General features: G+C 61.6%; 33 protein-coding genes (1 of these 33 only partly in view). 20 read left to right on the top strand and 13 right to left on the bottom strand.

The features are described from left to right. Window positions 1-23 precede the first annotated feature (23 nt). Both JNK74_07400 and JNK74_07405 read left to right on the top strand, forming a co-directional pair. On the top strand, window positions 24-815 hold the full coding sequence (locus JNK74_07400; protein ID MBL7646000.1) for an SDR family oxidoreductase: 792 nt from the start codon (window positions 24-26) through the stop codon (window positions 813-815). Between the two features lie 10 nt (window positions 816-825). Continuing rightward, the gene (locus tag JNK74_07405; GenBank protein ID MBL7646001.1) at window positions 826-1161 is read left to right on the top strand and encodes a nuclear transport factor 2 family protein; all 336 of its coding nucleotides are present in this window, start codon (window positions 826-828) and stop codon (window positions 1159-1161) included. Between the two features lie 428 nt (window positions 1162-1589). Here JNK74_07405 and JNK74_07410 read toward each other — a convergent pair whose 3' ends face one another. After that, complete coding sequence (locus tag JNK74_07410) at window positions 1590-2267, bottom strand: hypothetical protein (GenBank protein ID MBL7646002.1); 678 nt, start codon at window positions 2265-2267, stop codon at window positions 1590-1592. Between the two features lie 190 nt (window positions 2268-2457). Between JNK74_07410 and JNK74_07415 the strand changes: the two genes are divergently transcribed. Continuing rightward, a complete protein-coding gene (locus tag JNK74_07415) occupies window positions 2458-3777 on the top strand; it encodes a hypothetical protein (protein ID MBL7646003.1) in 1320 nt (439 codons plus the stop codon). A 189-nt stretch (window positions 3778-3966) separates the two neighbouring features. Here the strand turns inward: JNK74_07415 and JNK74_07420 are convergent, their stop codons facing one another. Continuing rightward, entirely contained in the window at window positions 3967-4914 is a 948-nt protein-coding gene (locus tag JNK74_07420) for a DNA-processing protein DprA (protein MBL7646004.1), read from the bottom strand. A gap of 390 nt (window positions 4915-5304) precedes the next feature. On the opposite strand from JNK74_07420, the gene JNK74_07425 reads away from it, so the two are divergent. Further along, window positions 5305-6945, top strand: coding sequence for a hypothetical protein (locus JNK74_07425; protein ID MBL7646005.1), 1641 nt, complete (start codon window positions 5305-5307; stop codon window positions 6943-6945). Window positions 6946-7086: 141 nt separating this feature from the next. On the opposite strand, the gene JNK74_07430 is transcribed toward JNK74_07425, so the two are convergent. The 8 genes from JNK74_07430 to JNK74_07465 all read right to left on the bottom strand — a co-directional run bounded on the left by JNK74_07430 (window position 7087) and on the right by JNK74_07465 (window position 18936). Next, window positions 7087-8502 (bottom strand): TolC family protein, encoded by a 1416-nt coding sequence (locus JNK74_07430; protein ID MBL7646006.1) that lies wholly within the window; start codon window positions 8500-8502, stop codon window positions 7087-7089. Further along, window positions 8499-12110, bottom strand: a complete 3612-nt coding sequence (locus JNK74_07435; GenBank protein ID MBL7646007.1) for an efflux RND transporter permease subunit — start codon at window positions 12108-12110, stop codon at window positions 8499-8501. The genes JNK74_07430 and JNK74_07435 overlap by 4 nt, the downstream gene beginning before the upstream one ends. After that, a complete protein-coding gene (locus tag JNK74_07440; GenBank protein MBL7646008.1) occupies window positions 12107-13909 on the bottom strand; it encodes an efflux RND transporter periplasmic adaptor subunit in 1803 nt (600 codons plus the stop codon). The genes JNK74_07435 and JNK74_07440 overlap by 4 nt, the downstream gene beginning before the upstream one ends. Before the next feature lie 148 nt (window positions 13910-14057). Beyond that, a complete protein-coding gene (locus JNK74_07445; GenBank protein MBL7646009.1) occupies window positions 14058-14444 on the bottom strand; it encodes a hypothetical protein in 387 nt (128 codons plus the stop codon). A gap of 315 nt (window positions 14445-14759) precedes the next feature. Then, entirely contained in the window at window positions 14760-15128 is a 369-nt protein-coding gene (locus JNK74_07450) for a hypothetical protein (GenBank protein MBL7646010.1), read from the bottom strand. A 514-nt stretch (window positions 15129-15642) separates the two neighbouring features. Beyond that, on the bottom strand, window positions 15643-16530 hold the full coding sequence (locus tag JNK74_07455) for a hypothetical protein (protein MBL7646011.1): 888 nt from the start codon (window positions 16528-16530) through the stop codon (window positions 15643-15645). A 361-nt stretch (window positions 16531-16891) separates the two neighbouring features. Further along, window positions 16892-18712 carry a sodium:solute symporter family protein gene (locus JNK74_07460; GenBank protein ID MBL7646012.1) on the bottom strand — a complete coding sequence of 607 codons (1821 nt, stop codon included), beginning with the start codon at window positions 18710-18712 and terminating at the stop codon, window positions 16892-16894. After that, complete coding sequence (locus tag JNK74_07465; protein MBL7646013.1) at window positions 18709-18936, bottom strand: hypothetical protein; 228 nt, start codon at window positions 18934-18936, stop codon at window positions 18709-18711. Before JNK74_07465 ends, JNK74_07460 begins: the two co-directional genes overlap by 4 nt. 164 nt (window positions 18937-19100) lie before the next feature. Between JNK74_07465 and JNK74_07470 the strand changes: the two genes are divergently transcribed. The 3 genes from JNK74_07470 to JNK74_07480 all read left to right on the top strand — a co-directional run bounded on the left by JNK74_07470 (window position 19101) and on the right by JNK74_07480 (window position 26848). Further along, a complete protein-coding gene (locus JNK74_07470) occupies window positions 19101-21296 on the top strand; it encodes a YfhO family protein (GenBank protein MBL7646014.1) in 2196 nt (731 codons plus the stop codon). A 113-nt stretch (window positions 21297-21409) separates the two neighbouring features. After that, window positions 21410-24127: a DUF4091 domain-containing protein gene (locus JNK74_07475; protein MBL7646015.1), complete on the top strand. Its 2718-nt coding sequence runs from the start codon at window positions 21410-21412 to the stop codon at window positions 24125-24127. A gap of 138 nt (window positions 24128-24265) precedes the next feature. Beyond that, window positions 24266-26848 (top strand): ATP-dependent Clp protease ATP-binding subunit, encoded by a 2583-nt coding sequence (locus JNK74_07480; GenBank protein ID MBL7646016.1) that lies wholly within the window; start codon window positions 24266-24268, stop codon window positions 26846-26848. Between the two features lie 90 nt (window positions 26849-26938). Here JNK74_07480 and JNK74_07485 read toward each other — a convergent pair whose 3' ends face one another. The 3 genes from JNK74_07485 to JNK74_07495 all read right to left on the bottom strand — a co-directional run bounded on the left by JNK74_07485 (window position 26939) and on the right by JNK74_07495 (window position 42256). After that, window positions 26939-28084 carry a DUF5009 domain-containing protein gene (locus tag JNK74_07485; GenBank protein ID MBL7646017.1) on the bottom strand — a complete coding sequence of 382 codons (1146 nt, stop codon included), beginning with the start codon at window positions 28082-28084 and terminating at the stop codon, window positions 26939-26941. Between the two features lie 196 nt (window positions 28085-28280). Next, a complete protein-coding gene (locus JNK74_07490; protein MBL7646018.1) occupies window positions 28281-29438 on the bottom strand; it encodes an anhydro-N-acetylmuramic acid kinase in 1158 nt (385 codons plus the stop codon). A 230-nt stretch (window positions 29439-29668) separates the two neighbouring features. Continuing rightward, window positions 29669-42256, bottom strand: coding sequence for a tandem-95 repeat protein (locus JNK74_07495; GenBank protein MBL7646019.1), 12588 nt, complete (start codon window positions 42254-42256; stop codon window positions 29669-29671). 436 nt (window positions 42257-42692) lie between these two features. Here JNK74_07495 and JNK74_07500 point away from each other — a divergent pair, with 436 nt between their 5' ends. The 13 genes from JNK74_07500 to JNK74_07560 form a co-directional block, all read left to right on the top strand. Then, entirely contained in the window at window positions 42693-43802 is a 1110-nt protein-coding gene (locus tag JNK74_07500; protein MBL7646020.1) for a type VI secretion system ImpA family N-terminal domain-containing protein, read from the top strand. Window positions 43803-43901: 99 nt separating this feature from the next. Continuing rightward, on the top strand, window positions 43902-44390 hold the full coding sequence (gene tssB / locus JNK74_07505; protein MBL7646021.1) for a type VI secretion system contractile sheath small subunit: 489 nt from the start codon (window positions 43902-43904) through the stop codon (window positions 44388-44390). 2 nt (window positions 44391-44392) lie between these two features. Next, on the top strand, window positions 44393-45862 hold the full coding sequence (gene tssC / locus JNK74_07510; GenBank protein MBL7646022.1) for a type VI secretion system contractile sheath large subunit: 1470 nt from the start codon (window positions 44393-44395) through the stop codon (window positions 45860-45862). A 165-nt stretch (window positions 45863-46027) separates the two neighbouring features. Then, the gene (locus JNK74_07515; protein ID MBL7646023.1) at window positions 46028-46519 is read left to right on the top strand and encodes a type VI secretion system tube protein Hcp; all 492 of its coding nucleotides are present in this window, start codon (window positions 46028-46030) and stop codon (window positions 46517-46519) included. 172 nt (window positions 46520-46691) lie between these two features. After that, window positions 46692-47189: a type VI secretion system baseplate subunit TssE gene (tssE, locus tag JNK74_07520; GenBank protein MBL7646024.1), complete on the top strand. Its 498-nt coding sequence runs from the start codon at window positions 46692-46694 to the stop codon at window positions 47187-47189. Continuing rightward, window positions 47182-49062 (top strand): type VI secretion system baseplate subunit TssF, encoded by a 1881-nt coding sequence (tssF, locus tag JNK74_07525; GenBank protein ID MBL7646025.1) that lies wholly within the window; start codon window positions 47182-47184, stop codon window positions 49060-49062. Before tssE ends, tssF begins: the two co-directional genes overlap by 8 nt. Next, the gene (gene tssG, locus JNK74_07530; protein MBL7646026.1) at window positions 49026-50087 is read left to right on the top strand and encodes a type VI secretion system baseplate subunit TssG; all 1062 of its coding nucleotides are present in this window, start codon (window positions 49026-49028) and stop codon (window positions 50085-50087) included. Before tssF ends, tssG begins: the two co-directional genes overlap by 37 nt. Before the next feature lie 43 nt (window positions 50088-50130). Next, complete coding sequence (tssI, locus tag JNK74_07535) at window positions 50131-52257, top strand: type VI secretion system tip protein VgrG (protein ID MBL7646027.1); 2127 nt, start codon at window positions 50131-50133, stop codon at window positions 52255-52257. 193 nt (window positions 52258-52450) lie between these two features. Next, complete coding sequence (locus JNK74_07540; GenBank protein ID MBL7646028.1) at window positions 52451-53002, top strand: hypothetical protein; 552 nt, start codon at window positions 52451-52453, stop codon at window positions 53000-53002. 370 nt (window positions 53003-53372) lie between these two features. Then, window positions 53373-53819 (top strand): hypothetical protein, encoded by a 447-nt coding sequence (locus JNK74_07545; protein MBL7646029.1) that lies wholly within the window; start codon window positions 53373-53375, stop codon window positions 53817-53819. Between the two features lie 78 nt (window positions 53820-53897). Continuing rightward, window positions 53898-55274 (top strand): type VI secretion system baseplate subunit TssK, encoded by a 1377-nt coding sequence (gene tssK, locus JNK74_07550; GenBank protein MBL7646030.1) that lies wholly within the window; start codon window positions 53898-53900, stop codon window positions 55272-55274. 3 nt (window positions 55275-55277) lie between these two features. Continuing rightward, window positions 55278-56003: a DotU family type IV/VI secretion system protein gene (locus JNK74_07555; GenBank protein MBL7646031.1), complete on the top strand. Its 726-nt coding sequence runs from the start codon at window positions 55278-55280 to the stop codon at window positions 56001-56003. A 6-nt stretch (window positions 56004-56009) separates the two neighbouring features. After that, on the top strand, window positions 56010-57671 hold the 5' portion of the coding sequence (locus JNK74_07560; GenBank protein MBL7646032.1) for a hypothetical protein. The gene runs 3633 nt beyond the window's last position; only the first 1662 of its 5295 coding nucleotides appear in the window; it begins with the start codon at window positions 56010-56012; the stop codon falls past the right edge of the window.

Genomic DNA, 57671 nt, shown 5'->3' on the forward strand with positions numbered 1-57671 from the left:
GAAGCGCTACCGGAGAAAGAGCCATGAAACAGACCAGGGTTATTGAAGATGAATTCCAGGGGCAGCGCGTGCTGGTAACCGGGGGAACCAAGGGCACGGGGCGGGCTATCGCGGACCGCTTTCTCCGGGGGGGCGCGACATTCGTTGTCACCGCCCGTCAGGAACCCGATTCCGCGTCGGGGGCCCACTTTATCCAGGCGGATCTTTCCTCGCTCGAGGGCTGCAATGCCGTCGTCGATCAGGTCATGGAACAGCTTCAGGGCATCGACATCATCATTCACAACGTAGGTGGATCCTCGGCACCGAGCGGGGGCTTCGCCACCGTTAGCGACGAGATCTGGCAGCAGAACCTGAATGAGAATCTCTTTCCCGCCGTGCGTCTGGACCGCGCGTTGCTGCCCGCCATGATCGCCCGGGGAAGAGGCGCCATCATTCACATTTCATCCATACAGCGGACCTTGCCTTTGTTCGATTCGACCCTGGCCTATGCCGCCGCCAAGGCTGCCCTGAGCAACTACAGCAAGGGCCTGTCGAAGGAGGTGAGCCCAAAAGGCATCCGCGTCAATTCCGTCGCACCGGGCTTCATCGAGACCGATGCGGCACAACGCATGATTCAACGCATGGCGGAGCACAATAATAGCGACGCGGCCACCGCGCGCGAATCGATTATGGAAATGCTCGGAGGAATACCCCTGGGCCGCCCCAATCGCCCGGACGAAGTCGCCGAGCTCGTCGCGTTTCTCGCGTCGGATCGAGCGTCATCCATTACAGGTTGTGAATATGTCATCGACGGTGGAACCATCCCCACAATCTAGGAGAAAAACCATGACCATCGAACTCACCGGTGCAATCAAGCAGTACGTCGAGGCCTGCAACCGCCACGATGTGCAATCGGCCCTGGCCAGTTTTTCCGAGGAGGCCGTAGTACACGATGAGGGGGCAACCCATCGCGGCGCGAAGGCGATAGAATCCTGGCTCGCCGATACGATGGATCAGTTCCGGTTTCAACTCAAACCTGTCCGAAGCCTGGTCGATGGTGAACATGAGGTGGTGAGTATGGAAGTCTCCGGCAACTTCGACGGTAGCCCGGTGATCCTGGATTCTCGATTTCAGATTGAGGACGGAGAAATCGCATCACTGGAGATAGGCTACGCATCATAGGCCGCCATTCCGAGCGCTCCGCATCACCCATGCGAGAGAAGAAATGACTAGATTCCCCCGCCCCTCACTCAAGTGGGTGGTCCACGAGATTCACTTTGCCATTAAAGTTTCCCCCGATGGCGGGGGGCGGGGGGGCAGGTGATGGGAGTAGCAATGACAGTCGTGCCGCTCCTGCCATTTTTCGGATCCATTGTCGCAGCAATGGCCTCGGTCCCATTGTCTACGGGATTATACGCTACTCGTGAACGCAAATTGCATATCGTCAGCCCAGCGTTTCTGTGCAACCAATTCTTCGCTATGGCAACCTCTACGAAGCTGCGAATCATTGCACTCCTGAAGCCGAAATCCTGTGCCATCGCTCGCTTTTCAATTGAGGTCCAGAAGTGTACGGCATCTGTCTGAGACGGGTCCCGCCTGTGATTTTGGCGTCACTCGCTCAAAATGTCCCCGGGCGTCGAGCAATCTTCCCCCAGTCGATTCAGCGATTGCTGAATCGCTTCACGCGCCTGCGCCAACCCCGACTTGTCCGGAAGCTGGTCGGTTGTGAGGCAGCGCTCCAGATCGCCCAGAAACACCAGGTATTCCCGCAATTGATTCGCCGGTATTGGAACGGAATCCCAGGACTTCAAAAATAATTCATGCCCATGCCGGGAACCATCCAGAAGCGAGTACCTAATTTTGACTACCGATTCGCGCCTCATGGGAAATCGCCAGAGATGGGTTGCGTGCGATATTGTCGCAGAAGCGATCTCCTCCTGCATGAATCGAAAGGTCGATTCGGAAAGTCCTCGCAAGCCCAATTTCATGGAATCCATCCTGAGCTTAAACGTAGTCGGTGCAAAAATGTAGTAGCTGGTTCGAACGCGAGGGATGGAGCACGTCAATGCCAACAATCCTGTCAACATGATTGGGCCGCCTGTAACCTGAAGGCTCCCGCCATGCCACGAGCGGAGTTTTACCGTCACGATAAATCCCGCAACCAGCATCAGCAGCCCCACGGCGCCTGCGACAAAGTTGTACCAGCGCGCGACTCTGAGCCACCCAGGGCTGGACCTGAAATCCTGAAAGTAATACTCGGTTGGGGGTTCATCGCCTTCCCAGAACATAGCCGCACGCCTCCAATCTTTGCTGCCCACAATACACTTCAGCATCACGCGGATCTGAAAAGTATTCTGGATGATCGCCGTGATGCAATTCCAATGGCAACATTGCGTCCCCTTCCTCCACCTTGCTACCCTGATCCCATGGCGAGCATCCGCTGGTCATGCAGGACTCAGGCCCCCGTGGAGACGCCCAATGCGGATTGTCACTTTGCTGCTCTTGCCGCTCCTCGCCATCGTCGGCACTTCCGCCCAGGAAAACTCCGAGCCCCCGGGCGCCTGGCGCAAGATTCCCCAGCCCTCGCCCGACTCCGCTTCCGCACTCAGCGGGGCCGACCTCGAAGCCTTGGAGGCCATCGGCTATCTCGGCGGATCGAGCGCGGCACCAGAACAGATCGGCGTCACGGCCTATGACGCCGCCAAAGCCATGGACGGTTATAACCTCTACATCTCCGGCCACGCACCCGAAGCCTGTCTCGTCGACATGAATGGCGCCATTCTTCACACCTGGCGCTATGATGCCGTAGCTCACTATCCGATCAAAGCCAGCCGCAACTACTGGCGGCGCGTGCACCTTGCGGAGAACGGGGATCTCTATGCCGTCTGCGATCCCCACGGCATCCTCAAACTCGACAAAGACTCTAGGCTCCTGTGGGCCAGCGACGGCACCGACAACGCTCATCACGATCTTTTTGTCGCGCCTGAGGGCCTGGTCTACACCCTCGGCAAGGACATTCGCATCCAGCCCGAGTTTCACCCCACCATCACGCTTATCGACGACACCATTGTGACACTCGATCCCGCCGGCAACACGCAAGCACGCTTTTCGATGCTCGGGGCCTTCGCCGCAAGCGCCTGGGGCGAGGCGATCCACGAAAAGGTCCGGAGTCGTCTCGTCGCCAGGACCGACACCCACGCCGAGAGCTTTCACACCAACACCATCGAAGTTTTTGACGGAGCCCTTGCGGCAATCTCGCCCCTCCTGAAGAAAGGCAACATCCTCTGCTGTTCGCCCCTTCAGAGCACCGTATGGATCGTCGACGGCGAAACCGGCGCCGTCGTCTGGTCGTGGAGCCACCCCTGGCGCCAGATCCACCAGCCCACCTTTCTTCCGAGTGGAAACTGGCTCCTCTTTCACAACAGCGCCCGAAAAACGGAAGCGGGGGAGTGGCGCTCCGCCGTGCTGGAGTATGATTTCCCCGCCTGCAACCTCGTCTGGTCCTACGGCGGCCGGGAGGGCAAACCGGAAACCGAATTCTACTCGGGTACGTCCAGCCTCGCTGATCGCCTGCCCAACGGCAACACACTCATTACCGTGAGTGAACCCGGCCGCGCCATCGAAGTCACCCGCGACAAGGAAGTCGTCTGGGAGTTCCACAACCCCAGGCGCGCGGGCGAAAACAACGAGTTCATCGCCACGCTTTTCCAGTTGGAGCGAATACCCAAAGACTATTGCGCCACCTGGCTGGCGCCCCCGGGCCCTGTCGAGGCCGCACCGCCTTCAGCGACCCCATAATCGCCCCGCACACGTGCGACCCACAAAGTCGGGAGCGCTGACGCGCTTCAGAGGCCGTGAACTTTTCCACAGAAGACGTCGCCAACCGGGAGCGCGGGTTTTACTGGCCGCGTATCGTGCGGCGGAGTGGCACGAAGATCACGGAACGGTAGGTGCACATTCCGGATCACCAAGACATTCACCGGCGTCTCAGTCGAACAGGCCAATCTGCTCGGGCGGCCTCGCTTTCTCCAGTTGGGCGGCCTTGAGCAGCGCGGATTTCCGGAGCCCGCCTCGGGCATCGGTCAGGCGAAGGGCGCCCTGGCGGCCACGGAGCGCGCCATCCCGGCAGGCGCCCCCCCAGTAGAAGACGGGCTTCCCGCCGATCAGGGCCTGTTCCGCCGTGAACATGCTTCCGCCCTTCTCCCGGGGCTCGATCACGCACACGAGGGCGGAGCACGCGGCGATGGTCCGATTGCGGGTCATGGCGCGATGGGTCTGCCAGCCATCGGTGGGTAGAAATTCACTGACCAGGAGCACCTGTCCATGCGCCACGCCAGCACGCAATACGGATGGGGGATCGTAGATCTGGAGGCCCTCGGGAAGAATGACGATGGTTGAACCATCGGATTTCAATGCGGCTTCGTGGGCCGCGAGATCGACTCCCGCCGCGCCGCCACTCACCACCGGTATGCCTTCGCCCGCGAAAAGATCGGCGGACGCGGCGGCCAGGCGACCCGCCTCGCGTGTGGGCTTTCGCGTGCCCACGATGCCCGCACCGGGCGATTCGAGCAACGCCTCATTTCCCCGGTAGAAGAGGAGGAGGGGCGCCTGATCGCCCAGGGCCACCGTGAGAAACGCGGGATACCCCGGCGAGCCTGCCCTTACGAATTCAACGCCGCCGTCTCGGGCGCATTTCAGGAGCCACTTCGCCTGCGCTGTTTCCCGCTCGCCGCATCGGGTCAGTGCCTCCACCGCGTTTTCTTCTCCGGGCGCGGCGTCGCGGAGCAGTTCCCGGAGGGGGGCGCCGAACAGGGCGCTCAGCGGACGGCGGAGCCGTGCGGCCAGTCGCAGGGCGCTGTACACGGTCTTTCTGCCCGCGCCGGCGACCAGAGAGAGCGCGACCATGTCTTCGGGGGCTGTGGCGTTGTCATGCATGGGAGGTTGATCCGGGAATACCGCTGGAAGAGTATACGTTGAAAGCGACCGGATCTCGCAATCGCGGGAACCATCCGGGTGAATTTCTTGGGATTGCGGTTTCGGTTTGCACTACGCCGCACGGCGTAATTGCCTTATTGACGAGCGCAGTTAATGGAATAGCACACCTTTTCTGCCCCGGCCGATTCCTGCGTACACTCTCTTCGGCTCCGGTCTTTTCCTGAAGGAAATGGCCCGACGCCGGGCATGAAATGGTCGCGTGCCGTGTTGTACTCAATGGGAATGGATAATGTCCGGTTTGAAGGCTATACTGCACGGACAATATCTGATGTGGGCCATCAGGCGGCTAGAACGGGATCCAGGGGATCCGCAGTGAAAGAGAGGTAGTACATGAAATCACGTTTACAAATCCATCGTCAGTGTTCCGGGCACTCATCCGCCCGCTTATCGTCCGGCCTGGCGCGGGGTTGCGCCCTGTTGGCCCTCGGTGCGGCGGCGCTTGCGGCGCACGGCGCGGACGTGTCCTGGACGGGGCCGGAGTTCGGGCAGTGGCACGTGGGGGACAACTGGAGTGGGGGCACGGTTCCGGCGCAGGGCGACAATGTCGTTATCAGCAGTGCAAATGTTACGGTGACCGACGTGCGTCAGATCGACGGGAGCTTCACCCTGAGTGGTGGCGCGCTGTTTACCGTGACCGGGGAAGGGGCCAGCTTTACGGCCACGGGGGCGACGAACATCGACAACGGCCGCCTGAGCGTGGGGGGCGGCGCCCTCCTCGACTTGTCCCAGGCGACATCCTATGCCTGGGCGGAGTGCGAAGCGGGCCAAATCATTTTCGTGAGCGGTGCGAATTCCGTGCTGGATCTCTCGGGCGTCGTGTCGTTGTCCGTGGACGTGCCATCCTGTGAAGATGTGGCCGAATCCATATTTGTAAGCACGGGGGGATTGGTGGATTTCGCCTCCCTGGAGACCATTTCCGCGCCGGGCGAACAGAAGTTTTTCTTCAACCTCGTGCTCGGCGGTGCCCTGTCGGCCCCCAATCTCAAGTCGATCGCGGGAGGTGACGATGGCTCTCTGCTGGCGACCTCATTTATCATCGGGGAAGATGTCGATCTGCAATTGCCCGCTCTGGAAAGCCTGTCCAATACGACCATCACGATTGCGGGCGGTCTCTTTACCGCCGATGCCGTGACGGAGGCCAATTTTTGTCTATTATCCCCCTCGGGTGACAACTCGCTGTCCCTCGACAGCCTGGAAGTCATGAGCGGCGGCGGACTCACCGTCCCCACGACGGGCCGCCTGACCTTGCCGGAGTTGAATCTCCTGCGCGATACCTTCGTATTGCTGGCCGCAGACTCCGCACTGACCGTCCCCAAGCTGGCGGTGGTCGAGGGGACGACCGAGCCCACGTCCTTCGCGGGGGCGGGCGTTATTTCGCTGGACGCGCCCCTGCTGACTTCGGCGCGCAATGTGGCCTTCGTCGTGACCAGCGTGGCCGGTGAGGCGTCGGTGCTGGATCTTTCCGCACTCCGCACCTACACCTGGGACATTTGCGAAGGGGGCGTTCCCTTTACCGCGGGCGGTTCCGGTGCGCTTCTCGATGTCTCCGGATTGCAGACCTATTCCGTGACCAACGCCGGATGTCTCGGGCTGGGGTATGTGACGGGTGCGACGGGCGGGTCGGAAATTGACCTGTCGGGGCTCACAACCATTACAGCGCCGCTCGGCCAGTTCGTGAGTTTTCTCGCCGGCGGTACCGGGACGGTTATCGACCTTTCGTCGCTGGTGAACTTCAATCCCGCCACGGTGACCTTTCTGGAGAATGACAATGGCCGGATCATCCGCAACACCGGCGGCGAGGGCGAAGGTGAGGGCGAGGGTGAAGGAAAAGCGCCGGGATGCGGAGTGGCGAGTGGTGACGGCGACTTTGGAGCCTGGGGGGCCGGGGACACTCTGCTGGTGCTCGGCCTGCTGGGCGCTATCGGTCTGGGTGGACGCCGCCGCTCCGCACAGGTGAACCGTGACCGGTAATCTGGGACGGCGGTAGCCCCGGGGTATTAAGAAGGCCCCCGCGCGGAACGTGCATCCGCGCGGGGGCTTATTTGCGTCTGGGGTAATGGGTCGTATGGGGCCCGTCTGCTGACTCGGGCCTGAAGCCTGAAGCCTGAAGCCTCACCACGGCGCGCCGATCAAATACTCCAGGATGGCCGCGGCCTGATGCTTGTCTTTCGCGGCGCGCAGGTGTTCGAGTTTGAATTCCATAACATTGCGCATGCTTTCCAGCATCTCCAGTATGGAAACCATCTCGCTGCCGGAAGCATATTCGGCCTGCAAGCCTTCCAGGATGGTCTCTTCGCGCTTGAGCAGATCTTCGCCATAGAGCGCCATGCGCCGGGTGGCGTCATTCCACTGAAATGAATTCTCCCTTGCCTCGGTGGCGAGCATGCGCTGTTCATCCTCCTGGTGCCAGCGGGTGGCGTTGGCCATGTGTTCCTTCTCGGCAACGCCCGCCCTGATCTTCTTCTTCCATATCGGCAGGTTGATGCCTATCGAGACGGTCAGCTCGTCGGTCACGCCCCGTTCAGTTTCCTTGAACTTGAAGGTCTCATACAGGTCGATTGCGGTCCCGCCCGTGAACTCTTCGTGACCGGCGGCAATCATGCCGAGGTCCCGGTAAGTCTGAAGTCGGCCGGGCTCGAAGGGGTCGGTTCGGGCCGCACGCATGTTGCGATCGAGCGCGTAGTCGACGCCGATCGTGATGTCGGGGTACTTCATCCGCCGCGCCAACTCCACGTCCTTTTCCTCCGCATCGAGGGTATGATCGAACATGCGCAGGGATGGGTTGTTGCTCTTGATGGCGGCTTCGAGAGATTCCTGGGTGGGCGGCTCCGGGGGGAACTCGGCGGCCTGGGGCGCGGCGATGGGCGCGTCCTGGGGACGGTTCAACGCCGCATTCAGCGCGGCACGGCTCGCGGGCTCCATCTGTTCCAGCTCGCTTCGCATATTGTTCATCTTCGCCAACTCCTGCTCCATCCGGAGCACTTCGGCCTCGGATGACCAGCCGGACTCATACTGCGCGCGGGCCACCTCGACGGACTCCGCCATGATGCCCGCCTGATGACCCACCAACTTAAGCTCTTCCATCAGGAAGGCGTAGTCAAAGTAGGCCATCTTCACTTCGCGAAACACCGCGTTGCGCTGTTCGTGCAGGTGGGCCAGCCAATACTCGGCTTCGGCGGCGGCCTTTTCCTTCCGCACCGCTCGGGTGCCGAACCAGGGAAATTTCTGCTCCAGATCCACCATGAAATAGCTCTCGTCGGTGACGATGAACTGAGTGTAGGTGAACATGGGATCTTCCAGCGCGCCCGCCTGGGGGATTCGCTCCAGCGCCGCGCGCCAGTCTTCGTAGTGCGCCTTGAGGAGCGGGTGGTTCTCCGCTGCTTCCAGCAGATAACCCCGGAGTTCCTCATTGCCGGCGAAAAACGCGGGCGCTTCCTCCGGTGATGCTTCGTCGGCGCGGGGAGCATCTGACCAGCCCGCCGCCAATACGGCGATCATCAACAGAGAGACGAGTTTTAGGTTGCTCATGGGGCCTCCGTCCTTTCTTCGTTCCAGTGATGACGCTGGCTGATGGACATGTAGATGTAGTAGATGACGGGGTAGAAGACGAGTTCGATCAGGAAGCCCACAAGAAGGCCGCCAATCATGGGCGCGGCAATGCGGCGCATCACATCGGCGCCGGTGCCTTCGGCCCAGAGCAGCGGAACCAGACCGATAAAGGCCGACGCGACGGTCATGGCTTTGGGCCGTATGCGCATGACCGCGCCGTCATAGACCGCGGCCCAGAGATCTTCGCTGTTGCGCATGCGCCCTTCCTGCTTGAAACGTTCGAAACTGGTGTCCAGGTAGAGGAGCATGACCATGCCTGTTTCCGCGTCGAGACCGGCGAGGGCGATGATCCCAATGACCACGGCGAGGGACAGGTTGTAATCCAGCGCATAGAGGAACCAGAAGACGCCGATCATGCTGAAGGGACATGCCAGGACGATAACAGCCACACGGAACCAGCTTCGTGAACTTACATACAGCAGCAGTGTGATGATGACGAAGGTGGCCACGGTGGCGGCAAGCAGCCGGGGTATGGCCTTCTCCCAGAACTCAAACTGGCCGGAGAATACAAGGGTGTAACCCGGAGGCAGTTTCATCTCGCGGGCGACCACCTCGCGCGCTTCGGCAATGTAGCCGCCCAGATCGCGCCCCGCCACGTCCACATAGATCCAGGCGGTGCGCTGGGCGTTCTCGCTCCGGATCATGGGGGCTCCGGGGTTAATCTGCATTTTCGCCAGTTGGCCCAGGGGGATCTGGGCGCCCGTGGGCGCGGGCACAAGCAGCCGCTCGAGGGCGGGCAGGTCATCGCGTAATTCGCGGGCGTAACGCAGGTTGAGGGGGTAACGCTCCAGACCCTCCACCGTCGTGGTAATGTTCATGCCGCCGATGGCCGTCTGGATCACGTCCTGCACATCGCCCACGGTCAAGCCGTGGCGCGCCACCACTTCCCGATCGATATCGAAATCGAGATAGTAGCCGCCGAGCGTGCGCTCCGCGTAGGCGCTGGTGGTTCCGGGTATATTGCGAACGGCGTTGGCGGCCTGCTCCGCGAGGTCGCCGAGGACCTGCAAATCGGGCCCCATGATCTTGATACCCACGGGCGTCTTGATGCCGGTGGCCAGCATGTTTATCCGGTTCTCGATGGGGTAGGGCCACGCATTGGCCACACCGGGCAACGAAGTGGCGGCGTTCAGTCCGGCGTGTTGCGTACCGTCCGCGTCGATCCATCCGTACTTCAACTCCTCCATCGTGATGGGGCGTTCGCTGGGCCAGAATCGATAAAATGGCTTGCGGAGGATCTCGGGCCAGCCGTCATGAAACTGGTTCAGGGTGCGCTTGCGCCAGGCTTCGCGATCGGGGTTGAGCTGCACCACGGTTTCGATCATGGAAAGGGGCGCGGGGTCCGTGGCCGAGTCCGCGCGGCCGATCTTCCCGTGGACGGAGACAACTTCGGGAAAGGTCATGATCATCTTGTCGGTCTGCTGCAGCAGTTCCCGGCTTTTCATGACGCTGATGCTCGGGTCGGTGGTGGGCATGTAGAGCAGATCACCCTCGTCCAGAGACGGCATGAATTCGGACCCGATTCGGGTCATGGGATACCACGTGGAGGCCAGGGCGATGAAGGCGATGATCACCACGCTCCACCGATAGCGAACCGAGAAGTGGAACAGGGGACTGTACATGCGCTGGAGTATGTTGCTGATGGGGCTGTGCTGCTCGTGGATGATGCGCTGGGGGACCAGAAGCATGCCGGCAAGCACGGCCCAGCCTATGGCGATGTGGAGCCGCCACGGCGCGAATTCTTCGGAGTAGCCCGCTGCGAGCCACAACATGCCGCCCGGCACGAACATGGCCGAGAGGGTGATGGCCAGATTGCGGCGCCAGCCCCATTCTTTGGGCAGGACACGCGCGGAAATGAAGTAGTACATGAGCACGGGGATGATCGTGATGCTCAGGATCGAAGCGGCGGCCATGGCGGCTGTCTTGGTGAAAGCCAGGGGATGGAAGAGTCTTCCCGCTTCTCCGCCGAGGGCAAAGACGGGGATAAAGCTCACGGTGATGATGAGGAGCGAAAAGAAGAGCTGGGGGCCCACTTCCTGGGCCGCTTCGAGAATGATGTCGAATCCCGGCCTCGGGGCTTCGCCGCGCTTGACCGCGTCTTCATCCCGATCCAGATGCTTGTGGCCATTCTCCACCATGACCACGGCGGAGTCCACGACCACGCCGATGGCGATGGCGATGCCGCCAAGGGACATGATGTTGGCGTTGATGCCGCAAAGGTGCATGATAAGGAGTGCAACCAGAACGCTGGAGGGCACGACGAATACGGCCACCAGTTCACTGCGGGCGTGGAGCAGGAAAAGGATGCACACCAGCCCCACCACAATGATTTCTTCGATCAGCGTGCGTTGGAGCGTCTGAATGGAGCGGTTGATCAGCGCGGAGCGATCATAGGTGGGGATCACTTTGACGCCGGGCGGCAGACCGTCTTCCAATTCAAAGAGACGATGTTTTACGTCCTTGATCACCTGGTACGCATTCTCACCGAAGCGCGCGACGATCACCGCGCCGGCGGCCTCGCCGATGCCGTTGAACTCGCCCACGCCGCGCCGGGCTTCACCACCCACCTGAAGCGTGGCCACGTCGCCCAGGAGCACAGGAACACCGCCCTCGCCGAGGCCTACGGGCACTTTGGCGAGATCGTCGAGGCCCTTGAGGTAGCCGCGGCTGCGCACCATATACTCGTTTTCACTCAGCTCGACCACGGAACCGCCCACATCGTTGTTGGACATTTCAATGGCTTCGCTGATTTCGCCGAGGGGGATGTTATAGGCCTGGAGCTTCTGCGGATCGAGCACGACCTGGTATTGGCGCACATAGCCGCCAATGGGCGCGACTTCGGACACGCCATCCACCGCCGTCAGGGGGTAGCGGAGATACCAGTCCTGAAGGCTCCGGAGCTGCGCGAGATCCTGATTGGCGGGAAGCAGTTCCTTGCCCGTGATCGGGCACGTTCCGGGCTCTTCGAAGGCGCGGACGCGTTCCAGGAGTTTCTTTCGGTCCGCCGGTGCCTTCTCCGGGTCGGCGTACCACGTGTTTTGTTCCTTATCGTGCCAGAGACCGGCGGGATGGTCCGGGGAGTAGTAGCCTGGATAGAGCACATACTGGTAAACCCAGCCCACGCCCGTCGCATCAGGCCCCAGCTTGGGCTCCACGCCTTCCGGCAGGCGATCCCGCGCGAAGTTCAGGTATTCCAGCACGCGGCTTCGGGCCCAGTAGATGTCGGTGCCGTCTTCAAAGAGCACATAGACGAAGGACTGCTCGAACATGCTGAAGCCGCGCACGGCGGTGGATCCGGGCACGGACAGCATGGCGCTGGCCAGTGGATAGGTGACCTGATCGTCCACCACTTGGGGATTTTGTCCGGGGAATTCCGTCGTGACGATGACCTGCACGTCGGATAGATCGGGGATCGCGTCCAGACTCAGGTTGAAGACACTCCAAATGCTCATGGCCACCAGCGCCGCGGTCAGCATGGCGACAAGGAGGCGATTCTCCATGGAAAGTCGGATGATATGGGCGATCATGGCGCGGCCTCCGCCATGGCCGGGACGGCGCGCTCCACGGTGCCGCATTGTTTCATTTCATCGCGATAATAAGGGTTGGCCACTTCTTCGCCGGGCTGAATCCACGAGCCTGGGGCCATGGGGCAGTGGATGATGAAGAGATTGGGCGTGACCGCGCCCGAGGGTGCAAACTGACCCGCGATGGCGATCATGGCGTCGCTCAGGGGACCGAATTTTTCGCGCTGCACCTCCAGGGGTTGATCGTCCATGGCCTGCGCGGCGCCAAGCAATGTTGCCGTGGCGTCCCTCGCGGGGTGGGCTTCATTTGCGATCAGGGTTTCCGCCGCCGCGATGAGGGGCTTAAGATCGAGGGGCTTGTCTTCGCCCGGCGCGCCGCCAAGGATTGCGCTGAGCTTGAGATACTCCACATAGAGCGCATCGGTTTCGGGCGATGTCTCCGTGGTCTCGGAAGTGACCTCTTCCATGGGCGGCGCGGCGCTATCATCGAGCATGGGCGTGGCGCTATCGTTTGTCAGGAATTTCTGAACCGCTTCGCGCAGGCGGCTTTCCGTGTCCAACAGGAACTGGCCGCTCGTGACCACGGCGTCGCCCTCATTCAGGCCCGCGAGGATCTGCACATACCCATCGCTCCCCTGATGTCCCAGTTGCAGTTCCTTGAGCTGAAAGTGGCCTTTGCCCCCGTCGACAAAAGCGATCTGACGCGCGCCCGTGTTGATGATCGCTTCGCGTGGCGCCAGCAGCGTGTCGTCTCCGAGGATGACGTCCAGGCGGGCTGTGGCGTACATGCCGGGGCGCAGGCGCATGCCGGGATTGTGAATGGCGAGGCGAGCGGACGTCGTGCGCGTCTCCATGTTCACATGGGGATAGATAAAATCGATCACACCGGTGACGGGCTCGCCGGGCGCGGCATCGGCCGAGGCGGTCACCGGCTGCCCCAGCGCGATGAAGGGCAGGTCCATCTCGAATAGGGCGATGTCCATCCATAGGAGATCGTGATCGACGATCTTGAAGAGGGTCGCGCCCGCTTCCACGCCCGCGCCTTCCGACACCATCTTTTCGAGCACATGGCCCTCCGCCGTGCTCAGAATCGTGACCGTGCGCGGGGCCTCATTGCGCTCGGCGTAGTCCGCTATTTGCTTCGGCGTCAGGCCCCACAACTCCAGTCGTTTTGCGCTGGTGTTGGCCAGCGCCTGGCCGTGGCCCTCGCGGTTTTTCAACGAGATCAGCTCGCTGATGGCCTGGTGAATTTCCGGGCTGTACAACTCAAAGAGCGGGTCGCCCGGCGCGATGTACATGCCCTCGGTGTCCGCGTGAAGTTTTTCGATCCACCCGGAAACGCGCAGATTGACCTCGTGGACATTCGGCTCGGCCTCTTTGAGGAAGCCCGCCGCGCGGATCTCGCGAAAGAGCGGACCCATCCGCACTTTCGCGGTGCGCACGCCCATGTTCTGCACCACGGCGGGGTCGATCTGAACCGCGCCGCTGGTGTGGGTCGCGCCCGGACCCTGCTTAAGGGGCTCCAGGGCCATGTGGCATATGGGGCAGACGCCGGGCTCTTTCTGGATTACCTGGGGGTGCATGCTGCAGGTCCAGAGTTGCGCGGTCGATTCTCCACCGGGCTCAGCGGCGGCCTCTGGCGCACCCTCCCGATGCAGGCCCAGGTGATGGGCGATGGGTTGTCCCCAGCGCGTGCCAAGGGCGATGCCAGCCAGCAAGGCGATGGCCAGTAGAATAAGGGTAATACCGCCGGAACGGTGACCAGCGGGGGGAAGACCGCTGCGGCTCTTGATTGGATTCATGGTCGAGGCTCCAGATCGAAGGGGGTGATCGGGAGAGGAGCCCTGATGCGGGTGTCAGACGCGAGCGGAATCCTCTCGGGAACAGGTTTCGACCGCATTCAACCCGTACAGGTATAGTACACCTGATGGGGCATGCGGGGAGCGAGGATCAGCAGCGGAAAGACTGGGTGCGCAGGATCAACGGCGGGGGAGATGTCGAATCCTGCTGAGCAATGGCGATGGCAAAGCCTTCGGGCATCTTGGGCAGCAATAGAGCCGCAACGGAAACGGATGCCGTCCAAGCGGGGTGGTGATTGTCTTCCGGTCCGGGGTTCGCAGGCCGGGAGGCAGCGGGATTGGCCGCAGCCTGAGTCACCGTCACATCGCAGCAGGCACGGGAGGCATCCATGACATCGCACGCGGGTTGGGATTCCGCGGCGCAACAACACACGCTGGATACTTCGCCCGACATGCGGCAGGCAAAGGAAACCGCGCCGGCAGCCCAACCGTGGGCAGCCAGGGCAAGAATCAGAGCGATGTGTATAATTTGTTTCATGACGCTATTGTAGCAGAGGGTTGGGCCGGACGCAATGGACAGTCGAATATACATTCTCTCAACCGTGCGGAACTATGTAATCGGTGTAGAAAAAGAGCTCTGGACCACGGGTTGGACGGATGGGCACGAATGAGATGGTCGATTCTGGCGTCACACAAGTCGGCCTCGTCAGGTCCAGACTTCTTTCGGCGTGGGTGTTGCGAAAGCGAGAAGACACGCTTGTTCTTCCGTCAGCTATACGACTTCGACGGCCCGAGCGGAAAATTCTTCCCACAGACCGGTGAGGGGCTGTGGGAGGATCATCTGCTACGCCCATCAGTCGCTTCCCGCATGGCCGTCGCCGCCACTTTCGGGCATATCTTCCTGTTGAACGCGCAGATCGGGTCGGTAACGGTGTCTTTTGTCTGAGTCCTCGGCACACAACGAGGCAAAACTTCGGTGATAGCGCTTTCCGGGTTGGCGCTTTTCGCGCAAAGCCCATCGAACGAGGAGGAACGCCGCGACCAGGAAAATAACTATCGATACGCTACCTTCCGTCGAGATCTGGGACTCAAATTGGACGTCGGGCGGAGCCTCGGAGGAATCCGTCACGGCCTGTGCTACGACGAAAGGAAACAGGACACCGCCGTGTTCAGATGCAATAATCGCCATCCCCAACAGCGCGGTGGCCATAGGGAAGAGCATTGAGCTACACCGAAGGAGTCGTTCTCTCATCGTAGTCGATATGATACGCAGCATGACATTCAATCTCCGCCGGTCACAATCCACTGACGATCCGTTGGGACTTGAATTCGGAATAGGGTTAGATCGTATCGCCCTACCCTCACCACCAGCTATTATCATCGTTGCGGGGGTTATTCCATTCATCCCGCGTGCGTTGCTCCTCCTCCGAGGCGAAGATGTTGCCGTGAAAGCGATGCGCGACAACGAGCAGTATGGCGATGGACAGTAGTACCACAGAATAGACGACGAGAGCCCTTCCCAGTAGCTCCCATCCGGCACTCAGTTCACGAGGTGGAGGGTGGTCATTATCTCTCGACTGTGCAAATGCCTGTCCGAGACTTTCGGGAACCATGGGCGCTTCTGTTGTTGCGACCAATACCGCCGAAATACATATGACTACACGATAGGCAAGGGACTTCTTGTCCCGTGCAGGGGATTTGTCGCCGGAGGAAGTTCTCATTTTGTGCCGCACGAATCAACTGCCGCACCCGCCGCCACATCCACCACCGCCGCAACCACTTCCGCACCCGCTATCGCCTCCACAACCCGATCCTCCATCGCCGCTGCTTCCGCAACCGAACCAGGAACTGCACCCGCCACCGCCACCGCCACCATCTTTGCCCTCGCGCTTTCCTCGTGCGGCTCCCGCTACGGAAACCAGCGCGCCAGTAAGCACAATTCCCCCACACACCGTTATCAGGGCAACCTGGGGTGTCGTTAACGTGTCCTGTTCCTTTGTTGAGTCCTTGTCAACGGCTTCGGTGCGCTGCGCGTGGGTATCCAGAAAGAGAGGAGGGTGGCCGGTGGAAATCGCGAGGCCCAGCACGGACAGCATCCCCGCGACCAATGTGCCTGCGACGACACGTCTCGCGCGAACCCGGGGTATTACCCAGAATCGGGCAGGCTGGAGCCACACGCCCTGATTGCGTCGCGCAAAGCGCTCCTTCGCATCGGGCCAGATGTCGCGCGGGGCCACCTCGCCGAAGGTCTGTTCGTAGAGCGCCAGGGTGTATTCATACTGGCCTTCGAAGCGCTCGCCTTCGGCCTTGCCGCCTTTGGTGGGGCCGTGGTGGAGGTAGCGCCCGAACAGGGCGTCGCACCATTCATGGTAGGACTCGGTGTAGACGATGTGGAGGTGCCAGGCCTGGTCCACGGCTTCGCTGGGCGTCACGTGGCGGTCGGAAATTGCCGCCAGGATGAGGAAGCGGGTGTATTCCCGCACGACGCGCTCGGTGAAGGGCCGGGTCCAGCCGTATTGTTCGCGCTGGAGGCGGGCGGTAAAGTTGAGCGCGGCGTCGGGGTCGTTGAGTTGCAGGGCGTCCGCTTTTGCGATAAGTTCCGGCAGGGTCGGGGGTTGGATCATGAGGTTTCTCCCTCGTCGTTTGTTCCCATCGTTCGTTGTGGGAGTATACCCGAATTGGGGAGGAAATATTCGCAGGTTGCGAGGCTCGATTGCGGGGACGGCAGGGGCGAGCGGTGGCAATGGCTATGATGAAGCTTGCTGTGGGATTTACCCCCCCTACCCCCCCGCAAGCGGGTGGACCAAGCGGTTCACTTTGACACGTGTGGTTCCCCCCGCAAGCGGGTGGACCAAGCGGTTCACTTTGACACGTGTGGTTCCCCCCGCTTGCGGGGGGCCACGGGGGTAGGTCCTCGAAGTAGTAGAGTCTAACACTCCGCTCTCGCCAGGCTGCAATGCCAGCCAGATACTGTCCCCGTGGGACCTAAAACAACTTCTCGACGTAGACCCGGTCGCCGTCTTTGAGGTGGGCGGAGGCCATAAACTCGGGAGCCATGCGCGCGGTGGTTCCGTTGCCGGGATCCGCGGCCTTGAGGTGGATGCTGTGGAGTCCGCCGAGCCACCAGCGCTGATCGCAGACGTAGAGCAGATCGCCGTGTTCGGCGGCGAGGGTGTGGAGGTGTTCGCTGGAAAGCTGGACCACCTCTTGGCCTTCGAGGGCCGGGTCGGATTCGACGGTGAGGTAGACGAGCTTGCCTTCGCGACGGTTGATTTTTCCGCCTTTGAACTGCTCCATGGCGTGGAGCTGCGTGCCGTTGACGAGGCCCGCGATGGCCTCGATGGGCTGGGGGCGCGTCGCGAGGGCGACGACGACGCCGAGGGCGCCGCTGGCGACCAGGCCGAAGAGGGCGCGGGTGAAACCGTAGCTGTCGGGGCCCATGCCGAAGGAGAAGGCGCTCAGCAGCCACCCGTCGAAGGGCGCCAGGGTGGAGAGGAACACGAGCAGACTACCGCCAATGAGGGTAGCCAACGCGGCGGGGGCGTTGTAGCGCCTCCAGAGGATGCCGAGCAGGATCGCCATGACGATGGGCGGTGTGATGGCGGCGGTGAATTTCGCGTGGGCCTGATAGACCGTGTCGCCCTGGAAGACGGGGACAAGGGCAAGGCCGATGGCCGCCACGGTAAGGCTGGACAGGCGCGCGACCTTGAGGTAGTGCTGATCGTGCGCGCCCTTCTTGATATAGGGCTGGTAGATGTCGTTCACAAAGACCGCGCTCGCCGCGTTGATCAGGGTGTCCGCCGTGCTCATCAGGGCGGCCATAAGCGCGGCGAGGACGAAGCCGAATACGCCGGGTCCGCAGAGAAAGTGAGAGGCGAGGATGAAGGCCTCGTTGGCCTTTGCTTCGAGATCGCCATTCTCAACCAGCGCCCGGGCAGCCCAGCCGCCGCCGCTCACGGTGATGGCGGCGAGGGGCGACAGAATCAGAATCCAGCAGATGGCCATTTTCTGGCCGTCTTTGACGCTGCGCATGGCGAGGAAGCGCATGATGATACCCTGATTCATCAGCACGAAGGCGCCCGAATTTGCGAGTCCATCCTGGGCGTAGATGCCGATGAAGCTGAATTTGTCGGGCGCGTTGAACTCGGAGAAGATGTAGCGGTGGGACTGTGGGAGCAGGGCCCAGAAATCCACGAAGCCGCCGACGTGGGCGACGCCGGCGAGGAAGATGCCGACGCCCACGACGAGGAGCGTGATGCCCTGTACGAGGTCGGTCATGATGACGGAGGTCTGGCCTCCGGCGAAGACATAGAAGGTGACGGCGACACAGGCGAGGGCCGCTCCGGCGAAGATGTTCCAGCCGACCATGGTGTTGAGGGCAACGCCGAGGGTGAGGAGGTTGATACCCACGTAGCCCACGAGGTAGATGAGAATGATGGTCGTGGCCACGGCGCGGGGGATACGTCCGAATCGGCGCTCAAAGTATTCCGGCACGGAGTAGACGCGCTGGTAATAGATGATGGGCAGCCAGACGAGCAGGAGGATGGGCATCCAGAACCAGTCATTGAGGTAGGTCTGGCTGCTGCTGATACCGTAGCTGAAGCCGGCCTCGCTGTACTTTACGAAGCTGTAGCTGCCGACGGTGGTTGCCGTCGCGGAGAAAGCAATGACCCACCAGGCAAAACGCTGGCCGCCGAGGTAAAAGTCTTTCGTGGTGGTGCTGTACTTGCCGAAGAAGACGCCGAAGCCCACCACGGCGACGAAGTAAATCAGCAGGACCGCGACGTCCAGGGGGGTTCCGATCATGGCGTGACCTCCCCGCCGACAAAGGGCAGCCAGAAGGTGAAGGCGCAGGAGAAGAAGAGGAGGAGGGCGTAGCCGCCCAGCAGGACCCCCAGAAGCTTGCGGTGGTCGCCCAGCTTCAGGTCCAGATAGCCGCTGGAAAGGCCAGCCCAGAGGCCGACGAGTCCCAACAACCCGCCGATGCCAAACTGACACAAAATGGGCCAGACACGCGCCATGTCAACCATAAGGGGAATTCCTCTCCAGAATAGCCAAAGGGGGATTGTTGCGGGGGAAAGGCGGCTCTCTCCGGCCTTCCACAGCCCGGCTCCGGCGATGGTAGCAGACCGAGGCGCGGTTTCGTCAACCTTGAGATTGCTCCCCCGTCGGCCCTCGCCTATAATCCCCGACCATGACCGATGCTGAAGCCAACCCACATCAGACCGAACGAAGTGCGGGCGAAGCCAGGCTTGCGCTGCTCGCGAGTGCCCTGGGGCTGTTGTTTGCCGCCGCGCTTTTCTACCCCCTTATGCGGGGAAACCTTTACCTCGGTAGCGACCTCGGGGCCTATCACCTGCCCGTCCGTGCCTTCTACAGCCACTGCCTGAAAGAGGGCCTGAGCTTCCTTTGGTGGCCCGACCAATTCTGCGGCTACTACATCCACGGCGAAGGTCAGGGCGGTATGCTCCATCCATTGCACTTGCTTCTCTACCGCGCCCTCCCGCTGGACTGGGCCTTCAATCTCGAATTTGTCAGCGGCTATCTCATCGCCTATGGCGGCATGGCGGCCTTGCTGCGCCGCTGGTCGCTCCCGTGGTACGCCGCCCTCTTTGGCGCGAACGGTTTCGCCTTCTCCGGCTTCACGCTCATTCATTTCATGCACATGCAGGCCATCGCCATCATCGGGCACCTTCCCTGGATGCTGCTGGCTGCGGATGTACTCCTGAAGTCCGACGACGGTCGGGCGCTGCGCAAAGCCTGGGCCGCGCTTGCGCTCCTCGCCGCTTCCCAGTTGCTCCTGGGGTATCCCCAGTATGTGCTGTTCACGCTTCTCGCGCTCGGGCTGTACACGCTGGCGCACCTGCGCACGGCGGGCATCACGCGGCGAATCTTGATGCTGGCCCTTGCGCTGCTCGTGGGGCTTTTGGTCGCGGGTATCCAAATCGTACCGACCTTCGATGTGCTCCAGACCGCACTGCGCCAGGACAACGCCGAGGCGTGGCGCAGCGGATCACTGCATCCCCTGAATCTCCTGCAATGGATCGGACCCTACTGGTTTGAGAATCGAATGGGTTATGGCGTGCCCGCCCACGAATATGGACTTTATACCGGTACGGTGCCCGTGCTCCTGGGCCTCTGGCTTCTGATCCAGGCGCCCGGCGGATCGGGGCGGCAACGCGGCCTCGCTATTCTCCTGGGGGCGCAGGTGGTTCTCGCCCTCGTGCTGGGCCTGGGTGAATACGGGGGCTTGTACGCCCTCCTCGCGAAGTTGCCCGTGGTCGGCTCCTTTCGCTGTTCCGCCCGCCACATCGTGTTGATCCACTTTTCCCTTGCCGCAATGGCCGCGCTCGCCGCCACCCGATTGACGCAAGACCGGGATACAGGGAAGCGGGGTGTCCTGTCAATCACTATCGCTGTCGCCGTGGGCTGGGCCGCACTCGCGCTGGTCCTCGTGTTGCGCGCCACAGGTCCTGCGGAGTTCAGCGAGGCATTCACCCGCGACATTCGCTGGCTGCTTGCAGGGCCCCTCTTGATGTCCCTTGTCGCCGCACTGCTGTACTACGCGACGCGCCGTCCGGCCTCGGGTCTCGTGGCACTCATGGTCGTGGCGATGCTGGATATCGGGTTCTACGGGCTCCCCTTTGTCAGCAACCACACCCCACGGTCCTCATCTCTTTCCGCGCTGGAATTAGCTATTGGACCGGAACTTCCCGCCGATTTCAACCCAGCACAATCTCAGGAATTTCGCGCCCACGGCAACTGGCGCGTTGCCCGGCTCACCCAGTTGGGCCTTCCGAATTATCTCGGTTATGTTGGACTGCCCCCCGCATGGGAACTGGATCCGAACGCGGACGTCACCAGGCGGTTGGCGGGCGTCCGCTGGGAGAAGCGTCCCCTCCACGCGACGGCATGGACCGTGCACGCCGATGCCCTTCCCCGCGCGCGATTCGTGAGTGAGTCCAGGGTGGGCGAACCTGCGCAGGTGTTGAGCGGTCAGATCGATATTGCGAGCATCGCCATCACGGAGCACGCACTCGCCCTGGAGGCCGGTGAACCGGGTACGGTATCCTGGAGGCGTGACAATCCCGGTGACGTAGCCTTCGCGACACAAACGAACACCGCTCAACTCCTCATCTTTTCCGAGCGATACCACCCCGGCTGGCGCGCGGCGATAGACGGGTCAAGCGTCCCCCTGGAGCGGGTCTACGGCGATTTCATGGGCTGCGTGGTGCCTCCGGGTCATCACGCCGTGACCTTCGAATTCGCACCATTCAGCCTGCGGCTCGGGGGCGGCTTGAGTGCCGTGGGGCTGCTTTTACTGGCCGCAGGTTGCTTTGTTCTCGGTCGGATGGAACCCATAGGGTCACGTCGGTCCAATCGGTCGTGACTTCGGCATTCGGACGCCAATCCCCTCCATCACAAAGATGCATCCGACCTCCGGGCTGCACTACAATGGCCCTTTCCAGCATTTTTCCGAATTCTCCCCCGTAAAGGCACAACATGCGCGTTTTTTTCTGCTTTTTGCTCCTGGTTGCTCCGCTGGCCGTTCCCGCGGAAGTCATAGACGATGAAATCGAGATTAAGGGCCACCTGGTTGAACTGGGGATGAGCCCCGACGGCGGCGGCGCGCTTCACACCTTCGGGCTGGTCGCCACACCCACCAACCTGGCCGGGGGCGATGGATTGCTGCAGGAGGGCTTCGGCGTGGGCAGTTTCTATGTGCCCAATCGACGTCTGAACGAACGCATGGAGGCGCTGGACTCCGTGACTGATCGGCCCGTTTTGCAGTACACCTATGATTGCGATGGCCCGAATATCCAGGGACTCCAGTCCATCCGCAAAATGGAGTTGATACCGGACGAGGCCTCGGTGCGCGTCACCTGGACGGTGAAGAACAACGGCAAGGAGCGCCAGTGGGTGGCGCCCTGGGTGCGCAATGACGTCACGCCGGGCGGCACGGTGAGCGAGCTGGATCGCTTCGACGTTCCCTCGCGCGGCGGCATCGTGCAGCCGAAGCACACGGCCTATCTGCCGGCCTCGCGCAATTGGTTTGCCATGACGGACCCCGTGGAGGACGAGACCCTCTATGTCGTCTTCAACGCCAACCATACCCACTCCTACCTTGTTCAACCCTATGTGAAGGACGAGGACGGCGAGTTTCCCAAGGCGATGAGCGTGCAGACGGCTTTCGTGCCCTTCCTGCTCGGTCCGGGAGAGTCCTGGACCACCCAGTATCGCCTGAACATGGTGCGCGGACTGAAGCATGTGGACTTCGCCACGGAGGAGTTCGCCATGCAAATCGACTACGTTAATGGGAAGCTGACCATGCTCGTGTCCGCAATCAAACCGATGCCGGGACTCCAGATCGACACCCGCATCAAGGCGACCGACGGCGAAGTATGGACCCTGCCGCGCAAACAGTTCGATCTGGCCCCCAGCCAGCTCGCCCGCTGCAGCTACGAGTGGAAGGCTCCCGCCAATGGCGCCTACGAAGTGCTGGCCCAGGTTTTTCAGAATGGCAAGTCCCTGAAACTGGGCCAGGAGACCGGTTCCCCACACGGCGGCATCGATACGAGATTTGACGTCGGTAACGCCTCCGCCACGCCCTTCCGCGCCTGGACCGACGCGCCCCACGCGCTGGACCAGCAACCCCGCAGCATGGCCCGCACGTTGGCGGTGAAAGGTCCAGTGACGATCTGGGCCGAGCCGTCCCTGCGCAAGGTCCTTCCCCAGGACGTCGCAAAGCCCGATGGGCCCGTGGACCCCGTCGTGCGGGTGGCCCTCGCGCAGGGCGAGTCCGAGAGTTTCCAGCTTGCGATCCGGCCAAAAGACAAGACCAACGTAAACGACGTGCGTGTTGCCGTGCAGGATCTCGTAGCCAGCGATTCCGACGCGCGCATTCCTTCAGATGCCGTTAAAATCTACACGCAACACTACCAGCACATCGCCGTGCCGAGCCACTTCGAAGGTCCCACGGGGTATTGGCCCGATGCCCTGGTGCCTTACAAGCCTTTCAACGCGCGTGGCGGCATCACGACGCCCCTGTGGTTCACCTTGAGCGTGTCGGAGGACACGGCGCCCGGTACCTACACGGGATTGGTGGAGATCGAGGGCGACGGCCTCTCGCCCGTGGAGCTGTTCCTCGAAGTGGAGGTCTTCGGCTTCAAGCTCCCCTCACGCCCGATGCTCAAGACCGATTTCGCTTTCGACTCCGATCAGGCCTATGGCGACCATAAGAATTACGGCGGAAAACTGTCCCAGATTCAGTTGGAAGGGCTCTTCTTTGAGAATGCCGCCAGGCACCGCGTAACCCTTCGTTCGGCTATCCCCTTTCCTTCGGAGCAGCCCGACTACGGCAAGGCGCTGTCGGCCTACAAGGCCCGACTGGCCAAGGCCGATCCGGCGGGCGTTTCCACCATCAGCGTGCCCCAGACCCTGCTGAATCACGTCGATCAGCTCGCACTGGCGAATGCGTTTGTCGTGGAAAATGGCCTGCAGGACCGGGCCTTCGTGCACCTGGCCAACGAGCCGCCCCGGCCCGCGTGGCCCCGCGTGATGGAGGGCATCCAGGCCTGGAAAGATGCCGCGCCGGATATCCCCGTTATGATCACCACGTACGGACTGGAACCTTTTCTTCCGGATGGCCTGGAGCGCTGGGCGGTCCATGCGCCCGTCTTTGATACGGTGAACAACGCCCGCGTGCTCGAGCGCATCGGCGCGGGCGGCGAAGTGTGGTGGTATGTAGACCAGACCCCGCCCCGGCCTTATGGCAATTTCTTTGTGGATTTCGATTCCATCGATCACCGAATCCTTTTCTGGCAGGCTTGGGCCCTCGGCGTACGGGGTATGCACTACCGCAGCATTAACGACCATCGCGGCGGCGGCGACCCTTGGAAGGAGCTGGTGGACGTGACCCCCGTCAACGGCGACGGCTTCCTCGTCTACACCGACAGAAACGGCCCCATCAACTCCATTCGCTGGGAAAATATCCGCGACGGGATCGATGACTACGACTATCTCGCGGTGTTCAACGACCGTCGTCGCAAGCTCCTCGCACAGCCGGGGCATGAAGCCCTGCTCCAGCGCGCGGCCGAGGCGTACAATTTGAAGGATGTTATCCCCAGCCTCGTCAGTTTTACCCGCGACCCCGAGGTGCTCGAAAAGAAGCGACGCGCCATCGCGGAGATGATCGTGGAGATGAACGCGGCCTTGCGCTAGGTTGTCGCGCAATATACATCTTGCATTTGCTCTCTGGTTTTCTTAGTCTATGGACTCGCGCTGCGAAAACTGAGGAAGTTGTTCGCTTGCCGAAGGGTCGGGAACCGCACCACGTAACCGCACAGGGAGCTCTTATTCATGCCCACATTGGACGAAGATCGTTTTGACAGGTTTACCCGCGAGCAGCGATTCGACAAGGCTCGGGCGCTGGGGCTGGGACCCATCGATTTTCAACACCTGCTCTGGGTCGATGCCATGGACCGGGAGAAGAGTTCGCTTCGCAAGCTCTTTGACGGGGATGACGGCAAGGAGCGGCGCACCTTCGGCGAGTTCCGGGTTGCGTTGAACCATCAGTTTATCAGCAATCTACCCAAGCAAAAAGTGGCCAAGGGTCAGTATTCTGAGGAACTGAACCAACTCTGTACCTTGCTGGTGAACCGGCCGGCGAAACCGGGCCACGGCTTGGAACGCGTCATCGAGGGCTTGAACGCCAAGATGAAGACCCGGGACCAGATCGAGTGGGAGGACCTCCTCGCGGGTATCATCGACTACCGCACCCACGCCATTGACTCCTTCATCGCGACGGATTTCGGTCTCACCAGTTCCATTCTCGATGGCGAGCGGCAGGTGCCGGCCGGTGCGGTGAGTCGCGAGACGGCGGCGGCGGCCTCTATCGAAGCCCTCAAGACCTATGGCTATGATTTGACCGCCAAGGCGGCCGCCGGCGGGATCGAAGAGGTCATCGGGCGGGCCGACGAAGTGCGCCGTCTTTCCAGTATTCTCCTGAAGAAGGAGGCGAATAACCCTATCCTGCTCGGCGAGCCGGGCGTGGGCAAAACCAAGATCGTCGAAGGACTCGCGCTGGATATCGTCAAGGATCGGGTGCCCGAGCGCCTGAAAGGCAAGAAGATTATCAGCTTGGACCTGGGCCTTATCATGGCCGGCTCCAAGTATCGCGGCGAATTCGAACAGCGACTTACGGCCGTGTTGCGCGAACTGCAAAACGCCAAGGGCTCCGTCATCCTCTTCATCGACGAGATTCATCAGTTGGTGGGCCTCGGCGAGACGGGCGAGAGCGGCGGCATGGACGCGGCCAACCTCATGAAACCGGCCCTGGCGCGGGGCGAACTGTGGTGCATCGGCGCAACGACCTTCTCCGAGTTCCGCGCAATCGAGAAAGACGGCGCCCTGCGGCGTCGCTTCAGCCCCGTCATCGTTCCGGAGCAGAGCCCGGCGGACGTGGCCGAGATCCTGCGTCGCGTAAAGCCCGTCTATGGCAAACACCACACCGTGGAGTACACGGAAGAGGCCCTGAACCGGGTAAACACGCTCGCCCGGCGCTATATCGGTGAAGTCCGCTCGCCCGCTCGCGAACTGGGCATCCTCGACGAAGCCGGCGCGATGGTGATCCTCAATCACGTGACGGCCGACCACGAGCCCGGCTACCATCCCCCGGTGACGGGCGTGCATGTGGCCCAGGCCGTTTCCGAGCGCACCAATATCCCCGTGGAGAACATGTCGGAAGATCAGCGCCAGAAGCTGCTGAAGCTCAACGAGAATCTTTCCCGTCGCGTCTTTGGGCAGCCCGAGCCGATCAAAGCGGTGGTGAAGACCATGAAGCGCGCCTTCGTCGGCCTGACGCCGCCGAAGCAGCCCCAGGCTGTTTTTCTCTTTGCCGGGCCCTCGGGCGTGGGCAAAACCGAGCTGGCCAAGGCCATCGCGGCCGAGTGGTACGGCAGTGAAGACGCCCTTATTCGCATCGACCTGTCCGAGTACGGCACCGAGACGGCGCGCAACCGCCTGATTGGTTCCGATCGGGGTTACCAGGGCGCGGAAGAGGGCGGCATGCTCACGGAAGCCGTACGGCGCAAGCCCTATTCGCTGGTGCTGCTGGATGAGTTCGAAAAGGCCCACCCGAACATCTGGCGAATCTTCCTTCAGTTGTTTGACGAAGCGCGATTGACCGACTCCATGGGACGCAACATCGACTTCCAGAATACGGTAATCATTATCACCACCAACGTGGGTGCGGCCATTCTCGCCCAACTCGGCGAACTGCGCCACCGCATCAAGGGATGGCTTGCGGCCAACCCCGAAGCCACGGCGGAAGTTCAAAATCAGGTGGTGAAAATCATCCTCCAGGAAATCGCGTCCACCACGCCCAACCTGACGCCTCAGACCCTGGCCATTCTTCAGGGCGAGGCCAACCGCCTCCTCGACGAGGCGGAAGGCGATGCGGACGAGGCGCCCTCGGCGGAGGACATCGTGAAGCAGGCCATGCTGGCCGTTCCCGGACTTCCGCCCGAGCTTTTCGGACGCATGGGCCGACCGCTCGTTTTCGGTCCGCTGGGCATGGCGGAACAGTCCAACATCCTTAACAAGCTCATGCGCGATTTGTGCGAGCGGGTCGCTCTGGCGCGCAAGGTTATCCTGCCGCCCGAGCGGAGCGAGTGCAACAAGTGGTTTGAAGTAAAGGTGGGCGACGATGGCGTTCGCACGGTGACCTGCAAAGATCCCGAAAGCGCGGAGGCGGTGGTTTCCATTACGCTGGCAAAGGCTGTGTGCGATTACCTCGTGGAGAACGGCTTCGACACCCTCCTCGGCGCCCGTCCCCTGCGCACACTGTTTGTGGAGAACATCGAAGACGCGGTTTCCGAGCAGTTGCTCAACACCGACAAGGATGGTCCCGCCATAATCAACGTGGAGTCCATCGGCGATTAATTGAGCTGAGCGTAGCTGCGAACTTAAATCGGGAGTTCAGCCCGGCCAGGGCTGAACTCCCGATTCGGTTTTGAACAAGCGATGCCGTGGCTACACGCGCAGGAAAATCTTCCGCACGTAGAGAAAGCGCGCAAAGGCAAAGACGAGGACAATGGCAACCGCATTTACAAAGAGTGGGCCATAATAGTCCCCGAACAGCGCGGCCACCGGGCCACCGGCGATACGGGGTGCGATCTTTTCGAACTCGATAAACTCGCTACACATGTAGATCATCAGCGGGTTGGCGCCGATCCAGATCAGGGGCACGCACCAGCGCTGGGCCTTCCAGACATCGACTACGGCATAAAACACGCCCAGCAGCATGCAACTGTAGCCGCCGGCAACCAGCACGAAGCTGGAGGTCCACATTTTCTTGATGACGGGAAACTGAAGCCCCCACAAGTATCCCAGCGCGACCATCAGCACGCCCGCGCCGATATACACCCCCACGCGCTGCCAGTCGGTCAGGCGCTTCTCGCGAAGCAACAGCGCGGCGAATATGCCCAGAAGCGCGGTGGCGATCGCGGGGAAGGTGCTCAGTAGTCCCTCGGACTCGGCGTATTGCCCTTCCTCCTTCATGGGCAGAAATTTGTAGTCCACCCAGTCTACGATATTTTCCTTGCGGTTGAACGTCGTGCCCTCGGCGCCCAGCTCGGGATGGGGCACGAAGGTCAACAGGGCCCAGTAGGCGACGAGAATGGCAACGAAGATGGCGGCAATGCCTTTGGTGCGAACATTGAGGAAGATGAGCGACGCGCCGAGATAGCACCAGGCCATGCGTTGGAGAACGCCACTGAAAGGACTCTCACCCGCGAGATCCGCGATACCCCCGTCGCGAAAGGCACCCAGCAGAAACAGCAGCACAAAGCGGCGCAGGATGTGGAAGTAGGCGGCGCGCTTGCCATTCTGCTCGACATATTTGGGCAGAGAGAAGACGGTGGACATCCCCAGCATGAAAACGAACAGGGGAAAGATAAGATCGTAGAACACGAAGCCATCCCACGAAACGTGCTTGAGCTGGGTGGCGATACCATGGGCAAGGGTGCCTTCGGCGGCGTCCTTGCCAATGGAACGGGCCAGGTGATCCGCACCGATAATCCAGAACATGTCGAAGCCGCGAAGGGCATCGACCGAAAGAACACGGGGGCTCGTTGACGGGGGGTGGTCGGGGGCGGTTGCGTACTTTTTCTTTCCCATGGCGGTGTTCTCCTGAGTGGGGCCGCCAAATGATACTGCGCGCTGTCGTAGAACGCAAGCGGCGCGAGGGAAAGATCGGACCGATCGGAGGTTGAGGCGATGGCGCGGGCGGCCCTGGGGGGAACAGCCACCCTCAACGCACGACGCGATACCACGCTTGCGCGGCGGAGTACTCAGGGCGCGGCAGGCATTCCCCCTATGTCGGCGTGATCTTTCCGAGCACCACCCGCTTCTCCGCGCCGGTGGCATGGGGCACATTCGCGGGGGTTCCCATGATGCACTCGTTGCCCAGTATGGCAAAGGCGATGGCCTCGCGCGCATCCGTCGGGATGCCGTACTGGTCGCTGGTGAAGACCTGACAGTCGTGGAAGCCGTCCTTGAGTTTCTTCAGCAGCGTCTTGTTGTGGGCGCCGCCTCCGCCGACGATGATGTGCTCGGCGGGATTCTCGGGCCGGATGAAGCGGTCGTAGGCCTGGATGATGCTGCGGGCTACCGCCTCGGTAATCGTGGCTACCAAATCTTCCGGCGTGTGCTCCGAGCGGCTGGCCAGGGCATCGCGCAGGTAGACGTTCACCCCAAACTCCTCACGGCCCGTGCTCTTGGGCGGCACTTTGGCGAAGAAAGGGTGATCCAGCAGGTAGTTCAGGAACTCTTCAATGATCATGCCCTTGGACGCCATCTCGCCGTCCTCGTCCATTTCCTGAAGGCCGCGGGTGAGAATGCGCACGGCGCCGTCAATAGCCATGTTGCCGGGGCCCGAGTCGAAGGCCCGCACATTGCGAAATTCGGGGGTGACGGAGGTGAAGTTCGCGATACCGCCGATATTGAGACAGCATACGGGGCGATTCAGCTTGTGGAAAAGTAGCCAGTCCGCATAGGGCACCAGCGGGGCGCCCTGGCCACCGGCCGCCATGTCGCGCGGGCGAAAATCGGAAATGACGGGCAGGCCGCACCGCTCCGCAATAACGGCGGACTGGCCAATCTGCAGGGTGCCATACTTGTCATTCGCACGGGGGGGGATATGCGCCACCGTGTGCCCGTGGGAAGCGATGAAGTCCACGGTCACTTCGTCCTCCGGGGCCTCGGCGATGAGTTCCTGTGCGGCCTCGGCGAGGCGCTCCCCCAACTCAAAATCAAGTACGCAGAGATCCCGCGCCGACAGGTGTTCATCCAGCAGGCGGTTCTTGAAGGAGCCGGGATACGGAAAGGTCTTATGCGCGATCAGCTTCATCACCAGGCTCTTGCCCGTGCCCTTGATGCGAACCAGCGCGGCATCGACCCCATCGCATGAACTGCCCGACATAAGCCCGATTCCGAAGCGGGCGGGCTTCTTCTGGATGACGCGTACGTCCATTTCCGTGTCCTTCTTATGTCAGGGCGGGGGCCCGTAGGAACGACCCGAGGTCGACGGACACCGCTGAACACTCTCCCAAACGGCCGAGGCGCCATCCATGGCGAAACCGGCCTGCCAGTCGGCGCAAGGCCATCCCTACTCTGGCAAATCCTATAAACGACTCTATCATACTATTGTGCGCGGAGCAACCCGTTCACCGGCGACTTCCGAAAACGCCTGGCGCGCACGACCTACCCGGCGCGCTTCGAAGAGCGTCGCTGCCCCAGCAACAAGCCACCCAGCGTCAGCGCCACCACCACGGCATTCCCCCAGGGCCATGTGCCCGCGCTATCCACCGGTCCGCATCCCAGCCCCTTGGCGGGCATGCCCGTCCCGGAAATCGCCGCAGTCAACAGACCTCCGGGGTCACCCGAAAAGGTGATCGCGGCGGCGTAGGCCGTGTCGTCCCGGGGCGAGAAGCGCACAAGAAACTGGTGCGTTTCGCCGTGGCCGAGTTTGTAGCTCGCCTCACCGATCAGCGCGAATACGCCGGTCGCGTCGCGGAGTTCCGCCGTGCCGATCAGGCGTTCGCCGCCCTCGTTGGTAATGGTGATCCGCCGTTCCACCGACTCGTTGACCCGGACCTCGCCCAAGTCGATCGTCTCGTCGATGGCGGGGCTGCTGGCGAAAATCGGGGGCTTGAGTGACTCCAGCGCCACCACCGTGCCCAGTCGGGAAACGCTTGCGGACAGGGTTCCGGACTCCGACAGCGCGCCTTCCGTATCGGCCGAGGACCACGAACCGCCCCCGGGTACAACCGTGAGGCCGCTCGTATCGTCCGAAAGGACCGATACGCCGTTAACGAAAAAGGTAGCCTGATCCTCCGGAGAGAAATCGAGCCGATTGAGCAACAAAGACACAGGCCGCGCAGCCAGACGGGCCACGCTTACCGGGGCAAACTCGGGTGCGCCGATATCGCGGACGATAACTTCCACGGCGATCCATGGGGTACCGCTAACCGCGTCCTCGGGGAGATCTTCAATCCCTTCCGCCTGCTGGCGGGTAAACAACGCCTCGGGACCGCACGCGATGGCGGCAATGAGAATCGCTTCCTCACCGTCCTCAGCCAGGCCATGGGGTACGGTAATGTTGACGCGCTGCTGCGCGTTGGCTGGGTTTACCAATGTGGCCTCAATATCGCGGCCGGGGATGTTCGCCCCCCGCCACGCGTGGAGCAACACACTGCGGTCACAACCCACGCTGGTGACTGTGCGTTCCCAGCGCGCCCCGTCGTTGAAGAGCTCCTCGAAGGGGAAGTCGAGGTAACCATTGTCGTCCGCATCCGTGCCGTTGCGGATCTCAAATGTGACATCGTCGGATTGCACGGACTGCCCGGTGCTCACGAGGGTGGCGGTCACGCGGACACGGTAGGCCGTATCTACGGGAAGGGTGAAGACCGCCGGGGCGTTGCCGCGGATCTGCTTGCTGAACTCCGAAGATTCCATCTTCCGGATGGATGGCGCCGAGGCCCGACCAAAGTCATCGGCGTTCTGGAGCTCTTCAGGGGTGATATCGCCGGAACGATCAACGTCCAGATTATCGAATCGAACTTGGGAGAGTCCGGGCAGCAGATCGCGAAGTTCCGCCAGGTCCAGCGTCACGCTGCTGTCCGAGTCGAGAGACTGGAAGTTTTCCAGCAGGAAGCCGGGAAGATCCTCTTCTGCCTCAAGCTCGTCGCGGGTAAGCACGCCGTTGCCGTTGAGGTCGAGCAGGTCGTAACGGAGCTGATCGATGTCGAGCGCGGTGGCCAGGGTCTCGGCGACGGAAAGTCCCGTGCTGTTGTCCGTATTCAGCACCGCGAAATCGGCCAGCAGGGCGGAGGCGATATCCGAGAGTATGACGGCGGCTTCGAGTTCCTCCGTGGAAAGCTGGCCATTTCCGTCAAAATCGAGCGTGGTGAACCGTGCGCTGGTGAGGCCGATACGGCTGGATGCCACTTCCGACTCGCCGAGCGTGCCATTGAAGTCGGCATCCAGCGCATCGAAATTCTGCAGGAAATACTCGGCCAGATCCGTGATAAGGATGCTCTCCGCGCCGATATCAAAACTGAATTCGATATCGTCGGCGTTGCAGGCGCCCTGAATATTCACGTCCGCCTCGGCATTGAAGGTCACGTCGAGCACCGATTCGCCGGGCGGGGCCAGGAGGTCGCCCGTGGGCTGGATCAGGCGGACACCGTCTTCGCGGACGACACAGACAACCTGAGATTCCAGCTCGCGCCGCGAGAGTCCGGGGTTAAGATCCAGCGCTTCAAACGTCGCAGTCGTCAACGCCGAGAGTGAATCGGGCAGTTCGTCCAGCGTCAGGCTTCCGCTGTCGTCCTCGTCGAGCGATTCGAAGTTCTCCCGGAGGTAGTCCAGATCGCCCAGGAGGAGAATCGCCGTTTGGAGCTCCGAAGGGGACAGCGCCATGGCGGGCTCTAAGTCCATGTAGTCATAGGCCGCCTCGGTCAGTCCGGGCACGCGGGTTCGGGCTTCGGCCAGCGTGAGCAGACCGTCCCCGTCGCCATCGGCCAGATCGAAATTGTCGAAGAGGGTCTGGGCCGCCGCCGTAAATCCGATGCCCCCCTGTATTTCCGCGAGGGAGATCTCGACCTCGAGATTGAGCGAATCGAAGCGCTCCGGGGTGAAACCGGGGAGGAGGACGAGGGCCTCGTCCAGGTCGAGGATCCCATCCCGATTCGCATCGATGTTTTCAAAGTTGTCGAGGAGTACCTCGGCCGCCACCGCATTGTCCTCGTCGTCGGGCTGATCGAGGATCGTGACGCCGAAGGCCCGTTCAAAGGTCTGGCCCTGCGGATCCCGGCTCCGCACCAGGACGGTGTACTCGCTGCGGGTCTCAAAATCGAAGACCACCCGGCTCACCAACTGATTCGCCACAATGCCGAAGAACTCGTTGTCCACAAAATCATCGTCGTCGGTGGACGGATCGTCGGGGACGAGGCTGTAAAGGTGGAGATCGCCGAGATCGGGATCCGCCGTGGAGAAGCGGCCAATTACCGTGTCCAGCACCTGATTCTCCAGGATCGTGTTGCCGTCCAGAGTAATGCTCGTCGGGGGATCGTTCTCCCGCGCAACATCGATTCGAAGATTCCACACGTTGCTGTCGATGTTCCCATCGCGCACCGTCACGGGCACAAAGAGCACGCCATTGAAGTTTCGGTTCGGAATTATGGAATTGCCGTCCCGTGTATAGTTCGCGTCGGCGGGCAGCGGCTGGAAGGACAGGGTAACCTCGTCCGGGAAGTCCAGAAGGGGCGCGTCAACGATCAGGTTGTCCAGAATAATCGTCACGGGCGTGTCTTCGTTCGTTGCGACGGGATTCTGCCCCGTGATGCGCGGCGTGCGATTTCCGGTGCCGAAAAGGCTGACCTTGGATACGATGGGCGTGCCCTGACCCTGCTGGTTCGCCTCGACCCGGAGCGTGCCGACTTTGGCGCCTTCGGTCGACGGGTCGAACACAATACGGACAAGGCGGGACTGAGCCGTCTCCAGGATGTCCTCGCCCGAGTCCGACAGCATTTCAAAGGCGCACGTTGCGTTGATTTCTTCGGCGGTCAGGCCGCCGCTTGCGTCCGTGTCCAGCGTGGAAAACTGGGAGAGGAGCGAAACGGCGAGCACGGACTCCACGTTGCCCAGTTCCTGTCTCGAAAGCTCCTCATCGCCGTCTTCATCAATGGCGGCGAAGCGTCCGGGCGTCAACAGCGGAACGAAAACTTCGATCTCACCGGCGGTCAACGCCTCGTCTCGCGTGGCGTCTAGACCGGTGAAATCCACCTGGAGTTGCGTCGCGAGAAGCGCGAGTTTCAAACGCTCTTCGAGCTCGATCCGGCTCAGAACACCATCGCCATCGCCATCGAGATCCAGGAACTCCAGTTCGGTAAGGTCGGGAAGGATACTCTGCGCTTCAGTGAAGTCGAGGCCTTCGGGGAGGCTCGTGTCGAAGTCATCAAAGCTGTTCAGGAGGCTTTCGGCGAAGCCGGCCAGCCGTATGGCGGCGCTCAACTCGGCGGCTTCGAGGTCCCCCGAAGAGTCGCCGTCCAGCGCCTCGAATCGCGGGTCGGTCAGGAAGGGGAACTGGCGATCCATCTCCTCGGGACTGATGTCCAGCGATGAATCGGCATCGAGGGCGGCGAATCGGCTGATGATCTCTTCGGCGAGATCAAAGAGGTCGATGGCGTCCTCCAATTCACGGCGGAGCCCCACCCCCCGGCTCAACGCGCCGTCGCCATTGATATCCAGCTCGTCGAAGCGATCCTGGGTCATTACAGGGAAGATGTCGGGGCCGCAGGCCAGGCTCACACTGTCCAGCGTAAGGTCGCCCAGGCCGTCGTTAATGATGCTGACGGACTGGGGGTTGCTGGGTCCCGCGAGAAGATTGCGCTTCCCGAAATCGAGTGAGCCCGGCGTCACGCGGATGTCGCTGTCCAGCGCGCGCCCGGAGAGGTTTACGTCAAGCGCGCCGTCATCGGGGTCGTCCGATTCCACGCGCAGGCTGGCCCGTTTGTTGCCGATGGAGCGCGGGTCGAATGCCACGGCGATCAGTCGTGTCTGGCCGGGGGCAAGCGTGGCCTCGTCCGTGTCGCTGACGATGGTGAAATCGCTCAGAGACGCGCCCTCCAGACCCACAAAGCCAAGCGTCAGATTCGCTGTGGCGGTGGCGATGTTGGTAATCTCCACGATGCGGGTGGCGGTGGGGCCATCGTCGATATCTTGATCGCCGAAGTCGACGGTGAGGATCTCCGGTTCAATGGCGAGCACCGGAACAGCTCTGACGCTCGTCTGGGTCGCGTCCGCCGCCGTGTTGATCGTCTCCGGGTCGTCTGACACGACGGGCGCGTGGTTCTCGCCGTCCGCGACGCCCTGATAGCGAATCACGTTCGTGCCGGCGCGCAGGACGGGGTTGATTTCCACGGTGAAGGTTATGGTGATCGTTGGTCCATTGGTGAAGACCGGATTGCGCCCATTCAGGGAACCCAGGTTAAGCAGGAGTTCCGACCCGTCGCCTTCGTTGGTCCGCGCATTGCCATTGACCAGGATGGAGTCCTCGTCGAGCGTGACGCGCGCGTCGCCCGTGTCCAGCGCGTTGAACTGCGCCTCGGTCAACGCGAAAAGAGAGCCGCTCAACTCCGCGCTGGACAGGCCGGCGCTTTCATCCACATCCAGTACCGAGAAGTTACCCAGGAGCGCGGCGGCCGTGTCGCTCAGGGGATCGCCCCCGTCCACCAGCCCGAGTTCCAGTTCGGAAATCTCGCTGTCCCGGAAAGGCACCCGGTAGAACAGGTTCAGCGCGCCAAGGTTGCCCCGATTCTCGATGGTGACCGTATACTGGATGGTATCGCCGGGTTGCTTCTCCTCGTTGCGCGTGATGTCGTCACCCTGCCGCACCACCAGCGCCGGCGCCGCAACGATGGGTGTTACCGTTGGCGCGGGGCGTACAATATTGCCGTCGCCGTCCACTTCGATGATGTCCGATCCTTCGATCACCACGGCCGCCGGGTCGTCACTGAGAATCGGATCGGCCCCGTCCGGGCGCTCTTCAAAGTCCAGCGAACCCTGGCTGGCCAGAAACGCGGTGCCCGGGGGAAGAGGATTAACAACGGCGACATCAAAAGTGATCGTGGCCGTGCTGCCGAGGCTCCCCGCTCCCTGGATGCCGCCCAGATTTACAGTGAGCGCGCCCGCTTCGAGAATTACCACGGCTCCCGGCGTCGAAGCCGTCACGGAGTCTTCCAGGAGACTGCCATTCGCGATCGCCGGTTGCGTATAGGTGACGTTGTTTGCACCGCCGTTGCCGAGGTTGGATAGGTCCACCGTATAGCGAATCGTATCGCCGGGGTTGGCCACCCCATCCGCGTTCGCATCAAATCGGAGCGCGTCGGTGTTGATAGCGCTCAGTGCGATCTCCGTTGTGATCGCGGTGCAGATGTCCTCATCCGGTGTCGCGTTGGCGAAATTCACCTCGGGATTGTCGGGCTCACCGAAGAAGAGGCCGCGGGTGCAAATTTGCTCCCGGCCCTCCGCGGGGAAGGGAGCGTTCACGGAAACCGTATAGCGGATGGTAACGGAGTCGCCCAGCGGCAGCGTTCCCACATTGATCGAAATTCCGCCCGCGCCGCTGCCGACGATGGCGCCCAGCGATGTGGTGACACTTTCGGGAAGCAGCGTGGAGTTTGCGTCGGGCGTATCGCTGAAGAAGACCCCGCGCGCATCCGAAGGGCCGCTGTTCGTGGCCGTCACGGTGTAGGCGATAAAGTCCCCCGGCTGCGCCGTATCGCGGTCCGCCGTCATGGTAACGGTGAGGGAAGCTTCGGGCGCCAGGGTTGCACTGTTGGTGCGGGTGTTGCTCGATGCGTCCGTCTCGAAAACCAGCGCGGGGGCAAGCACCGAACCCGACACATTCAGCGCGCCCGTGGCGGCGGGGTCCACTTCGGCAACCAGCACATACTCGACTGTTTCGCCCGAGGCGAGATCCACGGTTTCATTGATGGCGCCGTTGCCGCTGGCGCCGCACGCGTCACAGGTCCAGGTTGCGTTCTGGAGCGCCGCGGGCAGCACCGTGGCGACTTCGGCCCCGTCGACCGGGCTCGGACCCAGATTGCGCACCTGGAAGGTGTAGGTCACATTTTCGCCGGGAACCACGACGTTGGGGTCCCGGTCGATGAACAACTGCAGGTCGGCCACGGGACGAATTGTGACGCTGTTGGACTGTACGAGCGCACCACTGACAATACCGTCGCCCGGCGTCACCTGGAAATACCAGACTTCGCCCTCGACCGTCGAGGCGCCGGGAACCTCGGAGAGGTTGTTGAATGCCGGCTGAATCACATCGTTGCGGAACCACCGGATGAGCGACCCCGATTCAGCGTTCCCGTCCACATCCAAGTAGTTGTAGGTGGCGCTCAGGTTCTCATTGCGGAGCGGTTCTGCGGGAGAGAGGGTGGCGTTGCTCGCCACGGGCGCGTCATTCACCGGAGTCAGGGTGATCGCGACGGAGGCGGAATCGTTGAGGTCGCCGCCCGCTCCGGTGTTGCCCTGATCGCTCACGAGCAGGCTGAGGGTGTCACTGCCGCTGACGTCGGCGTTGCCGCGATACCGCATTCCGTTCAGGGCCGCGTTCACATCGCTCAGCGATCCCCGGAAGGTTATGGCCGAGTCCCCCGTGCCCGTTGCGGGAGCGTCGATGGTGAGGCCCGCGGTGCCCGGCAGTGTCAGAAGGCCCTTCGTTACGGCGAGGGACACCTCCAGGGCGCCATCGTTGGTTTCGTCCACATCCACGTCGCTGATAGAGACGTTGCCGCCGAAGACCAGGTCGGTGTCTTCGTTCACCGTCCTGGCGCCCGGCACGGAAAGCTCCGGGGCGTCGTTTACGGCCAGTATTGTAATCGGCACCGCGCCGGTGACATTTTCGCCACCGCCATTGCCGGTAAATCCTTGATCGTTGACCGTGATGGAAAGGGACTCCGCCCCACCGGACGCTGTGTTGACGTTGGCGTCGGGCTGGTAGGAAAGCCCGTTCATCGCCGTGTTCAACGCGGAGGCGACCCCGCTGAACGTCACGGAGGTGTCATTGATTCCGCTGCCGCTGACCAGAGAGATGCCACTGGTCGTCGCCAGACTGAGGCGACCCCGCGCAACGGAGAGGGTGACGCGGAGTTGCCCCGGCGTTTCGGCCACGTCCGGATCGGAAACCGTCACAGCGTTGCTGTTGGCGGCGCCGAAGGTCAGGCCGCTTTCTTCGTTGATGGTCTGTGTGCCGGGCAGGCTGAGGCTCGGGTCGTCGTTCAGCGCCGTGATGTTCAGGGGAACCGTGCCCGTCGCAATCTGGCTACCGCCCTGGCCCGTATTGCCCTGATCGTTCGCGCTGACGCTGAGGGTCTGATTATTGCGGTTGTTCAAAGCCGACGTGAAGCGCAGCGAGGGCAGGGTGGTATTCAACTCGCCGAGCGTTCCGGTCAGGGTTATGGCGTTGGTATTGTTGTTCCCGATGGCCAGCGCCTGGACACCGCCCGATATCGTGCCGTCCACCTGAAGCCGCCCGGCGCCCACGCCCAGCGAAACCACCAGCGTGCCACCGCCGGCGTCCACATCGCTCACGGAAATTCCGGCAATCGAAGCCGTAGCGTCCTCATTGATCGACTGTGCGCCGGGGAGCGCCAGTTGGGGCGCATTGTTCACGGCGTCCACCGTGATATCGACCGTCGCGCTGTCCGTGGCCGCGCCGCCGCTCCCCGAATTTCCCTGATCGTCCACGGAGATGGAGAGGGTGTCGCTTCCATTAAAGTTCAAGTCGCCACGGTAAACGAGGCCGTCCAGCGCCGCTTCGAGCGCGGCCAGCGTACCCGTCATGTTCAGTGTCGCGGTACCGTTGCCGCTGCTCGCAAGCAGGCCCGCGCCATTGGCGAGGGTGAGTGTGCCGTGCAGCACCGAAATACTGGCAACCAATTCCCCGGGCGCTTCGTCGGCGTCCGGATCATCAATAACAATCGCGTTGCCGTCAGTGGCGCTGAAGGGAAAGTTGACGTTTTCGTCGGCCGTCTGCGTAGCGGGCACGGTGATCGCCGGCGGGTCATTGACGGCGTTCACGGTCAGTGAAACGCTCTGAGATATATCGCTGCCCCCGCCCGCTCCGGTATTGCCCAGGTCATTCAGGGTGGCGCTCAGCGTATCGGGCCCGTTGTAGTGCTGGGAACCGCGATAAGTCAGGCCGTTCAGGGCATTGTTCACGTTGGTCAATGGGCCAACCAGTACGACCGCGGCCGTAGCGTTGCCGGTGACGGAGGTCAGGCCCGACGTTGCCCCCAGAGTGACAGTACCGCTCCCCACGCCGAGTGATACCCGGACGGTGCCGCCGGGGTTGTTCTCCTGGACGTCCACATCCGCCACGGTGATGCGATTGGCATTCGCGGCGTTGAAGACCAGGTTCGTGTCTTCATTCACCGACTGCGCGCCGGGGAAATTGCTGAAGGAAGGGTTGTCGTTCTGCGGCGTGATGGTCAGCGTAATCGTCTTCGAGTCCGACTGGGCCGCACCGCCGGTGTTGCCATTGTCGTTCGCGCCCACGGTGAGCGTCTGGGTGCTGACCAGGTTGGTGGCCGTAGCAAAAGTGACGGTCGGCAGCGTATTGTTCAGTTGGGTCAAGGTTCCCGCGAGCGTTACCGAGCTTGAATTGTTGCCGGTGATATTTCCCGCCGTTACACCGCCCGAGGCCGCCGTGTTTACGGCGATGCGGCCCTGTGCAACGCCCAGCGTCACCGTCAGGGATCCCCCGCCGGCGTCGGGATCGGCAATACTGATGCCCGAGATCCCCGTGGTTGTATCCTCATTCACCGACTGACCGCCCGGCACCGTGACCACGGGCGGATTGTTGGTGGATGCAATGCTCACATCGATGGTGCCACTGTCGGAGAGGACCCCGCCCGCACCGGTGTTCCCCTTGTCGCTCACGGTCACCGTCAGGGTTTCCGCGCCGTTCAGCAGGGCCGTAGGGGTATAGGTGAGACCGTTTAAGGCCAGCGTGGCGTTGGCGATGGTGGCGTCAAAGCTTACGCTGGCGCTGCTGTTACCCGTAAGATTGACCAGGCCCGCGGTGGAGGCCAGGGTGAAAGTGCCCTTCGTCGCCGCAAGGCTCACGTTCACGCCCCCCGTCGGCAGGGCGGTCTCGTCGGCGTCCACATCCGCCACCCCAATGGGATTGCCGCTCGCCGTACTGAATACAAGTGACGACCCTTCATCCACATTCTGTGTCGCGCCGGGCAGGGTCAAAACAGGGCCGTCGTTCACCGCATTGACCGTCACCGTAACGGTGGCGGCGTTTGACGTGGCGGCCCGGTTGTCATTCACCGTGTATTGGAACGTATTCGTGCCGTTGAAGTTCCCGGTGGGCGTATAGGTGATCCGGCCGTTCGTTGCATTGACCGAAGTCGACCCATTGGCCGGAGCGCTGGTTACCGTGACGCTTGCCGGCGTCAGCGTGCCATCGGTGTCGCTGTCGTTCAGCAATACATCGATGGTAACCGCCGCACCTTCGTTGGTGTTGCCGCTGTCCGCGACCGCCGTGGGCCGATCATTGACGGTAACCTGGAACGTATCCTCAACAAAGTCGCTCCCGCTGTCCGTCGCACGGATCGTGATCGTGCCGGTACCCGGCGTGTTTGCCGGGTACGCGATGGTCAGGTTGCTCCCCGCGATGGTGGGCGTGCCGTTGAAAATACTGCCTGTCGTGCTCGCGACCGTGTAGGTCAGCCCGCCCGCGCCGTCCTCCGCGTCGTCGAAGCTGGAGAGCAGACTGATGACGCTGTTGGGAGCGCTCTCGTTGACCAGCACATCGGCAATGGGTGTCGCCACCGTCGGCGTGAGATTGATGATGATATTGAAGGTCGCGTTGGAGGTCGTGGCGTTCTCGTCGTCCTTGACGTTGAACGTGAAACTGTCGGATTGCGTCGCCGTGCCATCGTGGGTGTACGTCAGCGAATTGGTGTCAATGGCGGCCTGGGTGAACGAAGCGCCCAGGTTCAGCGTGCCATTCGCGGGACCCGTGACCACGGTATAGGTCAAATTGGCCGCAATATCGTCCGTGTCGCTGTACGACAGCAACGCGCTGGAAATCGTGGCCGCGTCGCCCTGATTGAGCGTAAGGCTGTTGTTCTGCGCCGAGGTGGGCTTATCATTGTCGGAGGTCACCGTGTGGGCAAGGGTGTTTGTCGCACCGCTGATTGCCGTGGGCGATCCGTTGGTCGACGTGCTGAACGTAACCCGATTCTCCACACCGCCGGATCGAGACGAGAATCCGCCGCCATGGGTATTGTCGAGCACGCGGATACTGATCGAGGTCACCACCCCTCCAAAATTGGCGGTCGGCACGAATCGCAGCCGGGTGGCCGTATCAAGCGCAAGGGATGACGCCGCGGAAACGCTCCCAATCGGAAACCAGACCGAACCGGCACCCGGATCCGGCGAGTATTGCCAGACCCCTTCCGAGCCGAGCTGCGGATTGGTCACGACCGCGATTCCCGAGAAAGTTCCCTCCACATCACTGAAGGAGCCCCCGAACAAAGCGCTGATGGTAGCCCCCGGCGGATTGGAAGTGTCCTCGGCGATATCCGCCAGCGTCGCGTTCCCCGCCGTCGGGGCGTCGTTCACCGCCGTAATGCTGATGGTGATATTGGAGGCGCTCGAATCGGACACCCCTCCGGGATCCACCACGACATAGGGAATCGTCACGGCGGTATCGCGGTTCGCGGCGGGCGTGAAGCGCAGATCCAGGTTGCCACCCGTCAGGGAGAGAATCGTCCCTGAAGCTCCGAGCACAATCGCGGAACCATCGCCCTGGGCAACCGTGCCGCCCGTGAAAGCCAGCAGGCGGATAGCGTCCGGTGTCTCGCCCGTGTCAACATCGATCAAAGTCGTCGGCGTCACGCGGATGTTGGCCGCACCGGGTGCCGCCGCATCTTCCGTAATGCTCACCGCGCCGCCGCCGGGCGACGTCGCCGTGATATTGCCGCCCGCCGTGGGCGCATCGGCGCCGGGCGTGATATTAACGGTTACGGTGGATTGCGCGGAATCGCTGATGCCGCCCGGATCGACCACGACGTAGCTGATGGTCGCAGCCGTATCCCGGTTGGCCGTCGGGGTGAAGCGAAGATCAAGGTTGCCGGAAGACAGGGCGAGAACCGTTCCCGAAGCCCCCAGCGTGATTCCCCCGCCGCCGCTCTGGGTTACCGTTCCGCCGGTGACGCTGATCAGCCGGACGGATGTGGGCGTCTGGCCATTGTCCGGATCGCTCAGGGTCGTGGGGGTAACGCGTATGTTAGCCGCGCCCGGCGCGGAAGCATCTTCCGCTATCGACGTTGCGCCGCCGCCGGGTGCGGTGGCGGTCACGTTGCCCCCTGCGCTCGGCGGGTCCGCGCTTGCCGTAATATTGACCGTAATGTTGGAGGACGACGAGTCGTTCACACCCGAAGGGTCCACCACGACATAGGGAATGGTGACCGCCGTGTCACGGTTGGCCGCGGGCGTAAAGCGCAGGTTGACCCCCCCCGAGGACAGGGTAAGGGCCGTGCCACCGGCGCCCAGGGTAATCGCCGCACCGTTCGATTGCGCCACCGTGCCGCCCGTGAACGCCAGAAGACGGATCGCCGTGGGTGGGTCGTCCACCGTATCGGGATCGCTCAGCGTGGCCGGCGTTACCCGAATGTTGGCCGCGACCGGAGCCGCCGCGTCCTCGCTGATGCTGATCAAGCCACCGCCCGTGTTTGTCGCCGTCACATTCCCACCCGCGTCCGGCGCGTCGTCGTCCGCCGGCGAAATATCGATGGTAATGGTGGAGGAGGTGGAGTCGGCGCCGCCGCCCTCGTCCACCACCCGGTACTGGATGGTCGCCGCCGTATCCCGGTCGGGGTCCGGCGTGAAGCGTGCGTCAAAACCACCGGCGGTCAATGCTAGAACCGTGCCGGAAGTGCTTACGGTGATGGCCGACCCGTCCCCCTGGGCAATCGTGCCGCCGGTGATGGATACCAGGCGGATAGAGTCGGGCGTTTCGCCCATGTCGGCGTCGCTGAGGGTTGTCGGTGTAAAGCGGACGTTCGCGGCGCCGGGCGCCGGGTCGTCCTCGGTGATCGTCGTCGCTCCTCCGCCGGGAGCCGTGGCCGTAATATCGCCGCCTGGAGAGGGCGGGGCGGCCAGCGCGGGGGAGACGGCCAGACACACGCCAATCCCCAAAGCCAGACAGCAAACCAGGCGCGGTTCAAACAGCCGCCGCCCACCGGGCAATAGAATCATTTGAAACTCCAGCTACACGTTGCGAACAGGGTGGGTAACCCGGGTGTGTGGACGCCAACGCCGCGACGGCCACAGCCTGGCCGTCCCGTATTGGGAATGGGCATGGAGAACGCCCGTACCGGATGTTGCGCCATAGGTTCCGGGCACTCGCGACCGCACGATCTCACGCCGCCCACTATACAGGAAGGAGGCGCGCCGATCATGCTCCATTTCGCCGCCACGGTCACTATGATACCCGCCGGATCAAGCCTTGTCTACCATTCTGAAGCGCGGATACAGCCCGGTTACGTCCGTGGGCCAGCCCGTCAAAATCGATCTTGACTTGCTTGTGCTTTTCAGGTTTAATCACGTGGTCAACTGTTTACCGACTCCATGCAGCGAGGGATCCCTGTTTGTACGCCGCGTGTGTGTCCCGTTGAGCCTTGCAGGAGTGCTGATGGATTTAGACCAGTTATTAGAGCCCATTCCAGGTGACAATCCGTGCGGAGAGGAAGGTTCCCTGTTCGCTCTGGAAGAAATCGTCAAGGAACAAGGGGTTGGGGTGATTGCCGGCGCCGAAATTGACGCCGTCGAACCCAATTGGCTCGATCTCAATGAAAAGGCCCTGGAGCACTTCAAATCCTGCAAGCACCTCCGTACCGCCCTCTTCCTGAGCCTCGCCGCCATGAAACGACAGGGCGTCACCGGCTTTCGCGATGGGCTGCTCTTGACCAGGGGGATGATTGAGCGATACTGGGACACGATGTACCCCGCCCTCGACCCCGATGAGAGCATGGGCGACCCCGACGGCTGGATGGAGCGGGAAAACATCCTGAATGACATGAGCGCCCCCCTCAGCACGGCGGGCGACACGATGAAATTCCTCCAGCGCCTGAGAGAAACACCCCTGACCAACTCCCGCCAACTGGGCCGTTTCTCCCTTCGCGATATTCAGGCCGCCATGGCCGCGGGCGGTGACGAGTCAAGCGACGCCCCCAAGATGTCGCTGATTCTCGGCGCCTTTGAGGACACGCCCCTGGCCGATTTGGAGGCCATGTATGGCGCGCTGACCGAGTCCCTGGCCACCTTGGATGGTATCAAGGCCGCGCTGCGCGAAAAACTGACCGAGAGCACCCCGCCCACGTTCGCAAACCTGGCCGGCATGCTCCTCGATATGAAGAAGCCCGTTCACAATGAGCTCGACCGGCGCGGTCACTTTGCCGATGCGCAGGTCGCCGAATCGCCCGAAGAAACGGGTGATGGCGAGGGCGCGGCAAACCCGGGAGACGCCCCCGCAAAGCGCGGCGACATGGGGTCGGCCGGGATCAACACCCGGCAGGATGTGCTCAAGGCCTTCGACCTGATCTACAAGTATTACAACAAGAATGAACCGTCCAGCCCGGTCCCGCTCATCATGAAACGGGCCGAGCGGCTGGTTACGGCGAATTTTTTCGATATTATCTCCGACTTGTCGCCCGGCGCGCTTTCGGATATCGAGACCATCACCGGCACGTCCCTCTCGGGTTCCATGAATTCCGGGGGAGGCTCATCGGAGGATGACAATTAAGGGAACCGGCGAGTCCGGCTGTAGTGAGTCTTAACGGCAGCGGGGCCGTTGCCCGCGCGGGCACCGGAGTCGCTATACAGAGAAAGGGCGAGGAGCACCATGGCAAAACAGAGTAGTCAGAAATTTATTGCCCGTAATAAAGCCCCCCGGGTTCAGATCGAGTACGATGTTGAACTGTATGGGGCCGAGAAGAAAATTAATCTGCCCTTTGTCATGGGTGTGATGGCGGACCTCTCCGGAAATCCCGCCGAAGCGCTCCCCCCGGTGAGCGACCGCGATCTCCTGGAGATTGACGCCGAAAACTTCAACACGCGCCTCAAGGCGATGAAGCCGCGCGTCGCCTTTCAGGTGCCCAATACCCTCACGGGCGAGGGCAACCTGAGCGTCGAGATGACTTTCGAATCGATGGACGACTTTTCTCCGGGCAAAGTGGCCGAAAACGTGGAAGAGCTGAACGAGTTGCTAACCGCCCGCCGGGACCTTTCCAACCTCCTTTCCTACATGGACGGAAAGAGCGGCGCGGAAAACCTGCTGGGCAAGATCCTGGGTGACAAGGCCGCACTTGAAGCCCTGGGCGGAGGTGAATAATCATGGCTGAAGCACTTGACGAAGGCGCATTGGAAGTAACCCAGATCGACAGCTTGATAGACTCTCAATTCAAGCCGAAGTCTTCCGCCGCCCGCGAAACCATACAGAAATCGATCAGCACCCTGGCGCGCCAGGCCCTCAAAGAGGGCGAAGTCGATCCCGCGGATCCCACGGCCACGATCAAATTCATTATCAAGAGTCTGGATGACAAGCTCTCCGCGCAGGTGAACCAGATCATCCACCATGAGGATTTCCAGCGACTGGAAGGTTCGTGGCGCGGTCTCCAGTATATGGTCGCCAATACCGAGACGGACGAGCAACTGAAGATTCGCGTGCTGAACATCTCCAAGAAGGAAATTGGAAAGGTTCTCAAGAAATACAAAGGCACCGCCTGGGAACAGAGCCCCCTCTTCAAGAAGATGTACGAAGAAGAATACGGCACCCCCGGCGGCGAGCCCTTCGGCTGTATCGTGGGTGACTATGAATTCGATCACAGCGCCCCCGATGTGGAAATTCTCCAGGGCCTTTCCCAGGTCGCGGCCGCGGCCCACACCCCCTTCATCGCCGCCGCCTCGCCAAAGCTGATGAACATGGATAGCTGGCAGGAACTCGCCAACCCGAGCGACATCAACAAGCTCTTCACCTCGCCGGAGTACGCCCCCTGGCGCTCCCTCCGCGAGTCGGAAGACGCGCGTTATCTGGGGCTTACCCTGCCGCGCTTCCTGTCCCGACTGCCCTACGGCGCCCAGACCAACCCAGTGGACGATTTCGATTTCGAGGAAGTGGTCAATAACGACCAGTCCAATTTCACCTGGGCCAACGCGGCCTATGCCATGGGCGCAAACATCACTCGCTCCTTCAAGCTCTATGGCTGGTGTTCCCAGATCCGCGGCGTGGAAAGCGGCGGCTCCGTCGAGGGACTGCCCTGCTACACCTTTCCGACCGACGACGGCGGCGTCGACATGACCTGCCCGACCGAAATCGCCATCACGGACCGCCGTGAAGCCGAGTTGGCCAAGTGCGGCCTGATGCCCCTGTCCTACTTCAAGAATACCGACTACGCCGTCTTCATCGGCGCACAGTCCCTTCAGAAGCCCCAGGAATACGACGATCCGGATGCGACGGCCAACGCGAACCTCAGCGCGCGCCTGCCCTATCTGTTTTCGACCTGCCGCTTCGCCCACTACCTTAAGTGCATCGTGCGCGACAAGGTGGGCTCTTTCGCGGAACGATCCGACATGGAAACCTGGCTCAACAACTGGATCCGCCAGTACGTCGAACCCGATCCCGCAAACGCGTCCAACGAAGCCAAAGCGCGTCGCCCCCTGGCCGCCGCCGAAGTCGTCGTGGCCGATGTGGAAGGCAATCCCGGCTATTACTCCGCCGTGTTTTACCTGCGCCCCCACTACCAGTTGGAAGGCCTGTCCGCCTCGTTGCGGCTCGTTTCCAAGCTCCCCACGGAAAAGGGCTGAGCGCGACAACGTCCAAGGTTTTAGTTCAGTTCCGGGGCGGGCCGCCCAGGCGGCGGCCCGTTCCGGGTTAAGAAATAAATGCCCATTCAAACTGACCAAAGTGAAACGTGTTGCGTCGGGGTGGCAATACCGCGCGCAACCTAATCCAACAAGGAGCTATACGGCATGGCAAACGCATTCTTCATGAAGATTGACGGGATCACGGGTGAATCCGAAGACGAAAGTCACAAGGGCTGGCTTGAAATCACCGAGTTCGGCCAGGAAATGGCCCACGACATTGAAGGCGGCGGCACGCCCTCCGCAGCCGGCGGCTTCACCACCGGCGGCGCCACCCTGGAAGTCATGAGCTTCAACAAGGCCATGGACCGCTCCAGCGTCCAGCTCTTTCAGTACTGTCTGACCGCCAAAGTGATTCCCACCATCGTGATCGAGGCCGTCCGCCCCACGGAAAAGGCCGAGGTCTATTTCCGGATCACCCTCACCAACAGCATCATCGCCAGCATCAACACCACCGGCAGCGATGGTGAACTGCCCACGGAAGAAGGCTCTATCGCCTTCACCACCATCAAGTGGGAATACACCATGGTGAAGCCGGACGGCAAGATGGGCGATACCTTCAGCTCGACCTGGAACCGCCTGACCAACCGCCAGACCTGATTTACAGCGATTTGAACATTCATGACCGCGACCGGGCTTGCCGTGGGGCAAGCCCGGCCGCGTTGCAATTCCACGAAGGGCGTGGTTCGGGACGCTGCGGTCCCGCGCTCGCTCTACCGATCCCCGAATTTAGGCGCTTTCCTGCCTTGCGTTCGAAAATGAGGTCACTTCGTTGTACGTCCGCTACCTGCCATCACTGATGGATCGCCTGACCGACCAGGAGCCGGACCGGCGACTGGAGGCTCCCCGCCCGCAGGTCATGAGCTTTCAAGAGTACCGGGCCGGTTTTCAGCGCGATCTCATGCGGCTCCTCTCCTATGGTCTTCAGCCCGATTCAGCCGAGTTTGCAGGTCATCCCGAGGTCCAGAGTTCCGTCCTCAACTACGGTATGCCCAACCTCCTCGGCATGGCCGACGTGGCCATGAAGCCCCAGTTGGTGGAGCAGGCCATTCGCGAAGCCATCGCGCGATTCGAGCCTCGGGTGAATCGCGAAACGCTCCGCGTGCGCGTCTCCCCGGTGGAATCCGCCGGCGACACCGCCATGCGCAATCTGGATATTGAAATCAACGCCGAGCTGTGGGCAAAGCCCTATTCGGAGAATGTATACATTCTCACCAGCGTCGACATGCATAAGGCCAGCGTGGTCGTGAAGGAGTGGCGCAATGGATAGGATCTCCAACAGCCGCCGACGCCTGGACTACTACAACGAAGAGTTGCAGTATCTTCGGGAGATGGGGGAGGTCTTCGCACGGGAGAACCCCAAAGTCGCCGGGCGCCTCGGCCTCGATTCCTTCGAATGCGCCGACCCCTACGTCGAACGGCTGCTCGAAGGCGTCGCTTTTCTGACCGCCCGCGTCCGCATGAAGCTGGACGACGAATTCCCCAACTTCACCCAAAGCCTCGTGGAGACGGTCTACCCTCATTACCTTTGCCCCACACCATCCATGACCGTGGTGCAGTTTCAGCCCGATTTCGCCGAGCCCTCCCTGGCCGAAGGGGTTACCATTCCCCGGGACACGGTGCTCCGCAGCGGTGGCGGCATTGGCGACGACTTCTCCTGCCAGTACCGCACGGGGCACGACGTGACGCTGTGGCCGATTATACTCACCGAGGCGGAATACTACACCCGGGAAATCAGCTCCCTGGGCCTGCCCGACCGGCGCGATGTGAGCGCCGGCATCCGGCTCCGACTCAAGACCATGGGGGGGCTGCTCTTCAGCGATATTGACCTGAACAGGCTCACGCTGTTTATTCGCGGCGGCGGCGATGTCGGCGCCCGGCTCTACGAAGCCATTTTTTCTCACGGCGTCGGCGCGGTCATGCGGCCCACCGGCAGCGCCCCGGCCTGGCAGCGCACGCTCTCTGCGGAACGGATTCGTCAGGTGGGTTTCGCCGATGAAGAACATCTCCTGCCCTATGGCTCCCGCTCCTTTCAGGGCTATCGTCTGCTCCACGAGTACTTCGCATTTCCGCAGCGCTACATGTTCTTCGAGATCGGCGGATTAAACAAGTTCATTGGCAGCGCCGTCACCACAGAGCTCGACATTTTTATTCTGCTCAAGCAGGGCGACCCGCGCCTCGAAAACGAAGTCGCTGCCAATAATTTCGTCCTGAATTGCGCGCCAGCCATCAATCTCTTCCCACTCGAACCGGATCGGGTCGACGTTTCGGACGCTGTATCGCGCTTCCACGTCGTGGGGGATCGCACCCGCCCACTGGACTTCGAGATCTACCAGATTAACCGAATCACCGGCTACGGAACGCACATGGGCGACCGGCAGATTTTCGAGCCCTTCTACGCCGCCAAGGGCTACGATTCCGAAAGTCGCGCCTACTTCTCGACCCACCGGGTTCCCCGCCGTCTGAGCGAGCGCGAACTGAACCACGGTACCCGCTCGGGTTACGCCGGGAGCGAGGTCTATGTTTCCCTGGTGGACGCGGACGCGGCGCCCTACAACCCAGAAATCCGCCAGCTTGCCCTCGAAACCCTCTGCACGAACCGGGATCTGCCGCTCCTCATGCAGCCCGGCATGCTGAATTCCGACTTTACCATGGACGCACACGCCCCCGTAGAGGGCGTTCGCATCGTCGCCGGGCCCACATCGCCCCGAAGTTCCCTGGCCGAAGGCGCCTTCACCTGGCGCATTATCAACCACCTCTCCCTCAACTACCTGTCCCTGATGGACACCGAGGAGGGCGATGCCGCCTCCGCCCTGCGAGAATTGCTCGGGCTCTATGGCGCGGTCTCCGATCCCGGCACTCGCAAGCAGATCAACAGCCTCCGGCAGGTCCGAAGCGTGCCGATTACGCGCCGCGTTGAAGGACCGGGACAGATCGCCTTCGCCCGGGGCCTCGAAATCCAGGTGACGATGGAGGAAGAGTCGGTGGAAGGGGCGGGAACCTTCCTCCTCGGCGCGGTCCTCGAACGCTTCTTCGCCAAGCACGTATCGTTGAATTCCTTCACCGAAACGGTGATTCAAACCCCCGAACAAGGAGAGCTCAAGCGGTGGAAAGCGAGAATGGGACAGCGGAAGCTGGTATAAAGAACCGTCTCGCGAAGAAGCCCGGTTCGGCCAGTTTCTTTCAGGCCATCCGCCGGCTGGAAAGCGAGCGGCCCGGCAAGGCGCGCGTGGGTTATGCGCACCACCTCCACGACGAGGTCGTGCGCTTCAGTCAGCACATAGGCCTGACCTTCGAGGCGGGCTCCATCGATTCGTTCGAAGAGGGCGAGGGCGGCGCGCCACCCCGCATGAAGGTAAATTTTCTCGGCCTTCTCGGGCCCAACGGCCCCATGCCCCTCAACTTCACGGAGTCGATCTACGAGCGCCTCCTTCATGACAAGGACCGGGCCCATCCCGAGTTCCTGGATGCCTTGCAGAGTCGCATCATTGCCCTGTTCCATCGGAGTTGGGCCGAGTGCCAGATGACCGCGTCCTACGAGCGCACCCGCCATGGCGCATTCTCCAAATACGTTTCAAGCCTGGTGGGTATCGGCGCGCCGGTCTTCCAGGAGCGTGACTCCATCCGCGACGACGCCAAGCGCTACTACTCCTCGTGGCTCGCGATGCAGACGCGCAACGCGGAGGGCCTCTGCGCGATACTCGGCGAATACTTCGGAACCCCCGCCGAAGTGGAAGAGTTCATCGGCCAGTGGCTCGACGTGCCCCATGACTGCCGCTGCCGCCTGGGCGAGACCCGCCTCACCGGAAAGATCGGGCAGAATCTCATCATTGGAAAGCGCTTCTGGGACCGGCAGCAGAAGTTTCGTATTCGCCTCGGGGCCATGGACTGGCAGCGCTATCTAAGCATGCTGCCTTCCGGCGATCGCCTGGAGCACTTGATCGACTGGGTGCGCAACTATGTGGGCGAGGAACTCGAGTGGGACGTCTGCCTGATCCTGCGCCGCGAGGAAGTGCCCCAAATCTGCCTCGGGAGTCAGGGCCAATTGGGCTGGACCACCTGGCTGAAGGGCAGAAACTATGAGTTTGACCACGATCCCGCGGACTTGCGGATGGATAGAATGACCCTCGTGTCCTGGTTTCGCGAGTCGGCGCGCGCCCGGGCCTGACACACGGGAACGCCCCCAGGAATGAACAGCAGGTAATCCAATCATGCCTAGAACACAAGATACCCGTTGGGCCAGCATCGCCACGCCATTGGGAAAAGACAAACTGCTCTTCCGGCGCATGGCCGGTGTGGAGGAATTGGGCCGTATCTTCCAGTACGAAGTGGAGCTGTGCAGCGAAGACCCCAACATTACCTTCGATCAGATTATCGGCCAGAACGTCACCGTCCGCATGAACTATTCGGATTCGGGCGCGCGATATATCAATGGCGTCATCAACCGCTTCGCCCGAACCCAGGAAGTCGAAGACCTGACCTACTACCAGGCCACCATCGTACCCACGCTCTGGTTCCTAACGCGCACCCGGGATTGCCGCATCTTTCAAAACAAGGACGCCGTCGCCATCATCAAGGAGATCCTCGGTGAACAGGGCATCTCCGATGTCGAGTACAAGCTGGGCAGCGTCACCTATCCCAAGCGCGAATTCTGCGTCATGTACCGTGAGTCCTACTTCGACTTCATCAGCCGCCTCATGGAGCAGGAAGGCATCTATTACTACTTCAAGCATGTGGACGGCGTACACACCCTGGTGCTGATCAACGCGTCCAGCCTCCACGAGGCCATTCCCGGCTACGAGACCATGAAGTTCGTCCTGAAGGACAAAGGCTCCATCGAACAGAACAGCATCTTCTACTGGATCGAGATGGGCCAGTTCGAGAGCGGTCGATTTGTCTACGCGGATTTCAACCCCAAGACGCCAAAGAGCGTGCTTAAGGCCCAGTCGGAGATTGCCCGTGCGAACGCCAAAGCCAATCTGGAGCGCTTCGACTATCCCGGCCAGTTCACGGTGGCGGCGGACGGCACCAATTACGCAAAAAACCGCATCGAAGAGTTTCAGGCGGATTACCAGACCTTCCGCGGCGAGTGCGTAATTCGCGGCACAGCCTGCGGCGCGCTTTACGCCATGACGGACTACCCGCTGGCGTCCCAGAATACCGACTACATTATCACCTCCACAACCATCAACGTGGTGGGGGAGGACTACACCTCCACGCCCATCGAGGGCCAGAAGCTGGACCCCTTCAAGTGCAGCTTCACAGCCATCCGGAAAACGGCCCAGTTCCGCAGCCAGAGCCTGACCCCCAAGCCCTTCGTCCATGGACCCCAGACCGCCATTGTCGTGGGTCCAAGCGGCGAAGAAATCTACACGGACGAGTATGGGCGCATCAAAGTCCAGTTTCACTGGGATCGCTACGGAAAGGCCGACGCCAACAGCTCCTGTTTCATTCGCCTCGCCCAATCCTGGGCCGGAAAAAACTGGGGCGCCGTCGTCCTGCCCCGCATAGGGCAGGAAGTCGTGGTCGAGTTCCTCGAAGGCGACCCCGACCGTCCCATCGTTGTCGGAGCGCTGTACAACGAGGAGAACAAACCACCCTACGAACTGCCGACCAATATGACCATGTCGGTCATGAAAAGCAGCTCCAGCAAAGGCGGCGCGGGCTTCAATGAGATTCGATTCGAAGACAAGAAAGACAGCGAGCAGATCTTCGTTCACGGCCAGAAGAATTTCGACAAGAGAATTCTGAACGATTCCTTCGCCTGGATCGGCAACGACCACCATCTTCAGGTAATTAACGATCGCAAAGAAAAGGTCGATAACGACAAACACGAGACCGTCGGGCGAGACCACATCGAGACCGTCACCCGCGACCACAACCTCACGATTAAGGGCAAGGAAGCGATCAAAGTGACCGGCACCCACAGCCACACCGTCGAAGGTGACGTCATTCAAGTGTACAAGGCGAACCAGTCCACCGAAGTAACAGCGGACTACTACCTGAAAGGTGACAACATCGTCATCGAGGCCGCGACCAATATCACGGTCAAGGTGGGAGATTCTTACATCGCCATTGAATCCAGTGGCATCACCATCGGCACCACGGGAAAAATCGAGCTCAAGGCCGACGGCGACATCACCATTGAATCCGGCGGAAACACCGAAGTCACGGCCACGGGAGATGCCGCCATCGAGGCGACCGGCAAGGGCTCGTTCAAAGGCACCGGCGGTCTCGCGTTGGAGAGTCCCGCGACCTCCGAGCTCAAAGGCGCCTCCACGACCGTCAGCGGTGATGGCAGCCTGACCCTCAAAGGCGGTGCCGTGGCAATAAACTAGCGGAAGCGAGTCGTTCAAAAAAATACAAAGCACGCAGGGAAGTGGCAAGCCAGGTCCATACGACCCATACGACCCATACGACCCATAAGACCCATAAGACCCATAAGACCCATAAGACCCATAAGACCCATAAGACCCATAAGACCCATCGATCAGGGTTAGCCCCCTGGCCGCGCCAAAGGAATTCAACACCATGCCCACACCCAAAGACGGAACCGCCGGAAGCGCGGTAGCCCCGGCCGAGGCCGTGGCCCCCGAACCGGCGGACGAGGCCGATCCGGGAAAAATCCAGGAGGCTAAGGCCGAGCAGATTCAGGCCCAGACCGGGAAATACGGCAGCCAGAAGGTGACCCCCTACAAACCGCCCACCGCCGAAGAGCAGGAAGCCGCGGCCAGCCAGGCCGCCCAGCAGGAGCAGCGCCAGGAGCAGGCCCGACAGCAGGCCGACCAGGAAATTTCCGAAGAGGCCGCCGAGGAAGAGGCCATGCTGGAGCAGGCCGCAATCGTGCAGGAGCAAGCGGTGCAAAAAAAAGCCGACTGGATTGAAATCGAGCTCGTCGGCATGGATGACAGCCCCATCGCCGGAATGCCCTATGAAATTGTCCTCCCCGACGGAAAAACCGTGGACAAAGGCACCACGGACTCCAAGGGAAAGGCCCGCCTTACCGGGCTCATGGCCGGGAATTGCCAGATCACATTTCCTTCCCTGGATCAGTCTGCCTGGGAAGAGATTCAGCCCGGCTGAGAAGGGCGCGAAAGTTGGAGAAATGCCTTGACATGGCCTATCGCCCGGTGTGTACCATGGGGATCGTTCAAGGGCTTGGGTGACGGGTTGAAACGGGCTTGGGTCCCGATTTCTCCCAGGTGTGGACCGGGTCCGGGGCCAATGCTGCTTAAAGGCACCCGGACGAACGCGGATCGTGCAGGATAATGCGAAGGAGAACGTGTTGTATCGTTGGGCTCTAGCTGCAAATTCAAAGGCCAGTGTGGCCCCATTTGCCCGGCTGGGCGCGGGAGTTATTCGCGCGCTGTTGTTGCTCGTCGCGCTGTTCCTTTTAGTGGGTATGCCCGGATGCGCATCAAAAAAACGCGATGCCTTTAACGTGAAATTGACCATGGATGTCGACACCTTCCGAAACGAAAAAACCGGCGAGCTCCCCTCCATTGACGTGGATGTATTCGCCGCGAACGCCTCGGAAGACGGCATCATGAAGACCATGAAGGTGGGTGAGTATTTCGATACAAACAATCCCTATCGCCAGGGCGTGGGCGCCTTCAGTTCCCGCTTCACCAATCAGGACTCCTCGCCCAAGAAGCTTTCCCGACGCAGCAAATATTGGGATGACTGGAAGCGCAAAGGCGCCCGCACCGTATACGTAATCGCAAACCTGCCGCGGAAGCCGGGAGAAAGCCCGGAGTTGGTGCAGACCCGCTCGGTGCTCGCCCTGCCGCTGGACCGGAGCGCGTGGCCCAATGGATTTTTCACGCCGCGCACGAAAACCCTGAGCGTGTTGATTCAGCCCAGTGGACTGGTTTGTGAAACCACCCAGCGGCGGCAGTGAGTTCGCGCGCCAAGAACATGCAAGATGACCGGCGGAACGCCCCGAAGGCTCCCCGCGCCCGGATAGAGAAAGACCACGATGACGCAGCATATCCATTGGCATGAAGGGCTCTTCCTCCAGCCCCACCACATGCAGCAGATGCAACAGAACATCATCACCCAGATCCGCTCCGAGCGTCGTCTAGGCTTTACCTATCCCTACGGCGTCATAGAATCCGAACTTTCCGAAGACGCCCTCCGCAATCTCCTCGTTCAGTTCAAGCATCTCCGTGTCGTCATGCCCAGCGGAACCGAGGTGGACTATCCCTCCAGCGCGGATGTGCCCCCCCTGAACCTCCAAAACGTCTTTGACTCCGGCGCGGAATCCGTGACCGTCATGATCGGCGTCCCGCTCTGGGACCCCAACGGCGCCAACGTCGTCACCGCCGAGGGCAACGAGGGCTGGAAAAGCCGCCGCATCTACAAGCTCAACGAAATCGAGCGGCCCGATGAAAATACCGGCGTCCATTCCCATCCCATGCTCGTGCGTCGCATCAATGCCCGCCTGCTCCTCAGCACCGACGACATCGGCGGCCTGGAAGTCCTCCCCCTCGTGCGGATCACCCGGTCCACCGCCGACAGCGCGGGCCTGCCGAGCCTCGATCCCCTCTTCATACCGCCGTGTCTCCTGCTTCATGGTTACGCGCCGCTCATGGCAATCGTTCGCGATCTCTCCAATCAGGTCGATGCTAACCGGCGCGACCTGGTCACGCGCGTCTCCCGCGGCGGTACTCGTGGCGAGACTTCCCGCGAGTCCAAGTTCCAGTCGGAGCACATCTTCTTTCTCCAGACCCTCAATAAGTTCAGCGGCCGCCTCTCCACACTCATCAAGGCGCCCGGCGTCACGCCCTTCGACATGTATCTGGAGCTGCGCGACCTGCTCGGCGAACTGGCCACCCTCGTGCCGGGCTACGACGCCATGGAAGTGGCGGCCTACGACCACGACCGGCCCGCCGTCGTGTTCCGCGAGTTGAGCGACAAGATTCGCGAACTGCTCGCCCTCATCGCCAACCAGAAATTCCGCCGCGTAGAATTCCGCGAGGAAGACGAGATCTACGTGGCCGAACTCACGGTCGTGAACCTTACCGAGGCTTCCGTCTGCTATCTCGCCGTGGAGACCGAAGAAGACCCTCGCACCCTCGTCAAGCTCGTCGAGGCCCAGGACCGCTTCAAGGCCATGGCCAGGAGCAACATTCACCAACGCGTGCGCGGCCTGACCCTGCGCGAAGAGCGCGAAGTGCCCCTGGATCTCCCCGCGAAGCCCGGCCTGCATTACTTCCGCATCGACCCCGAAGACAACCGCGCCCTCTGGCGCCGCATCATCGTGGAAAACACCATGGCCATCCGATTCACCGTGTCGGAGCCCGTGGACTACAAGTTCACCCTCTACACCACCTACAGCGACGTGGGGGAGTAGGCCATGAACCTGGTGCAACTGACCGAGCCCCTTTTCCTCTACGTGGGTTGCCTCACCCGCGCCGCGGAGCACAAGACCGAGTTTGACGTCGAGCAGGTGCGGCGCGAGATCATCGGCATCTTCGCCGACATCCGCATCAAGGCAGAGGCCCACCCTTCGCTGGCCTACCAGTACGATCGCACCATCAATCTGATTCTCATTTTCTACGTCGATTTCATGATCAAGGAAAGCGACCTGAACATCGCCCGGGAATGGGTGGAGCTGGCCTTCGACGAACAGGAACTCGCCGGTGACGAGCAGTTCTTCGATTTGCTGGAGCAGACCCTTTCTCAGAACACGGAAGTGGCCCTGCAACAACTCACTGTGTTCCGCGAATGCCTCCGCCTCGGCTTCACCGGTTGCTACAGCGATGACTGGAAATACATCCGCCAGTTGCACAGCGACATCGACGCCAAAGTCTTCGGCGACCGCTTCGAGCTCTCCGCCCAGTTGACCCCCACGGCCTACGAGCACATCGACGAACAGCCTCTGGTCACCCGACCCCTGAAGCGCTATAAGCACGTGCGCTGGGCCCTCATCGCCGCGATTCTGGCCGTGCTGGGGACCAACGTTTACCTTTACTACTCCAGCTCCGGAGAGTTGCGTCGCACCCTGGACAGCATCACCGAATTTGCCGATGGCGAGACCGCCAAGATGCTCAAACCCGCTGGCGCGGTAGTGCAGGAGTAACCGCGCGTGAATCCGATTGGTAAAATATACGGCTTCATGGAAGAAATCGGGGATTGGCAGTTCCTGATTATTCCGGTAATCGCTATTATCGGATTGGTGACGGACACCTTTTCCTGGTTTCCGGATTGGCTCCAGACGCCACTCATAATCCTCGTCATCCTCGTCGCGATCGGCAGCCTGATCTACTTTTGTGTCAAGAACTGGCGGCGCTGGCGGGCAAAAAAAGCCGCCGCCGAAGTCCCGACCGATGGCGCCGTGCCGGAAGAGGAAGTTCCCTCGATCTCCGACGACGAGTTTCGCCGCGAACTCGCCCGCAAGTTCGACAAGGGCGTCGCCGATCTCGCCAGCTTCCGCAAAGATCCCTACAAGCTGCCCCTCTACCTGGTGGTGGGGGAAAAGGGCTGCGGCAAGTCCGAGGCCATCCGCCGCAGCGGCATAGGCTTCCCCGCAGGCCTCACCGACACAACGCAGGGCGTGGGCGGCACCCATGTCCTCGACTGGTGGATTACCAACAAGGCCGTGCTCCTCGATCTGCCCGGCGCCCACTTCTTCGGGCGTGGCGGCGCCTCCGAAGCCCGCGCGTGGAAGCTCCTCCTCAAGCACATCGCCGATTTTCGGCCCGCAAGCCCGCTCAACGGCATCATCCTCGCCATCTCCGCCGAGACGCTGCTGAACGACAGCGACGAGGACGTTAACACCAAGTCCGCGCGACTCGTGGAGCATTTCGAGAATGTCCACCGCGCCCTCGGCACCCAGGTGCCCGTCTTCGTCATGGTCACCAAGAGTGATCGGCTCTGTGGCTTTCTGGAGTACTTCTCCGACCTGAAAGAAGGCGGCAACCGCGACCAGATCTTCGGCTGGTCCAATCCCGATTCCCTGGAGACGCCCTTCAGCCCGGAAAAATTCCGCACCGATATCGACGGTGTCTTCAGTCGGCTCCGGGGCCGCCGCGATTCGCTCCTCCAGTATTCCATCGAATCCAAGAGCCTGGCGTACAAGCGCCGCGTGCAGGTAAACCATCTCTACGAGTTCCCCCGGAGTTTTCAAGTTACCGCCCGCCGCCTGGGAACCTACCTGGAACGCATTTTCGAGCCGGACTCCTGGTACTGCGCGCCCTTCTTCCTTCGCGGCGCCTACTACACGTCCGCCATCCAGCGCGATACCGAGCTGGATCCGTCGCTGGCCAGGGCCCTTTCGAAACCCCTCGCGGAGCTGCCCGCCGCCGAAACGCGCCACACCGAAGACAGCTATTTCCTCAAGGAAATGCTCAACGACAAGGTCTTCTGCGAGGGCGGCCTGGTCACGTGGAAGCAGGACCCCCGCTATCAGCGCAAGCGCGCCCGCGCCCGGCTCGTCATGGCCTGCCTCGGCCTGCTGGTCTGCCTCTTTGCCTACATGATGTGGGAGTCCAACCAGTGGCGCAATGACATGGAGCAGATGCGCCAGAATTGGACTGTGGTGAATACCTGGCTGGCCAAGAGCGACGCCATCGTGACCCCCGGAAGCGGCGTGGACTATGAGTACAATGGCGACCTGAATGTGGATCTCGCGGGACTGAAGCTCCCCGAAGAGTACGCCTCGGGCGTATTGATGGCCCGGCTGCCGGAAGTCATGGAAAACCACTGGGTGCGGGAAGTCAGCACGCCCTGGGTCTTCAAGCCCTTCGAT

Source organism: Candidatus Hydrogenedentota bacterium, assembly GCA_016791475.1.
GTDB lineage: Bacteria > Hydrogenedentota > Hydrogenedentia > Hydrogenedentales > JAEUWI01 > JAEUWI01.

Bases quoted from the DNA above. Each gene is read 5' to 3' on its own strand.
- JNK74_07400 (MBL7646000.1), top strand. From the start codon at position 24: ATGAAACAGACCAGGGTTATTGAAGATGAATTCCAGGGGCAGCGCGTG.
- JNK74_07405 (MBL7646001.1), top strand. From the start codon at position 826: ATGACCATCGAACTCACCGGTGCAATCAAGCAGTACGTCGAGGCCTGC.
- JNK74_07410 (MBL7646002.1), bottom strand. From the start codon at position 2,267: ATGTTCTGGGAAGGCGATGAACCCCCAACCGAGTATTACTTTCAGGAT.
- JNK74_07415 (MBL7646003.1), top strand. From the start codon at position 2,458: ATGCGGATTGTCACTTTGCTGCTCTTGCCGCTCCTCGCCATCGTCGGC.
- JNK74_07420 (MBL7646004.1), bottom strand. From the start codon at position 4,914: ATGCATGACAACGCCACAGCCCCCGAAGACATGGTCGCGCTCTCTCTG.
- JNK74_07425 (MBL7646005.1), top strand. From the start codon at position 5,305: ATGAAATCACGTTTACAAATCCATCGTCAGTGTTCCGGGCACTCATCC.
- JNK74_07430 (MBL7646006.1), bottom strand. From the start codon at position 8,502: ATGAGCAACCTAAAACTCGTCTCTCTGTTGATGATCGCCGTATTGGCG.
- JNK74_07435 (MBL7646007.1), bottom strand. From the start codon at position 12,110: ATGATCGCCCATATCATCCGACTTTCCATGGAGAATCGCCTCCTTGTC.
- JNK74_07440 (MBL7646008.1), bottom strand. From the start codon at position 13,909: ATGAATCCAATCAAGAGCCGCAGCGGTCTTCCCCCCGCTGGTCACCGT.
- JNK74_07445 (MBL7646009.1), bottom strand. From the start codon at position 14,444: ATGAAACAAATTATACACATCGCTCTGATTCTTGCCCTGGCTGCCCAC.
- JNK74_07450 (MBL7646010.1), bottom strand. From the start codon at position 15,128: ATGCTCTTCCCTATGGCCACCGCGCTGTTGGGGATGGCGATTATTGCA.
- JNK74_07455 (MBL7646011.1), bottom strand. From the start codon at position 16,530: ATGATCCAACCCCCGACCCTGCCGGAACTTATCGCAAAAGCGGACGCC.
- JNK74_07460 (MBL7646012.1), bottom strand. From the start codon at position 18,712: ATGATCGGAACCCCCCTGGACGTCGCGGTCCTGCTGATTTACTTCGTC.
- JNK74_07465 (MBL7646013.1), bottom strand. From the start codon at position 18,936: ATGGTTGACATGGCGCGTGTCTGGCCCATTTTGTGTCAGTTTGGCATC.
- JNK74_07470 (MBL7646014.1), top strand. From the start codon at position 19,101: ATGACCGATGCTGAAGCCAACCCACATCAGACCGAACGAAGTGCGGGC.
- JNK74_07475 (MBL7646015.1), top strand. From the start codon at position 21,410: ATGCGCGTTTTTTTCTGCTTTTTGCTCCTGGTTGCTCCGCTGGCCGTT.
- JNK74_07480 (MBL7646016.1), top strand. From the start codon at position 24,266: ATGCCCACATTGGACGAAGATCGTTTTGACAGGTTTACCCGCGAGCAG.
- JNK74_07485 (MBL7646017.1), bottom strand. From the start codon at position 28,084: ATGGGAAAGAAAAAGTACGCAACCGCCCCCGACCACCCCCCGTCAACG.
- JNK74_07490 (MBL7646018.1), bottom strand. From the start codon at position 29,438: ATGGACGTACGCGTCATCCAGAAGAAGCCCGCCCGCTTCGGAATCGGG.
- JNK74_07495 (MBL7646019.1), bottom strand. From the start codon at position 42,256: ATGATTCTATTGCCCGGTGGGCGGCGGCTGTTTGAACCGCGCCTGGTT.
- JNK74_07500 (MBL7646020.1), top strand. From the start codon at position 42,693: ATGGATTTAGACCAGTTATTAGAGCCCATTCCAGGTGACAATCCGTGC.
- tssB (MBL7646021.1), top strand. From the start codon at position 43,902: ATGGCAAAACAGAGTAGTCAGAAATTTATTGCCCGTAATAAAGCCCCC.
- tssC (MBL7646022.1), top strand. From the start codon at position 44,393: ATGGCTGAAGCACTTGACGAAGGCGCATTGGAAGTAACCCAGATCGAC.
- JNK74_07515 (MBL7646023.1), top strand. From the start codon at position 46,028: ATGGCAAACGCATTCTTCATGAAGATTGACGGGATCACGGGTGAATCC.
- tssF (MBL7646025.1), top strand. From the start codon at position 47,182: ATGGATAGGATCTCCAACAGCCGCCGACGCCTGGACTACTACAACGAA.
- tssI (MBL7646027.1), top strand. From the start codon at position 50,131: ATGCCTAGAACACAAGATACCCGTTGGGCCAGCATCGCCACGCCATTG.
- JNK74_07540 (MBL7646028.1), top strand. From the start codon at position 52,451: ATGCCCACACCCAAAGACGGAACCGCCGGAAGCGCGGTAGCCCCGGCC.
- JNK74_07545 (MBL7646029.1), top strand. From the start codon at position 53,373: ATGGATGTCGACACCTTCCGAAACGAAAAAACCGGCGAGCTCCCCTCC.
- tssK (MBL7646030.1), top strand. From the start codon at position 53,898: ATGACGCAGCATATCCATTGGCATGAAGGGCTCTTCCTCCAGCCCCAC.
- JNK74_07555 (MBL7646031.1), top strand. From the start codon at position 55,278: ATGAACCTGGTGCAACTGACCGAGCCCCTTTTCCTCTACGTGGGTTGC.